Source organism: Nocardia sp. NPDC059180 (assembly GCF_042754945.1).
Lineage (GTDB): Bacteria > Actinomycetota > Actinomycetes > Mycobacteriales > Mycobacteriaceae > Nocardia.
This window is the reverse complement of the sequence record NZ_JBHZBU010000007.1, coordinates 1-56560: the sequence shown is the minus strand read 5'-3', so window position 1 is coordinate 56560 and position 56560 is coordinate 1. Positions and strand designations below refer to the sequence as shown.

At 67.5% G+C, this 56560-nt stretch carries 54 protein-coding genes (1 of these 54 cut by a window edge); 23 read left to right on the top strand and 31 right to left on the bottom strand.

Annotated elements, in window-relative coordinates; genetic code table 11:
* A protein-coding gene (gene meaB / locus ACFXNW_RS21565) for a methylmalonyl Co-A mutase-associated GTPase MeaB (RefSeq protein ID WP_379419523.1) crosses the window boundary here: on the top strand, positions 1-970 show its 3' portion. The gene continues 74 nt to the left of window position 1, outside the view; 970 of the gene's 1044 nt are visible here — the last part of the coding sequence; its start codon lies off the left edge, out of view; the stop codon is at positions 968-970.
* A 125-nt stretch (positions 971-1095) separates the two neighbouring features.
* Here the strand turns inward: meaB and ACFXNW_RS21560 are convergent, their stop codons facing one another.
* The 3 genes from ACFXNW_RS21560 to ACFXNW_RS21550 are packed head-to-tail and all read right to left on the bottom strand — an operon-like array spanning position 1096 to position 4476.
* A complete protein-coding gene (locus ACFXNW_RS21560; protein ID WP_379419522.1) occupies positions 1096-2007 on the bottom strand; it encodes an amidohydrolase family protein in 912 nt (303 codons plus the stop codon).
* On the bottom strand, positions 2004-3077 hold the full coding sequence (locus ACFXNW_RS21555) for a nucleoside hydrolase (RefSeq protein ID WP_379419521.1): 1074 nt from the start codon (positions 3075-3077) through the stop codon (positions 2004-2006). Before ACFXNW_RS21555 ends, ACFXNW_RS21560 begins: the two co-directional genes overlap by 4 nt.
* Before the next feature lie 46 nt (positions 3078-3123).
* Positions 3124-4476 carry a CoA transferase gene (locus ACFXNW_RS21550; RefSeq protein ID WP_379419520.1) on the bottom strand — a complete coding sequence of 451 codons (1353 nt, stop codon included), beginning with the start codon at positions 4474-4476 and terminating at the stop codon, positions 3124-3126.
* A gap of 41 nt (positions 4477-4517) precedes the next feature.
* Between ACFXNW_RS21550 and ACFXNW_RS21545 the strand changes: the two genes are divergently transcribed.
* On the top strand, positions 4518-5291 hold the full coding sequence (locus tag ACFXNW_RS21545; protein WP_379419519.1) for a thioesterase II family protein: 774 nt from the start codon (positions 4518-4520) through the stop codon (positions 5289-5291).
* A gap of 6 nt (positions 5292-5297) precedes the next feature.
* Here the strand turns inward: ACFXNW_RS21545 and ACFXNW_RS21540 are convergent, their stop codons facing one another.
* The 7 genes from ACFXNW_RS21540 to ACFXNW_RS21510 form a co-directional block, all read right to left on the bottom strand.
* Positions 5298-5684, bottom strand: coding sequence for a DUF2784 domain-containing protein (locus ACFXNW_RS21540; protein WP_379419518.1), 387 nt, complete (start codon positions 5682-5684; stop codon positions 5298-5300).
* Between the two features lie 41 nt (positions 5685-5725).
* Positions 5726-7156, bottom strand: coding sequence for an SDR family NAD(P)-dependent oxidoreductase (locus ACFXNW_RS21535; protein ID WP_379419517.1), 1431 nt, complete (start codon positions 7154-7156; stop codon positions 5726-5728).
* 116 nt (positions 7157-7272) lie between these two features.
* Positions 7273-8652 carry a hypothetical protein gene (locus tag ACFXNW_RS21530; RefSeq protein WP_379419516.1) on the bottom strand — a complete coding sequence of 460 codons (1380 nt, stop codon included), beginning with the start codon at positions 8650-8652 and terminating at the stop codon, positions 7273-7275.
* A 59-nt stretch (positions 8653-8711) separates the two neighbouring features.
* On the bottom strand, positions 8712-9935 hold the full coding sequence (locus ACFXNW_RS21525) for a hypothetical protein (RefSeq protein WP_379419515.1): 1224 nt from the start codon (positions 9933-9935) through the stop codon (positions 8712-8714).
* 79 nt (positions 9936-10014) lie between these two features.
* Positions 10015-11016, bottom strand: coding sequence for a hypothetical protein (locus tag ACFXNW_RS21520; protein ID WP_379419514.1), 1002 nt, complete (start codon positions 11014-11016; stop codon positions 10015-10017).
* The gene (locus ACFXNW_RS21515; protein ID WP_379419513.1) at positions 11013-11228 is read right to left on the bottom strand and encodes a hypothetical protein; all 216 of its coding nucleotides are present in this window, start codon (positions 11226-11228) and stop codon (positions 11013-11015) included. Before ACFXNW_RS21515 ends, ACFXNW_RS21520 begins: the two co-directional genes overlap by 4 nt.
* A gap of 53 nt (positions 11229-11281) precedes the next feature.
* Positions 11282-12418, bottom strand: coding sequence for an alpha/beta fold hydrolase (locus ACFXNW_RS21510; protein ID WP_379419512.1), 1137 nt, complete (start codon positions 12416-12418; stop codon positions 11282-11284).
* 277 nt (positions 12419-12695) lie between these two features.
* Here ACFXNW_RS21510 and ACFXNW_RS21505 point away from each other — a divergent pair, with 277 nt between their 5' ends.
* The 6 genes from ACFXNW_RS21505 (at position 12696) to ACFXNW_RS21480 (ending at position 18017) form a co-directional block, all read left to right on the top strand.
* Positions 12696-13376 carry a TetR/AcrR family transcriptional regulator gene (locus ACFXNW_RS21505; RefSeq protein WP_379419511.1) on the top strand — a complete coding sequence of 227 codons (681 nt, stop codon included), beginning with the start codon at positions 12696-12698 and terminating at the stop codon, positions 13374-13376.
* 122 nt (positions 13377-13498) lie between these two features.
* Positions 13499-14641, top strand: coding sequence for an acyl-CoA dehydrogenase family protein (locus tag ACFXNW_RS21500; RefSeq protein ID WP_379419510.1), 1143 nt, complete (start codon positions 13499-13501; stop codon positions 14639-14641).
* The gene (locus ACFXNW_RS21495; RefSeq protein WP_379419509.1) at positions 14625-15272 is read left to right on the top strand and encodes a TetR/AcrR family transcriptional regulator; all 648 of its coding nucleotides are present in this window, start codon (positions 14625-14627) and stop codon (positions 15270-15272) included. The genes ACFXNW_RS21500 and ACFXNW_RS21495 overlap by 17 nt, the downstream gene beginning before the upstream one ends.
* A 187-nt stretch (positions 15273-15459) precedes the next feature.
* Positions 15460-16236 (top strand): hypothetical protein, encoded by a 777-nt coding sequence (locus ACFXNW_RS21490; protein WP_379419508.1) that lies wholly within the window; start codon positions 15460-15462, stop codon positions 16234-16236.
* 88 nt (positions 16237-16324) lie between these two features.
* Positions 16325-17317 (top strand): GlxA family transcriptional regulator, encoded by a 993-nt coding sequence (locus ACFXNW_RS21485; RefSeq protein WP_379419507.1) that lies wholly within the window; start codon positions 16325-16327, stop codon positions 17315-17317.
* Positions 17318-17399: 82 nt separating this feature from the next.
* Positions 17400-18017 carry a cysteine hydrolase family protein gene (locus tag ACFXNW_RS21480; protein WP_379419506.1) on the top strand — a complete coding sequence of 206 codons (618 nt, stop codon included), beginning with the start codon at positions 17400-17402 and terminating at the stop codon, positions 18015-18017.
* A 38-nt stretch (positions 18018-18055) separates the two neighbouring features.
* Here ACFXNW_RS21480 and ligD read toward each other — a convergent pair whose 3' ends face one another.
* The 6 genes from ligD to ACFXNW_RS21450 all read right to left on the bottom strand — a co-directional run bounded on the left by ligD (position 18056) and on the right by ACFXNW_RS21450 (position 22786).
* On the bottom strand, positions 18056-19057 hold the full coding sequence (gene ligD / locus ACFXNW_RS21475; protein WP_379419505.1) for a non-homologous end-joining DNA ligase: 1002 nt from the start codon (positions 19055-19057) through the stop codon (positions 18056-18058).
* Positions 19054-20139, bottom strand: coding sequence for an ATP-dependent DNA ligase (locus ACFXNW_RS21470; protein WP_379419504.1), 1086 nt, complete (start codon positions 20137-20139; stop codon positions 19054-19056). The genes ligD and ACFXNW_RS21470 overlap by 4 nt, the downstream gene beginning before the upstream one ends.
* Before the next feature lie 150 nt (positions 20140-20289).
* Entirely contained in the window at positions 20290-20688 is a 399-nt protein-coding gene (locus tag ACFXNW_RS21465; protein WP_379419503.1) for a cold shock domain-containing protein, read from the bottom strand.
* A gap of 34 nt (positions 20689-20722) precedes the next feature.
* Positions 20723-21823: an SPFH domain-containing protein gene (locus ACFXNW_RS21460; protein ID WP_379419502.1), complete on the bottom strand. Its 1101-nt coding sequence runs from the start codon at positions 21821-21823 to the stop codon at positions 20723-20725.
* Between the two features lie 26 nt (positions 21824-21849).
* Positions 21850-22077, bottom strand: a complete 228-nt coding sequence (locus tag ACFXNW_RS21455; RefSeq protein WP_379419501.1) for a hypothetical protein — start codon at positions 22075-22077, stop codon at positions 21850-21852.
* A 64-nt stretch (positions 22078-22141) separates the two neighbouring features.
* A complete protein-coding gene (locus ACFXNW_RS21450; RefSeq protein WP_379419500.1) occupies positions 22142-22786 on the bottom strand; it encodes a TetR/AcrR family transcriptional regulator in 645 nt (214 codons plus the stop codon).
* Positions 22787-23144: 358 nt separating this feature from the next.
* Between ACFXNW_RS21450 and ACFXNW_RS21445 the strand changes: the two genes are divergently transcribed.
* The 3 genes from ACFXNW_RS21445 (at position 23145) to ACFXNW_RS21435 (ending at position 28144) form a co-directional block, all read left to right on the top strand.
* Positions 23145-25331 (top strand): MMPL family transporter, encoded by a 2187-nt coding sequence (locus tag ACFXNW_RS21445; RefSeq protein WP_379419499.1) that lies wholly within the window; start codon positions 23145-23147, stop codon positions 25329-25331.
* Between the two features lie 319 nt (positions 25332-25650).
* On the top strand, positions 25651-27084 hold the full coding sequence (locus ACFXNW_RS21440) for a bifunctional phosphatase PAP2/diacylglycerol kinase family protein (protein WP_379419761.1): 1434 nt from the start codon (positions 25651-25653) through the stop codon (positions 27082-27084).
* A 391-nt stretch (positions 27085-27475) separates the two neighbouring features.
* Positions 27476-28144 carry a phosphatase PAP2 family protein gene (locus ACFXNW_RS21435; protein ID WP_379419498.1) on the top strand — a complete coding sequence of 223 codons (669 nt, stop codon included), beginning with the start codon at positions 27476-27478 and terminating at the stop codon, positions 28142-28144.
* Positions 28145-28250: 106 nt separating this feature from the next.
* On the opposite strand, the gene ACFXNW_RS21430 is transcribed toward ACFXNW_RS21435, so the two are convergent.
* Complete coding sequence (locus tag ACFXNW_RS21430; protein ID WP_379419497.1) at positions 28251-29171, bottom strand: MerR family transcriptional regulator; 921 nt, start codon at positions 29169-29171, stop codon at positions 28251-28253.
* A 69-nt stretch (positions 29172-29240) separates the two neighbouring features.
* Here ACFXNW_RS21430 and ACFXNW_RS21425 point away from each other — a divergent pair, with 69 nt between their 5' ends.
* Positions 29241-29861 (top strand): maleylpyruvate isomerase family mycothiol-dependent enzyme, encoded by a 621-nt coding sequence (locus ACFXNW_RS21425; protein WP_379419496.1) that lies wholly within the window; start codon positions 29241-29243, stop codon positions 29859-29861.
* 161 nt (positions 29862-30022) lie between these two features.
* Here ACFXNW_RS21425 and ACFXNW_RS21420 read toward each other — a convergent pair whose 3' ends face one another.
* Genes ACFXNW_RS21420 through ACFXNW_RS21405 form a run of 4 tightly spaced genes read right to left on the bottom strand, consistent with a single transcriptional unit; the run spans position 30023 to position 35389 of the window.
* Positions 30023-31342: a pyridoxal-phosphate dependent enzyme gene (locus tag ACFXNW_RS21420; RefSeq protein WP_379419495.1), complete on the bottom strand. Its 1320-nt coding sequence runs from the start codon at positions 31340-31342 to the stop codon at positions 30023-30025.
* Positions 31342-32781, bottom strand: coding sequence for a decarboxylase (locus ACFXNW_RS21415; RefSeq protein WP_379419494.1), 1440 nt, complete (start codon positions 32779-32781; stop codon positions 31342-31344). The genes ACFXNW_RS21420 and ACFXNW_RS21415 overlap by 1 nt, the downstream gene beginning before the upstream one ends.
* Entirely contained in the window at positions 32778-34094 is a 1317-nt protein-coding gene (locus ACFXNW_RS21410) for a heavy metal-associated domain-containing protein (protein WP_379419493.1), read from the bottom strand. Before ACFXNW_RS21410 ends, ACFXNW_RS21415 begins: the two co-directional genes overlap by 4 nt.
* Positions 34091-35389 carry an aminotransferase class V-fold PLP-dependent enzyme gene (locus tag ACFXNW_RS21405; RefSeq protein ID WP_379419492.1) on the bottom strand — a complete coding sequence of 433 codons (1299 nt, stop codon included), beginning with the start codon at positions 35387-35389 and terminating at the stop codon, positions 34091-34093. Before ACFXNW_RS21405 ends, ACFXNW_RS21410 begins: the two co-directional genes overlap by 4 nt.
* 176 nt (positions 35390-35565) lie before the next feature.
* Here ACFXNW_RS21405 and ACFXNW_RS21400 point away from each other — a divergent pair, with 176 nt between their 5' ends.
* Positions 35566-35997 (top strand): pyridoxamine 5'-phosphate oxidase family protein, encoded by a 432-nt coding sequence (locus tag ACFXNW_RS21400; protein ID WP_379419491.1) that lies wholly within the window; start codon positions 35566-35568, stop codon positions 35995-35997.
* 5 nt (positions 35998-36002) lie between these two features.
* Here the strand turns inward: ACFXNW_RS21400 and ACFXNW_RS21395 are convergent, their stop codons facing one another.
* The 3 genes from ACFXNW_RS21395 to ACFXNW_RS21385 all read right to left on the bottom strand — a co-directional run bounded on the left by ACFXNW_RS21395 (position 36003) and on the right by ACFXNW_RS21385 (position 38180).
* Positions 36003-36437, bottom strand: coding sequence for a CBS domain-containing protein (locus ACFXNW_RS21395; protein ID WP_379419490.1), 435 nt, complete (start codon positions 36435-36437; stop codon positions 36003-36005).
* 79 nt (positions 36438-36516) lie between these two features.
* The gene (locus ACFXNW_RS21390) at positions 36517-37773 is read right to left on the bottom strand and encodes a PucR family transcriptional regulator (protein WP_379419489.1); all 1257 of its coding nucleotides are present in this window, start codon (positions 37771-37773) and stop codon (positions 36517-36519) included.
* 149 nt (positions 37774-37922) lie between these two features.
* A complete protein-coding gene (locus ACFXNW_RS21385) occupies positions 37923-38180 on the bottom strand; it encodes a hypothetical protein (RefSeq protein ID WP_379419488.1) in 258 nt (85 codons plus the stop codon).
* A gap of 782 nt (positions 38181-38962) precedes the next feature.
* Between ACFXNW_RS21385 and ACFXNW_RS21380 the strand changes: the two genes are divergently transcribed.
* Positions 38963-39184 (top strand): DUF397 domain-containing protein, encoded by a 222-nt coding sequence (locus ACFXNW_RS21380; protein WP_379419487.1) that lies wholly within the window; start codon positions 38963-38965, stop codon positions 39182-39184.
* Positions 39185-39270: 86 nt separating this feature from the next.
* Positions 39271-40158, top strand: a complete 888-nt coding sequence (locus tag ACFXNW_RS21375; RefSeq protein WP_379419486.1) for a helix-turn-helix domain-containing protein — start codon at positions 39271-39273, stop codon at positions 40156-40158.
* 133 nt (positions 40159-40291) lie between these two features.
* On the opposite strand, the gene ACFXNW_RS21370 is transcribed toward ACFXNW_RS21375, so the two are convergent.
* The 3 genes from ACFXNW_RS21370 to ACFXNW_RS21360 all read right to left on the bottom strand — a co-directional run bounded on the left by ACFXNW_RS21370 (position 40292) and on the right by ACFXNW_RS21360 (position 41991).
* A complete protein-coding gene (locus ACFXNW_RS21370) occupies positions 40292-40519 on the bottom strand; it encodes a hypothetical protein (protein WP_379419485.1) in 228 nt (75 codons plus the stop codon).
* Between the two features lie 265 nt (positions 40520-40784).
* Positions 40785-41444: an SDR family oxidoreductase gene (locus ACFXNW_RS21365; protein ID WP_379419760.1), complete on the bottom strand. Its 660-nt coding sequence runs from the start codon at positions 41442-41444 to the stop codon at positions 40785-40787.
* 16 nt (positions 41445-41460) lie between these two features.
* A complete protein-coding gene (locus tag ACFXNW_RS21360) occupies positions 41461-41991 on the bottom strand; it encodes a DUF2599 domain-containing protein (protein ID WP_379419484.1) in 531 nt (176 codons plus the stop codon).
* A gap of 173 nt (positions 41992-42164) precedes the next feature.
* Here ACFXNW_RS21360 and ACFXNW_RS21355 point away from each other — a divergent pair, with 173 nt between their 5' ends.
* Entirely contained in the window at positions 42165-43274 is a 1110-nt protein-coding gene (locus ACFXNW_RS21355) for a lipase family protein (protein WP_379419759.1), read from the top strand.
* Positions 43275-43295: 21 nt separating this feature from the next.
* Here ACFXNW_RS21355 and ACFXNW_RS21350 read toward each other — a convergent pair whose 3' ends face one another.
* Positions 43296-43538, bottom strand: a complete 243-nt coding sequence (locus ACFXNW_RS21350) for a hypothetical protein (RefSeq protein WP_379419483.1) — start codon at positions 43536-43538, stop codon at positions 43296-43298.
* A gap of 363 nt (positions 43539-43901) precedes the next feature.
* Between ACFXNW_RS21350 and ACFXNW_RS21345 the strand changes: the two genes are divergently transcribed.
* The 4 genes from ACFXNW_RS21345 (at position 43902) to ACFXNW_RS21330 (ending at position 48975) form a co-directional block, all read left to right on the top strand.
* On the top strand, positions 43902-45062 hold the full coding sequence (locus ACFXNW_RS21345) for a lipase family protein (protein WP_379419758.1): 1161 nt from the start codon (positions 43902-43904) through the stop codon (positions 45060-45062).
* A gap of 215 nt (positions 45063-45277) precedes the next feature.
* Positions 45278-46723, top strand: coding sequence for a lipase family protein (locus tag ACFXNW_RS21340; protein ID WP_379419482.1), 1446 nt, complete (start codon positions 45278-45280; stop codon positions 46721-46723).
* A 145-nt stretch (positions 46724-46868) separates the two neighbouring features.
* Complete coding sequence (locus tag ACFXNW_RS21335) at positions 46869-47933, top strand: fused (3R)-hydroxyacyl-ACP dehydratase subunits HadA/HadB (protein ID WP_379419481.1); 1065 nt, start codon at positions 46869-46871, stop codon at positions 47931-47933.
* 181 nt (positions 47934-48114) lie between these two features.
* On the top strand, positions 48115-48975 hold the full coding sequence (locus ACFXNW_RS21330; RefSeq protein ID WP_379419756.1) for a helix-turn-helix domain-containing protein: 861 nt from the start codon (positions 48115-48117) through the stop codon (positions 48973-48975).
* 202 nt (positions 48976-49177) lie between these two features.
* Here the strand turns inward: ACFXNW_RS21330 and ACFXNW_RS21325 are convergent, their stop codons facing one another.
* Positions 49178-50728: an acyl-CoA carboxylase subunit beta gene (locus ACFXNW_RS21325; protein ID WP_379419480.1), complete on the bottom strand. Its 1551-nt coding sequence runs from the start codon at positions 50726-50728 to the stop codon at positions 49178-49180.
* A gap of 504 nt (positions 50729-51232) precedes the next feature.
* Between ACFXNW_RS21325 and ACFXNW_RS21320 the strand changes: the two genes are divergently transcribed.
* The 3 genes from ACFXNW_RS21320 to ACFXNW_RS21310 are packed head-to-tail and all read left to right on the top strand — an operon-like array spanning position 51233 to position 54275.
* Positions 51233-52222, top strand: coding sequence for a transcriptional regulator (locus tag ACFXNW_RS21320; protein ID WP_379419479.1), 990 nt, complete (start codon positions 51233-51235; stop codon positions 52220-52222).
* A gap of 56 nt (positions 52223-52278) precedes the next feature.
* A complete protein-coding gene (locus ACFXNW_RS21315; protein ID WP_379419478.1) occupies positions 52279-53229 on the top strand; it encodes an acyl-ACP desaturase in 951 nt (316 codons plus the stop codon).
* Positions 53226-54275 carry an alpha/beta hydrolase gene (locus ACFXNW_RS21310; protein WP_379419477.1) on the top strand — a complete coding sequence of 350 codons (1050 nt, stop codon included), beginning with the start codon at positions 53226-53228 and terminating at the stop codon, positions 54273-54275. The genes ACFXNW_RS21315 and ACFXNW_RS21310 overlap by 4 nt, the downstream gene beginning before the upstream one ends.
* Before the next feature lie 4 nt (positions 54276-54279).
* On the opposite strand, the gene ACFXNW_RS21305 is transcribed toward ACFXNW_RS21310, so the two are convergent.
* Entirely contained in the window at positions 54280-55317 is a 1038-nt protein-coding gene (locus ACFXNW_RS21305; RefSeq protein ID WP_379419476.1) for a fused (3R)-hydroxyacyl-ACP dehydratase subunits HadA/HadB, read from the bottom strand.
* A gap of 44 nt (positions 55318-55361) precedes the next feature.
* The gene (locus ACFXNW_RS21300) at positions 55362-55982 is read right to left on the bottom strand and encodes a YdcF family protein (RefSeq protein ID WP_379419475.1); all 621 of its coding nucleotides are present in this window, start codon (positions 55980-55982) and stop codon (positions 55362-55364) included.
* Positions 55983-56560 lie beyond the last annotated feature (578 nt).

The window sequence follows — 56560 nt, the reverse complement described above, 5'->3', positions numbered from 1 at the left end:
GGCGGTCCGCAACAACGAGCGGGCCGCCCTGGCGCGGGCCATCACCCTGGTCGAGTCGACCAGGGCCGACCACAGGGCGCTGGCCCAGCAGTTGCTGCTGGAGCTGACGCCGGAGGCACAGGGCTCGGCGAGCGCCGTGCTGTCGAATCGTGTCGGCATCACCGGCGTTCCCGGTGTAGGGAAGTCGACGTTCATCGACGCGCTCGGTATGCACCTGATCGGCAGAGGGCATCGGGTCGCGGTACTCGCCGTGGACCCGTCCTCCACTCGCACCGGCGGCTCCATCCTCGGTGACAAGACCCGCATGGCGCGGCTGTCGGTGGAACCGGACGCCTTCATCCGGCCCTCGCCCACCGCGGGCACGCTCGGCGGCGTCGCCAAGGCGACCCGCGAGACGATCGTGCTGCTGGAGGCGGCAGGCTACGACGTGATCCTGGTGGAGACCGTCGGCGTCGGCCAGTCCGAGGTGACGGTCGCGAATATGGTCGACGTGTTCTGTTTCCTGACGCTGGCCCGGACCGGAGATCAGTTACAGGGCATCAAGAAGGGTGTCCTCGAGCTCGCGGATCTGGTGGCGGTCAACAAGGCCGATGGCAAGCACGAGCTCGAGGCCAAGAAGGCCGCGCGGGAACTGGCGGGCGCGCTGCGCCTGATCCACCCGCACGATGCGTTGTGGCGGCCGCCGGTACTCACCATGAGCGGCCTGGAGGGCATCGGCCTGGAAAAGTTCTGGTCCACGGTGCTCGAACATCGCCGCGTGCTGACCGATGCCGGCGAATTCGATGAGAAGCGCCGCCGCCAGCAGGTGGACTGGACCTGGACCATGGTGCACGACCAGCTGCTACGCCGCCTCGCCGACAATCCGCGGGTCAAGGCGTTGCGTGACGATGTGGAAAAGCAGGTTCGCGAAGGCGCGCTGACCGCAGCCCTGGCCGCTGAGGAACTGCTGCGCGCTTTCGACGCGGGCTGATCTGCCGAACGGATCGGCCAACGCCACACCGGTGGTGGCGACATGTGTCGAGGTGCGCGTGACGACTGTGAGCTCGTGTGCTTGGCCCCTCGCCGCCGAGGCAGGTGGGAGGCGATCCGGCCTGGTCAGCTTGCGGTATTGCCGTCCGGCGCAAGGTCTGGCAGCTCGAAGACACGCGCGGCGTTGTCGTGGCAGACCCTGCGCAGCCAATCATCGCCCAGCTCGAGCCGTTCCAGGGCGGTGATCCCATGGTGGTACGGGTAGGGGATGTTCGGGAAGTCGCTGCCGAACATGATGCGGTCGCCGAGGTCGCGCAGGCGCGGTCGGTCGGCGGCGGGGAAGGGGACTTCATCCTCGGTGAAATCGGTAAACGCCATGGTGGTGTCGAGGCAGACGCCCGAATAGCGGTCGGCCAGGTCCATGAATTCGGCGTACTCGGGCATGCCCATATGCGCGACGATCAACCGCAGGGCGGGGTGGCGGCGCAGCAGCTCTGCGATGGGGCCGGGACCGGTGAATTCACCGGGTGCCGGGCCGGATCCGCAGTGGATGACGATCGGAGTGCCGGCCTCGGCGAGCACGCCCCACACCGGATCGAGCAGCGGGTCGAGAGGTGAATACGCGCCGACTTGAATGTGCGCCTTGAATACTCGCGCACCCTGCTCGATGGCGGTGGCGACATAGCCCGCAGCGCTGGGCTCCGGATAGAAGGTCGCGGTGTGCAGGCAATCGGGAACTTCGGCGGCGAACTCGGCGGTCCACGAGTTGAGCCAGGCCGCCATCTCGGGTTTGTGCGGGTACACCAGCGAGGTGAACGCACGGACACCGAAGTCGCGCAATGTTTTCAACCGCACCGCCTGATCGTCGCGGTAGGTGATCGGCCACTCCCGTCCGGTGAGCGGGCCCGCAGAATCGAAGTACGCCCAGACCTTGCGCATCACCTGATCCGGCATGAAATGGGTGTGTACGTCGACGATCGCGGGCAGGCCGAGGCGGCGGCGGAACGCGGCGAGGTAGGTGGTGGTGTCGTCGATCATGGCGCCTCCTGAGCGTTCGCGGGGACCAGCCTGCCCGCCGGGGGATACACCGCGGCGGCGAAATCACCGACCCGGCTGATCAGCCGGTCGAAGAACAACTCCGGATCGGTGCCGATCACGATGTCGGCATTGGGTTCTCGCCCCCACATGCCTGCCCAGTCCGCCACCGTCGTGGCACGGGTGAGGGTTCCGGTGAGCTCGACGTCCACCGTCGCGGCACGAGTGCGCGCCAGCGTGGGGTCGAGGGCAACCGCCGCGGCGAACGGATCGTGCATATGCGCCAGATATCCGAGGCCGTAGGAGTGATGGAAGTCGAAGTAGAAGCGCACCGCGTCGGTGAGATGCCGGATGATCGGATTGCTCGTGGCGGATCTGGCCTCCGGCGGGTCCGCGGGCGACACCGATTCGGCGGGTGTGCTTCCCGCGCGTTCGGCGAGCCGGATCAGATGCTCGGGACGCATCTCGATGGTCTCGGTGATGTCGAGTGCGCAGATCAAGGGGCGCCGGTCCGGTGATGCGGCGGAAAAAGCGTCGAAGACTTCTTTGGCCGCCTCGGGATCAACGTGCACGTTCCACTCGTTGGTCGGCGTCGTATTGCCCGGATGGTTGAACGCGCCACCCATCACGACCAGGCGGCGCAGCAGCTGCGGCAGCGCGGGTTCGCGCCGCAGAGCCAACGCGAGATTGGTGAGCGGTCCGGTACACAGGCCGATGATCTCCCCGGGGTGCGCTCGTGCGAGGTCGACCCACAGATCGGGAGCATTGCGCTTCGATACCGCCCGGTTCGGCGCGGGCAGTTCGGCGTAGCCGACGCCCTGGGCTCCGTGGGTGTCCTCGGTGGTGCGCAGTGCGATGGCGAGAGGTTCGGCGGAGCCGAGCGCGACCTCGATATCGGGCGTCCGGCAGACATCGAGCCAGGCCAGATTGTTGACCGCTACCTGCGCGGCGTCGACATTGCCCGCAGTGGACACGATGCCGAGAATCTCGGCCTCGGGGCTGGCCAGCAGGTAGAGCAGTGCCAGCGAGTCGTCCACCCCGGTATCGACGTCAACGATGATCTTCTGCCGCACGCCCCGAGCCTATCGAGGTCGTTCCCAGGGGCCGCGGCCCGGTCGGTCACACCCGCCACAACGGCGCCGGTGACGACCAGGTCGGCTGATCCCACCCGTAGCGTCGCGCGGGTGCGGGGTAGTCGGGGTACTCGGCGAGTGCGGGAATGGCGGTGGTGACGCTGCCGTGGGTGAGGGCGTACTGCGGATCCGGTTCGGCGGCCCCGGGGTGGCGCAGCGTGCGCTCGGGTGCGGCGAGCAACCAGGACGCGGTGCGCGCCAACGACACCCGGATATCGCGGCCGATGCCGTCGGCGGCGCGAGCGACGAGCGCGTCGATCACTCCGGCGGCGAGCAGATAGCCCGAGGCGTGGTCGAGCGCCTGCGCGGGCAGTGCGCTGGGGACCGCTGGTGCGCCTTCGATGATGGCGATGCCGGTCGCGGCCTGCACGATGCTGTCGAACCCGCGTCGCATGCCCCATGGCCCGGTCTCGCCCCATGCGCTGACCCGGCCGTGCACCAGTCCCGGCCGGATCGTCAGCCCGGCGTGCTCGAGCGCGCCGGGTCGGTAGCCCGTGACCAGTACGTCGGCAGTGTCCATGAGCGCGTCGATACGGGCGCGGTCGGTGCGTAGATCGAGCACAGTGGACCGTTTGCCCTGGCAGGTGTCGCGGAACTGCCACGGAATCTCCGGCAGACCGGGCGGGTCGATGCGCAGGACATCGGCGCCGAGCAGGGCCAAGGTGCGGGTCGCGACCGGGCCGGCGATCACCCTGGTCATATCGAGCACCCGGACACCGCGCAGCGGCAGAAACGGTGTCGCTCCGTCCGGTAGACCGATGCCGCGTGCGTCGGCGCGGGCGATCGCGGCAACCAGTGGTCCCGCCGCCGCGGCCCGTGCCTGCGGGGTGGCCGCCCATTCGCGTTCGGTGCGGACCTGTACCGCGATAGCGCCGGTGGCGGCGGCCGCGTCCTCGATATCGGCGGCGCGGCTCATCGCGATCTGCGCGACCGCGAGGTCGAGGGAAGCGTCGGCGGGCAGGTTGAGTGCGGCGAGCAGGCGGGACCGGTGGTGTGGATAGTTGGCGTGGGTGCGGACCCCGCCGTCGAAGGTCGGGAAGAAGCCCGACAGGTCGGCGAACATCCCCACCGGGGCGCCCTCGATGCGCAGCAGCCGTTCACTGGCGAAGGCAGCCGCGACGCGCGGCGGGTCGATGCGGTGCCGCATGGGGTCGAGTCCGTGCGCCGCGCGCAGCCGGTTCGCCGCACCGATGACGGCTCCTATCGCACCCGCCGCGAGCCCGGCCACGGGCAGCGCCGCGGCGAGCGCGGCACCGAATTCCGGCGCGGGTGTGACGCAATGATCCTCGACACCGATGCCATCCTGGTAGTCACGGACCAGCCGTTCGTGCACACTCACCGCACCCAGCGTAATAGCCGTCGACCGGAACGGATTCCGACGTGAGCAGAACCATCACTCCCACGGCATGGCTGCGTGTGCTGCGCCCGGATCCGGTCCCGCGCCACCATGTGGTGTGCCTGCCGCCCGGCGGTGGATCGGCCACTACGTACCGGTCGCTCGCCGAGCATCTGGGCCCCGGCTATGTGGTGGCCGCCGTGCAGTATCCGGGTAGGCAGGATCGGCTGGCCGACACCGCGATCCCCGATATCGGCGAGCTGGCCGACCGGATCGCGGCCGAGCTGCTGGCCCAGCCGCGGATCGAACACTTGTCACTGTTCGGCCACAGCATGGGCGCGACGGTGGCGTTCGAAACGACGCGCCGACTCGAGCGCGACGGACAGCCACCCGAGCTGCTGTTCGTCTCGGGCAGGCCCGCACCCGACCACCGCGAATCCGCCCGCCTGCACCTGGGCCCCGATGACGGGCTGATCGACGATCTGGAGCGGCTGGCCGCCGATCCGGGACCCGTCCGGATGTTGCGCACCGAACCAGGTCTGGCCGACCTCGTCCTCCCGGCCGTGCGCAACGACTACCGCGCCGTGGAAACCTATGCCTACCAACCCGGCCCGGCCCTCACGGTCGATATCACCGCCTTCGTCGGCACCAGCGATCCGACGACCACGGCCGCGCAGCTCGACCGCTGGAGTGAATTCACCACCGGCGCATTCTCGAGTACGCAATTCCCCGGCGGGCATTTCTATCTCGACGATCGGCCGGCTGAAGTGGCGACGGCCATCAGGAACCGAGCCGACGGCCGCGCCACCCGGCGATGAACCGTGTCACGCGGACGATCCGGCGACCGTCGGATCGTTTCTGCGCCGCAACAGCCAGACATACCCGGCCCACGACACCACGACACACACCGCGACCAGCGCCCGCACCAACCCGAGGGCGGTCTCGGGGTAGATCACTCCGGTCAGATAGTGGTCTATGAATCCCGAAGGCGGCAGCCCGGCTTCACCGGCACTGCGCCGCGCCCAGTTCTCCAGATGAGTGAGCGGGCAGTCGTAGCCGATCACGATCCCGCCGAAACCCCAACTGAACGCCAGCAGATGCAGCCAGATGGTGCGCGGCCATCGCCACGCCAGGAATCCACCGACCACCACATACGCGATGAAGGTGAAATGCACGATAGCGGTGGCATCGGCAAGCAGCCGGTACAGCATCCTTCCAGCCTAAAGTGCGCGCCGGAATATCGGCGCCGAGATCACCAGGGGGAGGGCCGGTAATCCTTGAGGAAGCATCCGTACAAGTCGTTGCCCTGCTCGCCCTGCACGATCGGGTCGTATACGCGTGCGGCGCCGTCGACCAGATCAAGTGGCGCCCGGAAGCCCTCGTCGGCCAGGCGGATCTTGGTGTAGTGCGGCCGTTCGTCGGTGATCCAGCCGGTATCGACGGCGGTCATCAGAATGGAGTCCGCTTCGAACAGCTCGGTGGCGCTGGTGCGGGTCAGCATGTTCAACGCCGCCTTGGCCATATTCGTATGCGGATGTCCCGCGCCCTTGTAGGCCCGGCCGAACTGGCCCTCCATCGCCGAGACGTTGACGATGTACTTGCGCCGTGCCTGCGTCGCCGCCATCGCAGGCCGTAGCCGCGACACCAGGATGAACGGCGCGACCGAATTGCACAGCTGCACCTCGAGCAACTCGGTCGGATCGACTTCACCAACGGTCTGCACCCAGCTGTTGGTGTGCGCGAGATCGGGCACAAGACCACCGGCGTCGATGGCGACACCGCGGGAGATGCGCTCGGGCGTCGCCGACCCCGCCACCAACGCCAGCTCGGCGACATCGGCGGCCGACAGCGTCGGGGTGAGGGAGGCGGTCAGAGCGCTGGGATGGGCCTGCATCGTCTTGCCGAAAGTCACCACATCGGGCAGCTCACCGGCGGGCAGCGGCATGGATTCGGCGTCGACCAGGGCGCTGTAGGCGCCTGCCGAGCGTCGTACCGTCTGGGCGGCGTTGTTGATCAGGATGTCGAGCGGGCCCTGGGCGGCGACATCGTCGGCCAATGCCACCACCTGCGCCGGATCACGAAGGTCGATGCCGACGATGCGCACCCGGTGCAGCCAGTCCGCGCTGTCGGGCTGGGCGGCGAAGCGGCGGATGGCGTCGTTGGGGAATCGCGTCGTGATGGTGGTGTGCGCGCCGTCGCGCAGCAACCGCAACGCGATGTACATGCCGATCTTGGCGCGCCCACCGGTGAGCAGTGCGCGTTTACCGGCGAGGTCGGTGCGGGCATCGCGGCGGGCGTGACTGTCGGCGGCGCAGTCGGGGCACAGCTGGTGATAGAACGCGTCGACCCGGGTGTAGCGCTGCTTGCAGATGTAGCAGGGCCGGGCCCGGAGCAGGGTGCCCGCGCTGGCGCCGGAAGCGGTCGAGCTGATCGGGATGCCTGCGGTCTCGTCGTCGATCCGCTGGGGGGAACCGGTCGCGGTGGCCGAGACCACTGCGCGGTCGGCGGTCGACACCGCGTCCCTGGCCTCCGCGCGACGGCGCTGCTTGAGCTTTTTGAACATATGCCCGACGGCGCGCTGCACCGCCACCGAATCCGGATGATCCTTGTCGAGCTGTCCCGCCTGCTCCAGCACCCGCAGACAGGTGGCGAGTGAGTCCGGATCGATCGTGGTTTCGGCCATCGGAGGTGGAGACATCCTTCATGAGCTGGGCGAGTGTCGCGCCCATTGTCTCAAACGGGGTCCGGTGACCGGCCGCTCACCTCCACCCCGGGCCAGCAGCCGACACCTCGACAGGCTCAGTCGCGCAGTGCGGCCATCGTGGACCCGGCGGACTCGGTGAGCTTGTCGATGACCTCCGATTCCGGCAGGACCTTCGCCGAGTCCCTCGACGACGAGGACGTCGACACGTACTGCGACCAGGTGAAGCGGCCGACGATCCAGCCATCGCGGACCATGATCGTGACCCGGGGGGAGGGATCACCCACCTCGCCGGGCGCGACGATCACATAGGCGTCATCGCCGACTCCGGAGATCTTCTCGACCCGGCCCCCGGCACCCGCCTCGGCATCCGGGTTCTCCCAGGTATCGAAACCCGCGGTGAACTCGGGACCCGGATCGGTTTTCTTGTGGATCGTCACGCTGTAGTACAGCGACGGTCCCGCTAAGTCGTCTTCCGGAGCGCCGGGCGAGACAAGCCGTAGGGCGCAGAACATCGTGTCCCTCGCGGCGTGCTCGGTGCCTTCGAAGTCCGGGTAACTGTCACCCGAGATCGTGGAGATCGTATAGCCGGACTCGCTGAACGGTTCGGTGTCGGAGACGTCGCAGAAGTCGCCGGAATAGGCGTAGCCGCGCAGGTCCGGCACACCGGGTGCGACTCCGTCCGAGCTGCTGGTGCTGCTACTGCCGAATGCACCGAAGGCGAGAACCGCGCCGCCCCACACCACCGACGCGACGACGAGGCCGCCCAGCCCCCACAACCAGCCCCTGCCGGAGGCGCCGGAGGATCCCTGGCCGCTGGGACCGAACGACGGGCCGAAACCAGGCCCACCGGGCCCGCCCGGTCCGAACCCACCTGGCGCGAATCCTTGTTCCTGCGCTGCGAAGCCTTGGCCCTGCGGCGAGAACCCCTGGCCTTGCGGAGCGAAGCCTTGGCCCTGCGGCGAGAACCCCTGGCCTTGCGGAGCGAAGCCTTGGCCCTGCGGCGAGAACCCCTGGCCTCGAGGAGCGAATTCCTGGCCCTGTGGCGGAAAGCCCTGGCCTTGCAGGAAGGCTTGGTTCTGTGGCGTGACGCCGTGACTCTGTTGCGGCGAGAACTGATCCGGCGGCGGCGAGGACTGGCTCTGTGCCGCGTTGGGCTGGGCGAAACCGGAGCCGGACTGCTGCTGCGCCGACGGCGCGAACCCGGGCGCGGCTTGCGCGAATCCTTGCTCCGGCACCGCATAACCATAGGGCGGGCCCGCGGTCACACCGGGCGGCGGTACCGACGGGAATTCACCTCGAGGCTGATCGAAGGGGCGCAGCAGCGTCGGATCGTGCTGCGGCTCCGGTGGACCCGGCTGCCGCAGGACCGTCGGATCGGTGGGCGCGACCGGCGGTTGCTGCGGCGACTCATTCGTCGAGTTCGGCTGATCGCCTTGCGCGCCCGGTCGATTCGCGGAGTCCCCCGATGTGGTCATGGCGCGGAAACTACCACCAGAGCCTCCTGACCGGCCATTCGAGTCGCGGGACAGGGCGCTCAGTCGCGCAGTGCGGCCATCGTGGACCTGGCAGACTCGGTGAGCTTGTCGATGACCTCCGATTGCGGCAGGACCGACTCGGTGCTCCTCGAGGACGTCGGTACGTACTGCGACCAGGTGAAGTGGCCGACGACCCACCCGTCGCGGACCACAATCGAGACAGTCGGGGATAGATCATCCGGCTGGCTCGACTCGATCGTCATATACGCCTCGTCGCCGATCCCGGAGACCTCCTCGACCTCGCCCTTGCCGCCGGAGTCCGAGTACGAGCTCTCCCAGGTGTCGAAGTCCGCGGTGAACTCCGGGCCAGGATCGGTCTTCTTATTGATCCTGACACTCGAGTACAGGTGGGCGTCCTGGTAGTCGTCTTCTTTCGCGCCGGGTGGGAGGAGCCGTTGCGCACAGAACATCCTGTCGACCGCGGCGTGCTCCGAGCCCGTGAAGTCGGGGTATTCATCCTTGCCGGAGGAATCGGTGGTGGCGACCGTGTAGTCGGACTCGGTGAACGGCGAGGTATCGGCGGAATCGCAGAAGTCGCCGGAGTAGGAGTAACCGCGCAAGTCCGGTTCGCCCGGTGCCACACCACCGGAGCTGCTGCCGCCGAACGCGAGAACCGCACCGCCCCACATCGCCGAAGCGACGACAATGCCGCCGAGCGCCCACAACCAGCCTTTTCCGGCGATGCCGGAGGATCCCTGGCCACGGGGGCCCGTCGGACCGAAGGCCGCCGCCGGCCGGCCGAAACCCGGCCCGCCGGGCCCACCTGGTCCGAATCCACCTGCGGCGAATCCTTGATCCTGCGGCGGGAGGCCCTGGCCTTGGAGCGGGAAGCCTTGGCCTTGGAGCGGGAAGCCCCGGTTCTGAGGGATCGAGGGCTGACCCTGTGGTGCGTTGGGTTGGGCGAAACCGGGGGCGGACTGGTGCGGCTGTGGCGCCATCGACCCGAAACCGGGTGCGGGCTGCGCGAATTTCTGCCCCGGCGCCGCGGAACCATACGGGAAGCCGGGCGCGGCGGCGGGCGGGGGTACGGGCACGTACCCGCCCTGTGGTTGATCGAAGGACCGCAGCAGCGTCGGATCGTGCTGCGGGTCCGGCGGACCCGGCTGCCGCAGTACCGTCGGATCGGCGGGCGCGACCGGCGGCTGGTGCGGGGCGCCACCTGCCCCCCGCTGCTGATCGCCTTGTGCGTCCGGCTGATTCGAAGAGTCCCCCGATGTCGTCATGGCGGGGAAAATATCACTGCCGCCGCGTGCGCGCCCATTCGAGTCGCGCGCCGGGTGACCCGGGCACTCTCGGCAATCGCTACCCGAGCCCGAGTGCCTCGGTGACTTCGGCGGGCACATCGGGCTTGCCCGCCACTCGGGCGGCGACGAAGGACCGCGGCTCAGCGGGTAGATGCCTGGTGAGCGGCAGCATGTCCAACCACAGTCCCTCGGCCGCCGCGATATCGACGCACGCGCCGAGAAACTGCTCGTCGTGCACCGCGGGCCGCGCGGCCAGCGCCGCGAGGGTCGCCGAACTCATGGCGCTGGTCACCGGCATCAGCGTGGCCAGCGCGTCGAGTTCGACTGCCGCCGCAATGAGTCCATCGAGAACGTCGTCACCGAGTTCGGCGCAGATATCGCCAAGCCTGGCCTTGTTCGCGTCGTTCACCGTGGCGAGCAGGTCGAGTCCCTGTGCCCACAGCAGCTCGGTATGGACGGCGCGGATGATTTCGGGCAGCCGGTCGGCGACGATCTCCATCAACGTATCGATGGAACTCTTGTCTTCCATCAGGAATCCGATACGCAGCAGATCGGCGTCTCCGATGACCGCCGCGGCGGCCCTCAAGGACGGTTCGGGCACCACCCCGACAAAACGGCCCATAGTGACGTGTTCGTCGCGAGCCAGCAACTCGGTCCCGACCGCAGCGACCTGCCGGGGTGGAACCTTGGCGATCACGTTGGCGGTGCGCCGCGGATCCAGCGCGATCGCCGCCTCCGCCAGGAACGGTGCGGGCAGCGCCGCAGCGATATCGACTGCGCGCTGCGGGTCGACCGAGGCGGCGACGGCCGCGCACAGCACCGGTCCGAAGGCATGGGTGGCGATCTTGGCGCTGATCGTTACCGGCACGAGATTGGCTGCGGCGGCGACCCTCGCGAGCTTCGAGCGGTCACGGTCGAACATCAGGTCGGTGCTGCGGTCCCGGAATTCGCGGATCGCGGCCGGCGGCAGATCTGCGAGGAAGTCGAGCTTGTCGGTCTCGACACCGAGGAGGCGGGCCAGCTTCGTCGTCTCGGCGAGGGCCAGGAGGTGGTTGCTCATAGTCCGAGGGCCTTCCTCACCGCGGGACGCATCAGGCGCGGGATCAATCGCAGCCCCGACTCGAACGCCTCGCTCATCTGGTCGGCACGGCGAGCCGACGCGTCATGCAGCATCTGCTCGAGCTGCGCGAGCTGTGCGTCGGTGAGGTCGGCGAAGGCCGCGGGCAGGGGAGCGCCCAACGTCCGGGACAAGGTGTCGGCTGCGGTGGTCATGGTGCCTTTCGGTGCGAATGGCCGGAGCGGCCCGGCGGGACGCCGGGTGCGGTTCAGTATGTGGTTCGGAAGGCGGGATCGCTGTCGGCGCGCAGGTCGCTGACGAAGTTGGCGATCGCCTCGCCGACCAGCAGCGGTTCGGTCACCGGAAGCCAGTGGTCGGCGGGCAGCGTGTAGCACCACAGCCGATCCACGCGCTCCTGCACCGCGGCGCGTATGCCAGGGCGCGCGGCCGGGTCGGCGGCATCGAGCAGTAGCTGGACCGGGACGGCGGTGTGCTGATCGCGCGGATGCCGTAGGTGATGGCCGAGGTTGGCGCGGGCGATGCGCAGGCCGGCGATGAGATCGGTGCGCCAGGTCGGCGCGATCGGCGCGTCCGCGCGGGGCGACAGACGCGTGGCCCGTCGCAATCCGGTCCGCACTCGCGGCTGGTAGACCGCGCGTCGCAGCAGCGACGGTGAGGAATGCAGCGTCACCCGTGCTTCGTCGAGGGCCGAGGACACCGCAGTGGGTCGACGTCGCGCGACGTGCCGAGTGGGAGCAGGCGTTTGCGCCGAGCCCGGACGTCCGCCGCGGTCGACGGGTACCTCGATCGTGTCGCGATGATCCTGCGCCACCTCTGCCGGGCGAGCGGTACGACCGCCGGCCTGCGGCGAGACTGCGAACCGGCGCACCGTGCGCGATTGCATCCGGTGCACGTTGCGTCGCGTGCGATGTCGCAGCTGATGCAACCACAGGCCCATATGGTCCAGATGCGGCGCCGAGAGCGCGGTGAACGAGGCGATACGGGTGCCCGCCCGTGGATCGGCCACGGCCTCCCACCCCTGCATCGCACCCCAGCCGTGCCCGGCCACATGGACCGGACGATCGGGGGAGACCGAGTCGAGGACGGCGTAGAGGTCATCGGCGAGGCGATCGAGTCGATAGGCGCCGAGCCCGCTCGGGCTGCCGGAACGGCCGTGCCCGCGCACGTCGTAGGTGATGACGCGGAATTCATCGGCGAGCGTCGCGGCCACCTGCGCCCACGTCCGATGGGTGTCGGAAGCGCCGTGGACGAGCACCAGCGGTTCGGCCGCCGGACTGCCCCATTCGTAGCCTGCGAGCTCGATGCCGTCGACCTCGATCGTCCACCGGCGGTCGGGCACAGGTCCGTACCCCGGGGCGCGGCGGGAGTCGCGCGGTTCGGTCATCACGTCACCTCGTTCGAAACGTACTGGCGGTACGTTCAACGATACTGCCAGTACGCACTGCCGTAAAACCACTAGGGCCCAGGTAGATGTATATGTGTGATGGATCACTGAAATTCGAGGTTTACCAAGGATTGGTCCGGTTCGACTGGTGCGTACCAGCGGTACGTGTATGCTCTTGCCTCAGGGTCGGTGGTGTTGCATCGAGGGGTGAACGCCGCCGTACTCGCCAACGTCTACTTCGCCGCCACGTCGTCGGCGAGTCGGAGATGAGCACATCGTGAACCGCACCACCGTGCGCACCCCGCCGCCGTCCGTCGGCCGCGACGAGATCGTCGATGCGGCCATCCGGGTGATCGACCGAGACGGCCCGCGCCCGAGCATGGACGACATCGCGCGCGAGGCGGGCATCACCAAACCGCGCCTGTACCGGCGCTTCGCCGACAAAGCCGATCTGTTCACCGAGATCGGCAACCGGATGGCGAAATCGGCGTTCGCGGCCGCAGGCAGTGACCTCACCCTCGTCTTGCAACCGCCGCGCGCGGCATTGAGCACCGTGCTGACCGCCTACGCCGACAGCATCCTCGAACATCCGAACGTTTTCCGCTTCCTCGGCCAGGCCCAGACCGGCCACGATCGCGACGGTTCGGTGGTCCAGGTCGACCTCGGGCGGCAGGTCGCCGGGCGCTTGGCGAAGCAAGCGAGCGCCGTGGCCGAGGCCGTTCCCATCGACGACAGCGGCATCGACTATCTGGCGCGCGCCATCACCGGGGTGGTCGTCTCGATCACCGACCTGTGGCTCGGCGGCGACGATCCCGGCCGTGACGCCCGCGAATTCGTGGATCAGACCACCGAATACGTCTGGGGCCTGATCGACAGCTTCCTGCGCCGCCGTGGCATCGACGCCGACCCTGCCACGCCCATTTTCACCACCCTCGCCGCAGTCGACGCCGACCACTGAATCCACCCGCATCCTCTGCCGGCATACCCGTGCCCGGCTTGTTGACAGATTGCCAATAGTGCGCGAATCTGAGACCGGAAGCCCCGGCATGCCCGGGTGGACTACGAGCAGAGGATGCGACGATGACACGTCCGATATGGAGTGACGACGAGGTCGAAGCGGTGCGGGATCTCGCACGCAGCTACTTCGAGCGCGAGGTCGTTCCGCATGAGGAGAAGTTCGTCGAGCAGGGCCATCCCGACCGCGAGCTCTACCGCACCGCGGGCAAGCTCGGTCTGCTCTGCGCCGCGCTGCCCGAGCCCTTCGGCGGTGGCGGCACCTTCGCCCATGAGGCCGCGATCATCGAAGAGCAGGTCCGCGCGGGTGACGGCGCCATGGGCATGCCCGTGCACAGCGCGATCATCGCGCCCTATCTCGCCGAATTCGGTTCCGACGAACTCAAGCAGCGCGTGCTGCCCCGGGCCGCGAGCGGTGAGATGGTGCTCTCCATCGGGATGACCGAACCCGGCACCGGCTCGGACCTGCAGAACATCAAGACCCGCGCGGTGCGCGACGGCGACGACTACGTCATCACCGGTTCGAAGATCTTCATCACCAACGGCTGGCTGTGCGACGGCATCATCATCGCCGCCAAAACCGATCCGGAACAGGGCGCCGCAGGCGTTTCGCTGTTGTTCGCCGAGGTCGGCGACGACACACCGGGTTTCACCAGGGGCCGCATCCTGTCCAAGATCGGCGGAAAGGGTCAGGACACCGCGGAACTGTTCTTCGACGGCCTGCGTGTGCCCACGACGAACCTGCTCGGTGGGGCCGAGGGGCAGGGCTTCTATCAGATGATGCGGATGCTGGCCCAGGAACGCCTGGTGACCGCGATCATGGCGGTCGCGATGATGGAACGCGCTGTCGAACTGACCGTCGAATACACCAAGGGCCGCGAGGCATTCGGCAAGCCGCTGTTCGCGATGCAGAACACCAAATTCGAACTCGCCGAATGCGCGACCCTGACCACGGTGAGTCGCACCTTCCTCGACGAGTGCATCGCCAAGCACCTTCGTGGCGAACTCGACATTCCCACTGCTGCCATGTCGAAGTACTGGTTGACCGACCAACTGGGTATCGTGGTTGACCGCTGCCTGCAACTGTTCGGCGGCTACGGCTACATGACGGAGTACCCGATTTCCCAGCTCTACACCGGCGCTCGTGTGCTGCGTATCCTCGCGGGCAGCAACGAGGTGATGAAGGATCTCATTGCGCGGTCTCTCTGATACCCCTGCCTCCGCCGCCGAAGGGCAACCGCGCCGTCGGCGGCTCGAGCCCGACGAGCGGCGGGCCCAGATCCTGGCCCAGGCCATCGAGATGTTCGGTGAGCGGCCCTATGCCGCGGTGTCGACGGCCGAGCTGGCCCAGCGTGCGGGCGTGGCGCGCGGCCTGATCAACCACTACTTCGGCAACAAGCGCGACCTCTATTTGGCCGTGGTGCGCCGGATGGTGACCCTGCCGCGGCTCGACGACATGGTCGTGCCCACCGGTACCGAACGTGAACGGGTCGAGGCCAGCGTGCACTGGCTGCTCGACACCATCTCCGAACACGGAAGCACCTGGGTCAAGGTCACCAGCCATGAGGGGGTCGGAGACGATCCCGACGTCCAGCAGATCCTCGATCAAGCCGACGATGTGGCCGCCGAACGGCTGCTGCTGATGATCGGGCTCGCCGATTCGGCACACAGTGCCTCCATGCGCGCGATGGTGCGCGCCTATGGCGGATTGGTGAAAGTGGCCGGACGCGAATGGATCACCCGCGGCACCTTGACCCGCGCGCAGGTCCATGGACTGCTGGTGGACATGCTGCTGACACTGGTTGCGGAGTCGTTGCCGAAAGTCGACAGCGGTCACTGACTCCCGCCCGCAGGCCAATCGTGCTGTGTTCGTTACGGATAAGCCGGACAAGTCGGCCGTGCTTCGGGTAATGCGATCCGTGCATTCGCAGGACGATTCGGCGGCGGGGCTCTATCCTTCTCGATGTCGGGGCGGGGCCGGATATCCGAGGTTTCCGCGCGATGGTTAGTGGGAAGAGAGACCTCGAATGGCAGATTCGCAGCGCTGGGCTGATGAGCGCTGGCCGGAAGTCGGGCACGACACCAAGACCGCGGCCCGCCGCGGACGAGGCGCCGTTGTCGACGATGTACACGACGACGAATACGAGCAGGACTGGCCCCGCAGCACCTCCGACGAGCCCGACGCCCGCCGAATCGTCAACCCTTATGCGGTGATCGCACTGGTCGCGGCCCTGCTGCTGCTGATTCCGGTCGCGATCGTGTTCGGGCTCATCGCTTTCAGCCATCCCCGGGGCCGGGTGATGGCGCTGTTCGCACTGCTGATGGGATTGGCCGAGGCGGCGATCATCGCGGCCCTGATCGTGGCGCCGGGTGACCTGCTCTCGGACGTGGTGCCGCGGACCGAGGAACTCGCGTCGACGCAAACATCGCAGACTGTCTTGGCCACACAGGCTTCGGCGACCGAACCGGCCGCCCTCGCACCGAGCGAGAATGCCGGGCCGTCCGAGACGTCACCCGCCGCCACGTCGGATGCCGCGACGCCCACGGCTTCGTTGCGCACTGCCTGCCCGGAGGCAGGCCTCATCGGGACCGCCGCCGACGGGTCGACGCTGCTGTGCCTGACTGCGGCGAGCTCGACCACCGGGTTCCAATGGAAGGGTCCGTACACGGTGTCCGAGGTCATCGGTGAGGGCGGCACCAGCTGTACGCCGGGAGCCGCGGCCACCGCGCGTACCGTGGACGGGCGTGCGCTGGTCTGTGAAGGGCAAGGCCGCGGCGCCACCTGGGTGCTGTGGACCGCCTGACCGGCCGGCGGCGTCCGGCAGCATGAATGTCCGGATGTGACAGAGCCTCGTCATTGCCGTCATCGATAACAGGGGCGAGGATGAGTTCGTGTCCATCACCCATCGAGTCGTCATCGCGGTGTTCCCCGAGGTCGATCTCCTCGACGTCACCGGCCCGGCCGAGGTCTTCGCGCTGGCCAACCGGGAAACCTCAGGCCGAGCCGGGTACCAGGTCCGCCTGGCCGCGCCGACGGCCGAGGCTGTCACGACGTCGGCGGGCGTGCGGCTGCTGCCGGATCTGACCTTCGACGAGGTCGACGGCAGAATCGACACCCTGCTGATACCGGGCGCGGTCGAGATGACCGACGATGGCCCCATCGCCCGGATCGACAACGATGTGGTGGCGTGGCTGACAGCGACGGCACCGCGCGCCGAGCGGGTGGCTTCGGTCTGCGTCGGCGCGCATCTGCTCGCCGCGGCCGGATTGCTGGACGGTAAGACCGCCACTACGCACTGGTCCACCGCCGCGCAGCTCGCGGCCCGGCACCCCGAGATCACCGTCGATCCGGACCCGATCTTCGTCCGCACCGACCGCGGTCGACTGTGGACAGGAGCCGGAATCAGCGCCTGTCTGGACCTGGCACTTGCGTTGGTCACCGAAGACCTCGGCGAACAGGCCGCGCTGGCGGTGGCGCGCCAACTGGTGATGTACCTCAAACGGCAAGGCGGACAGAGCCAATTCTCGGTCCCGCTGAGCCGACCCGCACCGGCTCGTCGTGATATCGACGAGCTGCGGTTGTGGATTGCCGATCATTTCGACCAGGACCTCTCGACCGAAGCGCTCGCGACGCGGATGCGCCTGAGTGAACGCCATTTCGTCCGCGTGTTCAAAGACGAAATGGGTGTCGGACCCAGCGCCTATGTCGAAGCGACCCGCGTCGAGGTCGCACGACGACTGCTCGAGACCACCGATCGCAGCCTCGACCAGGTAGCGACGAGCGCAGGACTCGGCTCGGTGGAGACCTTGCACCGAGCGTTCAAACGCCAACTCGGCACCACCCCGGCGGCCTATCGCCGCCGTTTCCGCACTCGGACGGCCTGACCGCCCGACCCCACTGACCTCCCCTCGGCATCCGTGCGAGGAGGGGATTCGCCATGCCCATTTCCCGTTGAAAGGCTGTTCCATGACCACAACCCGGTTCTCCGATTCCCTGCGTACCGTCGTCGGACTGGACAACCAGGCGCCACGGCTCCGCGAGTCCGCGCTGATCATGATCGATTTCCAGAACACCTATCGCACGGGCGTCATGGCATTGGACGGTGCCGAGGATGCTCTCGCCGCCGGTGCGCGCCTGCTGGAACGTGCACGCGCTGCAGGTATTCCTGTCGTGCACATCGTCAATGACGGCGGCGAGGGAACTCCCTACGATATCCGCGACGAGATCGGCTCCATCAGCACCGAGGTCGCACCGATCGACGGTGAACCGGTCGTGGTCAAGCAGTTCCCGAATGCCTTTCACGCGACCGAACTGGAACAGGCACTGCGCGAGGCCGGTATCGAATCCGGAAGCCATCTCGTGCTCGCCGGCTTCATGACGCACATGTGCGTCGGCTTCACCGCACAAGGCGCGTTCAACCTCGGCTACCGTCCGACCGTCGTCGCCGAGACCACCGCCACCCGCGCTCTTGCCGCGCCGGACGGCACGGTCGTGCCCGCGGCGACACTGCAGGCGGCAGCCCTGACCACCGTCACCGATCTGTTCGGTGTCGTCGTCCCCACCGTGGACGACCTCGAAGACTAGAGCGCGAAGGTGTGCGGCGACCGCGCCGCACACCCGACTCAGTCGGTTTTCTTCGCGCGGCTCGGCTGCACCCGAGGCGGCTCGTTCGGCATCTTCGGATACTGCGGCGGCCACGGTGCGTCCATCAAACCGGTCGCCATATCGCGTTCGGACATCTCCAGTAGCGGTTCGATCGTCTGCGCGGGCCGATCTGCCCACGGATCGCCGCGTTCGGCGAGCCGGGCCGGCACCGTCGCAATGGTCAGCTCTTCCGGCACCACCGAGTCGAGTTCGTCCCAGGAGATCGGGGTCGACACTTGGGCGCCGACCTTGGGGCGCACGCACCAGGCACCGAAAACCGTTTTGTGCGGCGCGTTCTGGTTGAAGTCGACGAAGACGCGGCTGCCGCGTTCTTCCTTCCACCATTGGGCGGTGATGTGTTCGGGATGCCGTCGCTCCAGCTCACGGGCCAGCGCGACGGCTGCCGCGCGCACCTGATACCCGTCCCATTTCGGTTCCAGCGCCACATACAGGTGCAGCCCCCGTGACCCGGATGTCTTGACGCGTGCGTCGATTCCGAGTTCGGCGCACAGTTCCCGGGTGCGCACGGCGGCCTCGCGCAGGTCGTCGAAACCGATGCCGGGGGAGGGGTCGAGGTCGATACGAAGTTCGTCGGCGATGCGAAGTTCGTCGACGTGGTTGGGCCACACGTGGAATCCGAGACAGCCCTGGTTGACCGCCCACAGAATATGGGCCAGATCGTGGGCGACGAGCGCGTCGCTGGTGGTGCCGTTCGGGGTGGACACCTCCACGGTGTGCAGCCAGTCCGGCGCGGATTTCGGCACCCGCTTCTGGAACCAGGACTTCCCGGAAGCGCCGTCGGGATAGCGTTCCAGCAGCAACGGCCGGTTCCCGATCACCCCGAGCAGCGGCTCGGCCACGGCCTGGTAGTAGTGCACCAGATCCAATTTCGTCTCACCGCGCTTGGTGAAATACACCTTGCCTGGGTTGGAGATGGTGACGCTGCGGCCGTCGACCTCGAGATCGACCGATTCGCTCATCGCGCCACCTCGGAGCCGAAGATGGCGGCCAGTTCGGCGGGGGCGACCTCGTCGAGCTGGGCATAGGTGCAGGATTCGGGCGTGCGGTCGTTGCGGAAGCGGACCAGCCTGCCGCCGTGCCGGAACCGGCCCGACTGCACATGTTCATAGCGGACCTCGGCGACCAGTTCGGGTCGCAGCGCCTCCCAGGACAGATCCTTGCCGCCGGTCCATCGGCTCACCCCGCCGGGCATTTTCCCATCGGCTCTGGCCTGGGCCGCGGCATCGGCCCAGTCACGCCACGGATGGTTGTCCAGGGCGCCCTCGCGCCAGGGCTCCAGCTCACCGATCAGCTGTTTGCGCTTGGCGGCGGTGAAGCTGCTGGCAACGCCCACATGATGCAGGTTGCCCTCGTCGTCGTAGAGCCCGAGCAGCAGCGAACCGATGCCCTCGCCGTCCTTGTGCCAGCGGAATCCGGCGACGACGCAATCGGCGGTGCGCTCATGTTTGACCTTGAGCATCACCCGCTTGTCCTGCAGATACCGCTGGTCGTCGGCCTTGACCATCACGCCGTCGAAACCGGCGCCCTCGAATCGGGTGAACCAGTCCTCGGCCACGTCGGGGTCGGGAGTGATGGGCGTCAGATGCACCCGTGCGAGCTCGGTATCGAGGATGGTCTCGAGCAGGCGCCTGCGTTCCCGGAACGGTTCGCCGGTCAGGTCGTCGTCACCGAGGGCGAGCAGGTCGAAGGCGACGAAGCTCGCGGGCGTTTCCACGGCGAGCTTGGCCACCCGCGAAGCCGCAGGATGTAGCCGCAACTGGAGCGTGTCGAAATCCAGTCCGGCATCGGTGACGATGACGATCTCGCCGTCGACCACGCATCGTGGTGGCAGCGCCGCGGCGAGCAGTTCGGCAACCTCGGGGAAATACCTGGTCAGCGGCCGGTCGTTCCGGGAGCCGAGTTCGATGTCGGCGCCGTCCCGGAAGACGATGCACCGGAATCCATCCCATTTGGGTTCATAGCTCAGGCCCGGTTCACGCGGCACCGCGGGCGCGGATTTGGCGAGCATCGGACGCACAGGCGGCATCACCGGTAGGTCCACGCGATCCTCCTCGGGGTCGGTCCTCACCGATGTCGACGTCGCGGCCGACGAGGATTCATCGGTGCCGCGATCGTATGCGGCGGCACCGACAGCGTGGGGGATTCCTGCGGGCGTCGGCGGGCGCGTCGGAAGGTCGTGCCTGCGAGGAGGTCAGTCGTCGAGCCAGCCGTGCTCGTCGGCGAAGGTGGTGAGCCGTTCGCGAATGGTGATGATCTCACCAGCCGTGAGAGCCGGGCTGGCGTCGAGCAGCAGTTCGGTGACCAGGCGCGTGTGCTCGGCGGTGCTGAGCACGACTACGCCGGACCGTTCTTTGGTCCGGCCACGGGGAGCGGGCGCCGGCGCGCCGCCGGTGGCGGCCAGATTGACCGCCTTCGGGCCGCGATCACCCTCGGTGATCTCGAATTCGAACACCCGGCCCTGACGCAATTCGTCCTCGTCGAGACCGATGTCGTTGACGTGCACGAATACATCCGGGCCACCGTCTTCCGGACGAATGAAACCGAATCCGCGCGAGCTGTCGAACGACACCAATTTCCCGATGGACACCACACCCGCTCCTCGCCGCCGACGCTACCGGGCCACTTTAACCCGCATTTTCTCCATCGTTGGAGGAAAGAGCCTTTTGCAGCGAACTGAACACCGTCAGCCCCTGGCCGACCATTCCATTGACCAATTCGCTGACCCCGTCGGGCCCGTTGAGCACGGTGAGGTTGGCATTGGACAACCCGTGGGAGGCCTGGCGCACGATTTCGGGCAACTGCTCGATGAGCAACTGGTCCAGCGCGATCCGGTTGTTGGACGCGGCGGCCTCGGCCTGAATCCTGGTCCGGTCGGCCTCGGCCTCGGCGAGGATACGCACCCGCTCTGCCTCGGCCGCGGCCGGTTTCACCACCTCGGCCTGCAGCTGCTGCTCGCGCAGTTCGGCTTCCTTACGGGCCTGCTCGGCTTTGGCGGTGAGCACCTCTTGCTGGGCGAGGGCCTGAGCGAGCGGACCGGCCGCCGCGGCCTCGGCCTGGGCCTTGTCGATATCGCGTTGATACTCGGCCTTGAGTAGCGAGGTCTCTCGTTCATACTCGGCCTGCCGCCGCAGCGACTCCTGCTCGGCCTCCGCGGCGCGTTGTGCGGCCTGGGACCGGGCGATCTGGGCGTCGCGCTGTACCGCGGCGTTATGCGGTGCGGCGAGAGCGGAGATATAGCCGAGTGCGCCGTCATCGATGGACATGATCTGGAACGAGTCCACCCACAGGCCGATATTGCTCATCTCGACCTTCGACGCCACCAGCACCTCGTCGGCCAGGCGCTGACGCTCCCGGATGATCTCCTCCACGGTCATCGAACCGACGATGGAGCGCAGATGACCGGAGAAGATCCGCCCGGTCAGCATCGACATCTCGCGTTCCTGTTCGGACAGGAATCGTTGCGCCGCATTGACGATAGACGGGGTGTCGTTGGCGACCTTGAACGCGATGACCGCACGCACGTCGAGCTGGATCGCCTGTTTCGTCTCGCAACGTTCTTTGATCTCGGCCTCGAACATGGCCAGCGACAGATACCGCACCTTGCGGAAGAACGGCACCACCCAGGCGCCGCGCCCGATGATCACCTTGAACGGTGCGTTGTCCTTGCTCTTGGCGCCGCTGACCAGCATCGCCTCGTCAGGATCAGGAACGTGGTAACCGAGCACGTGTGTCTCCCTTGCTGTTTCGAACGTCAGTCCAGCGGATCCGGGACGAGCGGCACCCAGGGCACCACGTCGGCGATCCGGCCGGAGTCGACAGCGATGATCAGCACGGTCGCCCCGGCTGCGATCGGCTCGGTGGCGCGCGCGATGTAGAGCTCGGTTCCCCCTCGGATGGCGACCAGGACCTCACCCAGCGTCCCGGCCCCCCGGATCGGCGACATCAGCGTACCCGTAGAACCCACTACCGCATCGGTCAACGTTCGAACCTCCTACGCTCACGTTACGATTCGCGTGTGCCGGCGAGCGCGAGGTGTCCTGCGGTCAGTGCTGGTACAGCCCGCGGTAGGCGGTGATCATCGCGACGAGGTGATCGACGATCTCGTCGCGGTCCGCGCGCAGCGAGCCGCCGAGCCACGCCGAGAACATGCCGGCGTTGCCGCTGGCCATGGTGACCGCGGCGAGGCGGCGGCGCACCGGATCGGCGATCTGGGAGAACAGGTGGTCCTGGATGAGGCGGGTGAAGGCAGGCATTACCGCGATGGTGGTCTGGCCGAGCCCGGTGCTGGAATAGGGCTCCACCAGGAACAGGCGGGACTTGCGCGGGTCCTCGAGCACCTTGTCCACCAGCACTTCGGACAGACTGCGGTCCCTGGACGGATCGTCGGCGACCGCGAAGGCGGTCATCGGCTCCAGGAACTCCTCGGCCACCTGCCGGTAGAGCACATCGAGCAGTTCGTCGCGGCTGGCGAAGCTCTCATAGAAGTAGCGGTCGGTGAGGTTGGCTCGTCGACAGACCGCCCGCATGGTGACTCCGGCTGCTCCGGATTCGCCGATCAGATCCAGCGCCGCCTCGAGTAGCGCGGTCCGCCGCACCTGCTTGCGCTCGGTGAGCGTGGTTCCGCCCCAGATCCGGGGTCCGGCGAGTGGATCCGCGTGCGGGGGGTCTGAGTCCTGGCCTGTCTGCACCGTTCCACCCTAAAGCGTGTCGAACAGCTCTGTTGAGCGGTCCTCACCGCCCTTCTCGGGCGTCGTCTGTTCAGGCCGCAGGTGCAGACCGAACGTCGGTTCTGGCTGGACGGGTACCAGCGGTCGGCCTCGACGACCGTGTCGCCGCGAGGCCGACCCACCGATAAATCCCGGCAGCCGAATTCGAATGTAACGTCCAGTTTGTTTCGGCCGGTACTTTGGATGACGTCCAACAGTGCGGGTACGAGCGGAAAGGACCCGGCCCCTTGGCAATCGGCGTGCTGGTCCTATCGGATCCAAGAATCCATTTCAGGCGCGCCGACGTGCGTAGCGGAGTCCAGGCGGGCGAGGTCGGCTGATGTTCACACGCTGGGGCGAACTCGTATTTCGGCTGCGGTTCGCGGTCATCGCCCTGGTGGGTGCGGCGCTGCTCGGCCTCGGTGCGGTGGGAATCGGTCTCGATGACCATCTGACTTCGGGCGGACTGGACGATCCGACCTCGGAATCGGCGGTGGCCGCGCGGTTGTCGGACCGGGCGTTCGGCCGCAACCACGACGTCGATGTGGTCGTGCTCTACACCGCACCGGACGGCACGAAGGTCGACGATCCGGAGTTCGCGCGCCGGGTGGTAGACAACCTGAACAGCCTGCCCCGCGAACATCCCGGCGAGATCCTCGGCATCAACGCCGCATACTGGCCGACCGAAACCGGCAAATTGACCGGCACCCAGGCCGCGACCGATGACCGAAAGCATGCCGTCGCCGCCATCGCCATTCGCGGCGAGACCGATACCGAGATGGTGCGCAACTATCGGAAGGTCAAGGACGCCTTCTACATTCCCGGTATAGACGTGCAGGTCGGCGGCCTGCAAGCGGTGGCGGGAACATTGAACGACACCGCCGCCAACGACACCCGAAGGCTCGAGCTGCTGGCCGTGCCCGCGGTCGCGGTACTGCTGTTCTTTATTTTCGGTGGTGCGGTGGCCGCTGCGCTGCCGCTGATCGTCGGTGGGCTGACGGTGTTCGGCGCCTACGGGATATTGCGGCTGCTCACCACCGTCACCGACGTGAATTCGTTCGTGTCGCCGGTGGTCTCGATGATCGGTGTCGGACTTGCGATCGATTACGGCCTGTTCGTCGTCAGCCGGTTCCGTGAGGAACTGGCCGCCGGATACGACACGCAGGCCGCGGTGCGGCGCTCGGTGATGACGGCCGGGCGCACAGTGGTGTTCTCGGCGACCATGATCATCGCCAGCCTCGGCGGCATGCTGCTGTTCCCGCAGGGTTTCCTGAAGTCCATGGGCTACGGCGCCATCGCGACGGTGTCGCTGGCGGCGCTGACCTCGATCACCCTGCTGCCCGCCATGCTGGCCGTACTCGGACCGCGGGTGGATCTGCTCGGCTTCGAACGCTTCCGCCGCACCAGGACCGCCGCCGAGGTGGAGAATGGTTTCTGGGCCCGCACCACCGATTGGGTGATGCGCCATCCGCTGAAGATCAGCGTCGTTCTGTGCGTCGGTCTACTCTTGCTGATCCTGCCGATGCGCAATCTCGTCTTCGGCGGTTTCAGCGAACGCTATCTGCCGCCCGACGATCCGACCCGGGTGGCGCAAGAGACGATCGACACCCTGTTCCCGGTCCGCAAATCCGATCCGCTCGAGCTGATCTTCGTCTCGGACAACAGCAACGCGGTGGGCGAGCTCTGGGATCAGGCGAATGCGGCGCCGGGGCTGGAGAGCAGATTCGAGATTCCGTCGCGCTCGACGGTGCAGGACGAGGTGTATCGCACCAAGGCCACCCTGATCAACTCCGCCGAAGCGGGGGAGACCATCGAATACCTGCGGGCATTGGATCAGCCCGACGGCGTGACGATGCTGGTCGGCGGCGTTCCCGCCATCCAGAAAGATTCGATCGACGCGCTGCTGGTGCGGATACCGTTCATGATCGCGCTGGTCCTGCTGGTCACGACGCTGCTGATGTTCCTGACCTTCGGCTCCCTGATACTGCCGATCAAGGCCGCGTTGATGAGCGCGCTCGGCCTCGGCTCCACGCTCGGCATCCTGACCTGGATCTTCCTCGACGGCCACGGCGCGGGCCTGCTGAACTTCACTCCACAGCCCATCCAGGCGAACATGCTGGTGCTGATCATCGCGATCATCTACGGTCTGTCCACCGACTACGAGGTCTTCCTGCTGTCCCGGATGGTGGAAGCCAGATCGCGCGGCGCCTCCACCACCGAGGCGGTGCGCACCGGCACCGCACACACCGGCCGCATCATCACCGCCGCCGCACTGATCCTGCTGGTGGTGACCGGTGCGTTCGCGTTCTCGGACCTGGTGATGATGCAGTACATCGCCTTCGGCATGATCGCCGCCCTGATCATCGACGCCACGGTTCTGCGCATGATGCTGGTCCCGGCGACGATGAAACTGCTCGGTGACCGCTGCTGGTGGGCGCCGGAATGGATGAAACGCATCCAGCGTCGCATCGGACTCGGCGAACCGTTGCTTGCCGACGAACCACCGGAGCGCGCCCGGATCGGTTAGCTGCGAGGTCGGCGGCCCACGGGTGTCGGTCATGGGCAGTGCGGATCGCTGGCCGGCATCGCGGTGCCGCGGGCGAGGTCGACGCGGTTGTGCGCGGGGTTCGTCGGAGCGATCTCGGCGTCGGACCGACGCGCCGATCACCTTGGTGCAGAGCACATCTGGATGCATGACCGTATGACGGCCGTATCCGGTGGCCGGGTGCGGAGTCGGCAGGGCGACTAGACTCCGACAGTGCCGTGGCCGGTGCCCGGCGGCCCGGTGAGAAGCGAGGTAAGTGGTGAGTGCGGTGGACCGGTGGCTGATTGCGCGCAGTGCCGATATGCGGCCGACGGCCGCGGATCGGGTGTTGCTCAGGCTGAGCCGGATGGCCGATCACAACCTGCTGTGGGTGGCCACCGCCGCGGCGATGTATCTGGTGGGCGACCGCGCGCAACGGCGAGCCGCGGTGCGCGGAGTGCTGTCGGTGGGGCTGGCCAGCGGGATTGCCAACGGGATCGCCAAACCGGTATTTCCCCGCCGCAGGCCGCCGGACACGTCGGTCCCGTTCGTGCGAAGGCCGGTCAGACCGCCCTACTCCTCGTCTTTTCCGTCGGGTCACTCGGCATCGGCGGCGGCGTTCGTCACCGGCGTCGCGCTCGAAGACCGGCGTGCGGCGGCCGTGGTGGCTCCGGTCGCGGCCGCGGTCGGGTATTCCCGTGTCCATATCGGGGTGCACTGGCCTTCCGACGTCGTCGCCGGTGCGATGCTCGGTTCGGCCCTCGCGCTGGCCACTCGTCGCTGGTGGGCCGTGCGTGCGGGTGAACCGGCCGGCATGGGCCCCACCGAATCCGTCGCACCGGTCCCCGCGGGTGCGGGCCTTCTGGTGGTGGTCAACCGGTCCTCCGGGCTCGGCAATGGTGAGCGAATCGACGCATTGCGCGGCAAGCTACCCGCGGCACGGATCCTCGAGTTCGACCCGAGTACCGACCTCGGGGCGCAGATCGCCGAACGAATCGACGCGGGCGGTGTGGTGGCGCTCGGCGTCCTCGGTGGCGATGGAACCGTCTCGGGTGTCGCCGAATCGGCGGTGCGCCACGATCTGCCGCTCGCGGTGTTCGCGGGCGGCACCCTCAACCATTTCGCCCGCGATCTCGGTGTCGACGATCCGGCCGCGACGATGGCGGCGCTCGCATCGGGTGAGGTGATGCGCACCGACACCGCGCGGGTGCGCTTCGGCGGTGACGGCGAGCGCACCTTCGTCAACACCGCGAGCCTCGGCGGGTATCCGGATTTCGTGCGGCTACGGGAGAAGCTCGAATCCCGGCTCGGGAAATGGCCCGCTGCGGCAGTCGCCTTGTTCCGCGTGCTCTCGCGAGCGCAGCCGTTGCACGTGATCATCGACGGAGAACGGGTCGAGATCTGGATGCTGTTCGTCGGCAACGGCACCTACATGCCCGGCCATCAGGTCCCGACTGCACGGCCGCTACTGCACGGCGGCACCCTCGACGTCCGGTATCTGCGTGCGGACCTGCCGCTGTCGCGGACCCGGCTGATCTGGTCGACGATCACCGGAAGCTTGGAGCATTCGCACACCTACGTCCACCGTCGGGTCGCCCGGATGCGGGTCCAGGTGGTCGGGGCGGATGTCTCATTGGCGACCGACGGCGAGGTCAACCACCGCGTCAAAGACCTCACCATCAGTAGTGAGGCGGGTGCGCTCGGCGTCTTCCGGCCGGCCGAGCCCGGCGTCATCGCAGGCAACGGACGCCGCTGACCTCGCGGCATTTGATGCGCGGTCGAGGTCGGTGCGCATCCGGTGCAGTTCGGCGCGGAGGGGCCGGCCTGCGAGCGAGTTCGCGGTCGGCGTGCACAACGCCACCGATTTCCTGCGCCCGGCACCCGTTCACCGGCGCCGGTGAACACCACTGGCGACAAGCGCAGCGAAGATGGCGCCGCATGGCGGTATCAACGTCGACACCATCGAGCAGGCCGACGAAGCAGGGCCTAGGGAATGCTGGTCCGGGTACCTGCGTCGTGCGGGCCCGAGTGAGATCGCTCGCCGCGTCGCCGAACTGCCCGCGCGAACCAAGGCCCGCGCGGCGACCCCGACCGCCGTCACAACCGGCACGCCGTGGAGGAATCCCCGGCGCGGATAGGGTGGTCTGATGGTGTGGGTGGCGATTGTGCTGGCAGTGGTGGCGGTCGCGCTGACCTGGTTCGTCGTCGTCGGCGACGCCGAACGGCTGGTGGACGTGCCCATCATGGACTGGGTGGTCGACCATCGCGTCGACACGCTGACGCCGGTGGTCGAGGTCATCACACACTCCGGGGGCACCATCGCCATGTGGTCGGCGGCGCTGCTGGCTTGCGCGGTCCTCGCCTGGCGTCGGCAGTGGCCGGAACTGATGCTGGTCGCCGTGACGGGAGCCGGTTCGGCCCTGCTGATTCCGTTGCTGAAATCTGTGATCGACCGCGAGCGGCCACCCGTGGCGGATCGGCTGGTGACGGTCACCAGCCACTCCTTTCCGTCCGGACATAGCCTTGGTTCGGCGGTCGTCGCCGGTGTGATCGCCGCCGTCATCGTGGTCGGACTGCGCCGTGGTGGGCTGCGCTGGGTGGTGGCGGGGGCCGCGGCGACGTTCGTCGTTCTGGTCGGACTGTCCCGCGTGTATCTGGGCGTGCACTGGCCCACCGACGTGCTCGCCGGTTGGACAATCGGCCTACTGTGGCTGACCATCATGCTGACCGGCTATCTGCGCTACCGCCGGACTTTGTCGCCGGTCGCGGAAGAAACGCCGGTACCGGTCGCGCAGTCCCGCGTCGACACAGCCTGAAGCGATCAACCTCCGCTTCGCAGCGTGCGCGCCGGCGGTGCGAAGGCGCGCTGACATCGAGTGTGACGCGCAGCGGGCCGCGGCTCGGCGCCGGTAGCGAGGTTTCTCAGTCGGCGACCGATTCCCTCAAGGCCGTGTGCAACCAGTGCTGTGTGGTGCCGGTCGTCGTAGGGGCGCCGAGGATGCCTGCGGTCAGCGCCCAATATCGGGTAGTGGCCGGGTGCGCGTCGGGAACGCCCGCGACCAGCTGCCGCCGGAACGCCGGAGTATCGGCGCGACCACGCACTTCGGCGTGGGCGGCGACATACTGATCGAGTTCGGCCCCGGCGCAGGGCCGATCAGCGGCCAGAACCCGCTGCGCCACGGCCGCGTGCGGCTCGGCCAGTGCGAGGACCAGAGCGCGTTTGTCGCGGATCTGGTCGGCGCCCGAACGCCACAGTTGCCAGGCGACGACGTTGCCGAGCTCCGGTGTGCTCACCAGTTGCGCCAGCTCGGCGAAGGCGAGGACCTGATCCGGTGTCGGATTCGCCGGAATCCGCGGCACATCCATCTCGACGAAACCATCGAACATCTCCGCGGGCATAACGGCGAGCACGCGACGCCAGAAGTCGGTGATTGCGCCCCGCACGACCGTCCGATCCGCAGCGCCCGCAAGTAGGGCGATCCGGGTGGCGCGTTCGGCGGGCGGGGCCTGTTCGATCGCGAGCAGTGCGGCGTCCCGCCAGGACAGCGCGTCGAGTTCGGCCCGCACGCTTGCCCGTTCACCGGCCAGTGCGTCCTCCACAGCCAGCGCACCCGAGGCGATCGCGTCGATCGCGTCCAAACCCAGCCCCAGCGCCCGCAACCTTCGGATGGCAAGCAGCCGGTCGACAACATCCGGTTCGAACACCCGATGCCCGCCCGAGGTGCGACGCGACGGCAGAACTCCTTCGTCGCAATAGAACCGGATGGTGCGCACCGAAACACCGGTGCGCCTGGCCAGTTCACCGATGCCCACCAGATCGCGGGGATGTGTGTCGTGCGTCACCTTCGCTGGAACCTCCACCCGACTGGAGTTTCTACGGTACCGGTAGCCACTCACACAGGAGGAACACCGATGGCACAAACGCACAACCCGTCCGATGAGCAGGTGTGGCAGGCGATCGCCACCGAACGCAGGCGTCTGGTCGAGCTGCTCGCAGGGCTGCCGGACAGCGACTGGGATCGGGATTCCCTGTGCGCGGGATGGCGGGTGCGCGAGGTCGTCGCCCATGTGGTGATCAGTTCTGGCGCGTCGACGAGTTGGTTGCTGTGGCAGCTGGTCCGGGCCCGCGGCAGCATCGACCGGCTCAACCACAACACCGCCGTCCGTCTCGCCGAGCAGATCAGCACGGCCGAACTGCTGGACCGGCTGCGCGACCGCATCGATGCCCGCTTCACCCCGATCAGCACGACGCCCACTGATCGCCTGATGGATCTGCTGGTCCACGGCCAGGACATCGCGGTACCGCTCGGCCTGCGCCACCAGATACCGGCGGAGCCGGCTCGCTGGTCGCTGCAACGGATCTGGACCATGGGGTGGCCGTTCCATGCTGACCGCAAGCTCGGGGGCTACCAGCTCGTCGCGACAGATACCGACTGGTCAGCGGGGGAGGGCACAGTGATCGCCGCCCCCGCATCGGATCTACTGCTCCTGCTCACCGGCCGAACCTCGCCGACGGTTCTCGCCACGGACTGATCGTGCTCGCGGATGAGCGCGGAAACCGTCGGGGTTCCGGCGTCGTCCGATACGCATGCCGGCGGGTCGGCCGGTTACCCTGCCGACCGGCGTCCGGGAGTGCCGAGCCAGGCCAAACGGCACCGGCCCTGATTCCGCCGGGAGGTCGGGCGTCCGCGCGCTCAACTTCCGCGTTCCAACGCGAAACCGGCATCTCGCCAGGCGATGAGCCCACCGTCGAGGCTGTACGCGCGGTGCCCGGTCCGGCGGGCGGTAGCAGCGAAGTGGCGGGACAGGTCGCCGGTGGGGCAGATGAACACCACCGGGCGGGATGCAGAGAACGGGGTGCCGTGGGTGAGCAGGTCGCCGAGATGGTCGTCGGGGATGTTGAGTGCACCGGGGACGTGCCCGATCCGGTAGGCCATGGCGCCCCTGGTATCCACCAGGATCGGGTGCTCGGTGGCCGACAGTTCGGCGAGTTCGGCGGGCGTGAGCACCGGCACCGGCGCCAGTTCTGCGGCGGTCGGCATGTGTCGCCGATGGGTTCCGCCGAAGAGATCAGGCCTGCGCTTTTTGATGTAGGACAGATACGGTTCGATCCGATCGCAGACGACAACCACCGCCACGATCGGCTCCGAACCCGAACGATCCAGGGCCGCAAGCGTATCCACTGTCGCCGCGTAGGCCGCGCCGCTGGTCGGCCCTGCGAGAACCCCGTATCCGGAAGCCAAGGTCAACGTTGCCTCGACTGCGCGCGCCGAATCCACGGTGACGATGCGGTCGTAGAAATCGGGCTGGAACAGTCCCACATCCCACATCTCGTGCTCGGAACGGATACCAGGGATGAAGTCGGATCGTTCTGATACCACCGCGATGGTGCGCAACTCTGGATGATGTTTGCGCAGATAGGTGGCGGTTCCGCGGGTCGATCCGGTGGTGCCGAGCCCTCCGATCAGGTAGTCGACTCGATCGATGCCTGCGGCGGCGAGGTCGTCGTGGATCTCGCGTCCGGTGCCGTCGTGGTGGGCCTGCACATTCTTGTCGTTGGTGTACTGCGAGGGGTGATGGAAGGCGCCGGGTTGTTCGGCCATCGTCGACTCGATCACCGAGTACACGTCGTTCGGTGTGGTCGGGTCGGGGCATTCGGACAGTCCCGGCAATTCCACGATCTCGGTGCCGAGCAGCCGCAGCAGATCCCGGACCTCCTCGACCTTGATCCGATTGGTCACCGCCCGCAGCTCGATGCCGTGCACCGCGCCGAGCACCCGTAGCGCCTTGGCGGTGTTGCCGCTGGAGGCTTCGATGAGGGTGCGGCCTTCGGCACCGATATCGGCGATCTCGTCGCGGATCATCGCCCATGCCACCCGGTCCTTGACCGAGCCGAAAGGATTGTGCGACTCCAGCTTCGCGTACAGCTGGACTCCATCCAGACCGTGCACGGCGGGGTCGAGTCGCAGCAGGGGAGTGTTGCCGATGAGTTCGGTGATGTGGTCGTAGGGCATCAGCGCGCCTCCGAGAGCCCGGCGGCCGTTGCGGCGAGGAACTCGGCATCGGCACAGGTCCGAAACCCGTCGGCGTCGCGGAGGATCGCGACCTTGGCGGCCGGTGGCCGCATCGACGCCGACGCGGCCGACAGATCCATGTGGTAGGCGGCGGTGTTCGGGAAGATCACCAGATCACCCGGCCGCGGCACCCATGGCAGGGACACGACGTGATTGGTGATCAGATCCCGCTCCAAGCACAGCCGTCCGGCGAAATACACCTGAGCCGGCGCATCATCCACCACCCGCCCATCACCGGGTAGTACCAGCGGATCGACCATGACCTCCTGATCGGCCGGTGTCACCGCGTCCCGGCTGATATCCAGATCGACCAGGATCGTGCCGTCGGAGGCCTCCTTCACCACCTCGACCGTCGCCACCGTGAGACCCGCATGATCGACCAGAGCCTTGCCGGGCTCCAACCACAGCTCGAGCAGATTGTCGGCGGCGACCTGCGCGACAGTCCGGCCGCCGTGTCGCTCCAACGGCGCGTCCAGCAGTTCGGCCAGCATCCGCTCGGCGGCAACGGTATTGCCGTACTTGTGGAACACCGGCACACCGCGCACCGACCCGCCGTCCACCTGGTAGCCGAAGGTCGTGGACCCCCAGCTCATCGGCGCGCCGCCGCCGGCCAGCGAGGCACGCAACGCCAGCATATAGCGTTCGAAACCGGCAGCGTCGGCGGTGAACACCTGCCGCAGACCACCACCGATATTCAGCACCGACGGCGCGAGACCATGCTCGTAGGCGCTCTCGGTCAGCGTCAGGCAGCGGTCGACGGCGCGCACCCGTTCGCCGACATCGCCGGAATCGAGATGGAATGCGAACCCGAGGAACTCGATCCGGTCTCGATGCGCGGTCAGTGTCGCCATCGCGCGTTCCACCCGCCCCAGGGGTATCCCGAACCGGCTCACCCGCCCCGGATCGAAACCCGACACCCGAAGCAGCACCCGAACCGGTGCGGACCCGGTGGCCAGCTCGGCGATCGTGTCGAGCTCCCACTGGTTGTCCACGTTCACCACGACGCCGTCGTCGATCAGCCGTCGGAGGAAGGCGGTGCCTTTCGGCCCGGTCGCCTCGATCCGTCCCGGTGCGAATCCTGCGCCCTGCGCGCTGTCGAGTTCACCCACAGACGCCACATCGATGCCGATACCCGCGCTCGCCGCGGCACGGACGAATGAGCTCGCCTGGTTCACCTTGTGCGCGTAGCAGATTCGATACCGTGCAGGTCGTCGGCTCAGTTCAGCCACCAGCCGGGTGAGCTTCTGTGTGAAGACCTCGGGAAACACCAGGTTCAGCGGGGAGCCGTACACGTCCAGCGCGGTATCGAGTGCCCTGCGGTCGTCGAGGAACGCCCGCACCATCGGATCGATGAGAGCGGGCAGTGCCGGTGCGGTCATCGGGTGGATTCCGCTGTCACAGTGACCTGCCCCTGCGCTGGATCCGAGTCGGCTTCGGCACGCACCGCCGACGGGTTGTATCCGCCGTCTCGGATGGCCTCGAACGCGCGGGCCCGATTACGTGGACTGCGGAATTCGGCGACCACGCGCTTGCTGACCAGATCGATATCGGCCACCCGGATGCCCATCGACTCGAGCACGCCTCCGATGGTGCGCACACAGTGCTTGCACGTCATATCGGGCACGTAGAAGACCTGGTCGTCGGCGGCGATCGGGCCGTCGCTGTCGGACCCGTCCACCTCGCCGGTCACCGGTGTGACGGCGAGACCGGCGAGGACCGCCGCAAAGGTGGCCACGAACCGCTCGGCCACCATCGGAAGGATGCTGTAGTGCTCGTCAGCGATTCGGTGCGGCATGGCGGCCAGGCATGCAGGCCGCGCGCCGGAGGGCAGCAGCGCGTACTGGCGGGAGATGAGATCGAGATCGTCGTGGTACTTCTCGATCGCCGCGGCCACGGTGAGACCTTCGGGCCCGGTGGCGCGGCGCATCACCGTGTGCGCGTCGGCGATGGTGGCATCCTTCATCGCCCGCAGCACCGCCACCGTCTCCGCCGAATACCGCACCGTCGTATCCGGCTGGGCCAGCAACGTCACCGGGATCATGCCGCGCCGATAGGTGGAGGCCTGCAACTCCCAATACCACCGGGTCGCGACCGCGGCGAAGATCCCGGAATCGAGCATCCCCCGCGCGAATTCGACGGCGTCACGGTAGGGCGTCTGGCGAGCGAGCAGGGCGTGCTGAGCCAGCGTGCGCCCGGTGGCCTCGATCCCGACGCGGAAGATCTCGACCGGATCGTGGTCGGTGGTGGTGCCCATGAGCAGCGCGTGCGCGCGGCCGTCGAGCCGAGTGGCGCGTTCGGCGAAACTGCCGTTGGCTGCCAATCGATCCCAGAGCTCGAGTACGGCTTCGCGGGCGGCGATCGGCACGGCGGGGCCGAGGCCGTCATCGCGATAGTGGCCGGTATTGGGGATGCCGTGGCTGTCGGTCCAGGTGATCCGATGGGTGGCGCTGGTGACCTGATCCGGGCGGCACGGCCGCATGAACCGCTCCAGATACAGCCGTTGCGAGAAGGTGAGGCGGTGGCCGGGTTCGGGCGTCAAGGGGGTGCCGGCGTACTCGATATGTCGTGCACGCGGTGCGGGCGCCTCGGCGAACAGTCCGGGCTGGGCGAGCTCGGCGAGGACCCGGGAGGCGCCGCGCCGGTCGTAGCGGGCGGTGTGGCCGGTGCCGCCACCGGTCGATGCTTCAGTCATAGGACCTCCTCGGCGACCTGCCGGACGCAGTCGGTGAAACGATCGATCTCCGTATGCGTGTTGTAGATCTGAGTGCTGACCCGTACCGACTCGGCATCCGACGCCGATCCGGCGGTATCGGCGGGCACGCAATGCGCCCCCGTGCGGACCATGAAACCGGATTCGGCGAGGACGAAACCGAGGTCGTCGGCGCTGATCCCGTCCAGGGTGAACGAGACGATCCCATACCCGGTGGCGCACGGTGCGTATGCGGGGCCGGGCAGGAAACGCACGCCCGGGACCGTGCGCAGGCCGTCGAGAAGACGCGCGGTGAGATCACGGTTGTGTTCGGCGATCGCGGACATCCCGAACGAATCCAGCACATCGATGGCCGCCCCTAGCGCCAGCAGGGCGGGGATATCGGGTGTTCCGCCTTCGAGCAGACCGGGCATGGCGACCCGCGCGTCGTCGCCCGCTCGGCCACCGGAAGTGCCGCCGGGCAGGAATGGAATCAGCTGATCGTGCACGCGGCGACGGCAGTACAGGACCCCTGCGCCCGGTGCGCCGAACATCTTGTGCGCGGCGAAGACCGCGAAGTCGGCGCCGAGTTCGACGACATCGACGGGCAGATGGCCACCGCTCTGGCTGCAATCGAAACACAGCAGCACCCGCGACGGGATCCGCCCGCGCAGCTCTTCGAGCGTGGTGACGGCACCGTACACATGGTGCAGGTGGCTGGTGGTGATCAGCCGGGTCCGCGGGCCGATCTTGTGTGCGATATCGGCGATATCGGCCTCGCCGAGTTCGGTGACCCGATACGGCACCAGTTCGATATTCCTGCCGAAGCGGGCCATGATCGCGCGCAGGTGATGCCAGGGGAGCACATTGGCGGCGTGATCGCGCGGGTTGAACAGGATGTGATCGCCATCGTCGAGCGCGGCCAGACCCCACGACAGTGCCACGGCATTGAGGGCCGCGGTGGCGCCCCCGGTGAACACCACCTCGTCGGTGTGGCCGGCGCCGATGAATCTCGCCGTCCGCCCCCGGATCTCGGCGATCCGGCCGGCCAGTTCGGTGGACCACCGATACGAACCGCGCCCGGCGTTGGCTGTGCGCGCACGGTGATAGCCCGTCGCCGCGTCGATGACCGGCCACGGCTTCTGTGTGGTGGCGGCACTGTCGAGGTACACCTCCCGGGTGTCCTCTAGCGCCGGGAACAACGCGCGCGCGGCATCGATCGAGCGGTGAGCGGGCGCGGCGGCGTGGGCGCGGATCGGTACCGGTATCGGGTGCGACGCTCGCGCAGGTGGCCCCACCGTGACGCTCCCTCCGCCGGACGCGCTGGATATCGCTCAACGATACGCACAAACCGGAAAACCTTCGAACTTTTCACCCACCCAACAGATTTCACACTCGCCAGGTGCATCGGGTGAGCGCCGCCGGGCCTCGCGGTGCGGAGAACCTGTCGGTCGGGCGGCGTAGGGTGCCGACCATGCCGCTGACTCTTGCAGAACGTCAGGAATTCCTCGCGCAGCCGCACCTGGCGGCGCTGGCCGTCACCGGTGCCGATGGGCGTGGCCCGCTGAACGTGCCCATCTGGTATCAGTACAGCCCCGGTGGCGAGATCTGGGTGATCACCGGAACCGAATCGCAGAAGCTTCGCCATATCCGCAGCGCGGGCCGGTTCAGTCTGATGGCACAGCGCATCGAACCGACGGTGCGGTACGTGAGCGTCGAAGGCCCTGTCACCCGGATCGAGCCGATGAGCGAGGCGCACAACCGGGAGATGGCCGCACGTTTCCTGCCCGTCGAGAACGTGGAGGGCTATCTGCGCGCGTCAGAACACTTCGGGGAGCAGACCGTGGTGTTCATGCGCCCCGAGCACTGGCTCTCCGCGGATCTGGGCGATACCGCCGAGCTGTAGCGAACTCAGTAGGTGCCCTGCAGGTAACCCACCAGGTGTTCGCGTTCGGTCGCGAGCTCGGAGATCGCGCTCTTGACCACGTCGCCGATACTGACGATGCCGACCAACCGGCCATCGCGCACCACCGGCAGATGCCGGACGCGGTGGTCGGTCATGGTGCGCCGCAGGCCTTCGACCAGATCATCCGGGTCGCAGATCCGCACGTCGGCGGTCATGATCTGTGATACCGGGGCGTCGAGCAGGTCGGTGCCGAGCAGGTGCAGGCTGCGCACCACGTCGCGTTCGGAGACGATGCCGGTGATACCGACACCATCCGAGGAGACGACCACCGCGCCGATGTTGTGTGCGGCAAGCGTCGCCAGCAACTCACGCACCGTCGAGTCGGGCCGGACGGTCGCTACGTCACTGCCTTTTCTGCGCAAGATTTCCGCGATTCGCATGGTTCACCATCCAAGAGGGACACTCCGCTTACCAGGATCCCTCTTCGACGACCACGTGACCAGCACGAATCGGCATCACCTAGGGCCGGGCGGCGGGACCACGATCGAGGTCACGCGCCAGCAACGCGATCGCGGCCTGTGAAATGCCCGCCGAGGTCGCCAGGTCGACGGTGGTGAGCTGGGCGATACGGCGCAGCCGGTAATCGACGGTGTTCGGGTGCACATACAGCTGGCGCGCGGTGAGCTGGCGGTTCATATCGTTGCGCAGGTACGCCCGCATGGTGGCGAACAGCTCCGGGTGATCGTCGAGTGGTTCCAGGATGGTCGCGATCCGCCGGGTGGCGGGCCCGCCCCTGGTGAGCTGGTACTCCACCGCGAGATCGGTCATCTGATACAGGCCCGCGGCCCGCTCGCCCGCCCGGACCAGGCCCAGCAGCTCATGGGCCTGATCGGCGGCCTCGGGCACATCGCCGGTGGTACTGGTCACCATCGCTGCGGTGACCGGCACCTCGGCGGCGGCCGAGAGCCGCACCAGAACGTCGTCGGTCAGTTCGACATCGCCGTCTCGGGGGATGAGCAGCGTGCCGCCCTGGGGGCTGAGCAGGGCCAGCGCCTTGGATTCGAACACAACCGCCAGCTCCGACTGCACCCGGCGCAGTTTGCGCCGCGCCGCCACCCGGGTGTCGACGCGCAGATCGCGCTCGTCTGGGTGCGGCGGAATGAACAGCGCCACCACCTGATACCGCTCGGCGACGGGGATGCCGGATTGAAGTGCGAGCGCGGCATGCGAGCGACCACTCAGCAGCGCCGAAGCAAGGGTCTGGGTGGCGGTCTGATGTTCCCGTGCGACCAGCTGTTGTTCCTGGGCATAGGAATCCGATACCGCGACGGTCAGGGCTTCGAGCAGTTCGAGGATCAGGTCGGTGGCAGCGATGACCTCGGCCACGTCGTTGGCCGCGGCCCGTGCGGTGACGAGACCGAAGGCGATGCGCACGCCCTCGTGATAGGCCCGCACGATGGTGCCGAGTGGGACCCCTTCGCGCGCCCATTGCGCGGCGGCCGAGCGCACCTCGGTGAAGGCCTGGTCCTCGGGAAGTGTGCGCCGGTCGAACATCTCGGCGATCAGGGTGAGGCAGTAGCGGGTCACCTCGGTGACCTCGCCACGGATCTGTTCTCCGGGTAGCGTGCGGCACGGCGCGACGCAGGTGGCGAAGTAGTCGACCATCCGGGAGGCGACCCGGTCGGTGTTCTGCAGGGGCACCGATGCCGGCTGTCCACCGATCTCGAGAACCGTGTCGTTGTCGCCGACCGAGAGGTCGAGCGCGGAAAAGCTCATGTAGTTCGCTCCGTTGCCACCTCGGATGCCAACCCGCAGCATCCGGTTCGTTCGCCTCACTATACGAGTGGACGGACGTCCAGAAAGAGGTTCGTCTCAGATCGGCCGAACCGGTGGCGACGCATTCGTTGTCGTCGGCGGGCGGTAGTTCACTCGTCGTCGAGGCCGGCCGACAGGTACGCGGCGGCGGCAAGCCATTGCCGGCAACGGGGGCCGTGTACCTCGTGCACGCGCAGGATTTCGCGTGCTTGGCGATAGGTCAGGCCGAGCGGCTCGGAACCGCAGTCGGCGCTCACGCTTTCGGGCGCCGGGAAATGGCGCAGGGCATCGGGAAGGTGCCGCAGAGCCTCGACACCGGCGGAACCGGCGACCGCGACTCGGCGGGGAGTTCGGAATGGCTGGCTCATTTCGACCGCCCCTCGCGTCGGAACGTGGGGGGAGGTGATGGTGACGCCGGCGTGAACTCCCGCGTACCTCCCCGACTCTCATGATCGAGTTTAGGGCTCTGTAGATTGCAAATGCAAGTACATTTGTAGCTTACATTGAAAAGAACACTTCGCCGCAGACCGGCTGCCGGATCGGTGGCCGCCGCTGTGCCGCATGCGGATTGCCCGATCTGTCCCACTGTGGCGCGAGACCCAGTCATACACGGGTAATAGCCCGTTGGTGCCGATCTGTGCGTGCGCCGTCGTTTCGTGACCGAGATGACGCCTGGTGGCGACCAGCCGTCGATATTCGACCGGGACCTCGGCTCTATCGGAACCGGCGCATGCCGCGTGCGCTGACTTGCCATGGCGGTGTGTGCCCGGGCGTCGAGTCGGAGTGGTTCGGGAACCAGCTGTTTCGCCGGTGGCGGCGGCCGCGACGCCGTGGTGCCGGGCCCTGTTGTCCGCCGGCTTGGCGCACGACGCCCTCCAGCATCACCGCTGAATAGATATTTCATTGCGGCAGAGTGCAATTCGGCCCCTATGTGCAAGCATCGCGGGACACTGGCCGGATGTGGCCTCGCAGACGCCGCAACTTCCTGGTCGAACGGGTTGCGCCGAGGTCGCGGGAGGGTGTGAATCTGCGGGCGCGCACGCGCGCGCATCGTGCTATGGTCCAGATGAGGGTGCAAATGCAAGAACATTTGCGTGTGCATCTGCAAACACTGCGTCACAAGTAACGTCGTAACCGAGGAGTGGGTCCAATGGCGGAGTCAGTCACCAATCACGTCGCCGGAGCATGGCGCAAGAGCACATTCAGCAATCCGAGCGGTAATTGCGTGGAGATGGCGGTGGCGACCAACAACCTGGTAGCCGTGCGCAATTCACGCGAGCCCGAGAGCGGGGTCCTGTTCTACACCCGTCCCGAGATCGACGCGTTCATCCGCGGCGCGAAGGCCGGAGAGTTCGACGATCTGGCTAGCTGAGAGGTAGCATGGGCCGTCGGTGCGGTGTGTACACGGTCTCGTTTGTGACACACTGTGGGTAATTCCCGAGTATCGGAGACGACTCCATGATCGCAGAGCCCGATGACGATGGTCGTGTGCAATCCGTTGTCGCGGAACGTGGTCCGACTGTGCTACGGATCGCGCTAGGTGGCCAGCTACGTAAACTGCGGGAGGGTAAAGGCATCACCCGCGAGGCCGCAGGCGACGCCATCCGCGGATCACATGCCAAGATCAGCCGCCTCGAGCTCGGCCGCACCGGTTTCAAGGAACGGGATATCCGGGATCTGCTGACCCTTTACGGCGTCCACGATCCCGAGGAGCGCGAGACCTTCCTGGATCTCGCGCGCAAGGCGAACGAACCGGGATGGTGGCATCGCTACAGCGATCTGCTGCCGTCCTGGTTCGGTACGTATCTGGGGCTCGAGCAGGCCGCGACGAAGATCCGCACCTATGAAGCCCATCTGGTGCCCGGGCTGCTGCAGACCCCCGAATACACGCGTGCTGTGGTCACTCTCGGTTATGAGGACGCCAACACCGATCGCCGCGTCGCGGTGCGTCAGCGCAGGCAGGAGATCTTGCACCGGGCCGATCCGCCGATCGTCTGGGCGGTCATCGACGAGGCCGCGCTGCATCGTCCGGTCGGCGGCGCCGAGGTGCATCGCGCGCAGATGGCCCACCTCGTCGAGCTGGCGCAGCTGCCCAGCGTCACCATCCAGGTGGTGCCCTATTCGGCAGGCGAACATGCCGCGGCGGGAAGTTCGTTCAGTATCCTGCGCTTCGCCGAGGCGGAACTGCCCGATATCGTCTACCTCGAGCATCTGACCAGCGCGCTGTATCTGGATCGGCGCGAGGATCTGGCGCTGTACCTGTCGGTGATGGATCGGCTCAGCGTGCAGGCCGCCCGGCCCGAGCGCTCGATCGAGATCATCAGCGACTACGCGAAAGGCCTGTGAGCAGGCTCCCCATTGAACAATCTCGGCCGTGTGTGCTTGCTTCGCAAGCGATCACGGCCGGTTGTTAGGTGATCGGAGTGCCGCCGGGCAGGCAGGCGCCATCGCGGGCGGTGCCGCAACCGGAGCGGGCCGGTTACTCCTTGATAAAGCTGGACGCGACGCGCCAGAAGGTGGCGCTCTGCAACCCGCCGAAATCCCAATCGTCTGCCAGTGCGTGCACCGTGGTCACGATCTGGTCGATATCGAAATCGTAACGTGTTGCCGCACCGGTGGATTCGACCGCATCGATAACGAACGCGACGGCGTTCTCCCTGGTGTGGGTGCGGATGCGCCGGCCGCCGGTGGCCGAGATAGTGCTCATATCAATACCGTTCGCCGACCGGGCGGCCATGACGGTATCGGCAACTGCGAACCGGCCGCTGGGTAGTGGTTGTTGCATGAACGCCCCTCATGTCAGGCGGCAGCGAACCGATGGTGATCTCAACCGCCGGCGCGCTCACGCGGCCTTCTTGGTTGTCCCCTGTAAAGCGTCGTAGGACCGAGTCTAAGTTGATGTGCCTTTCAGATGCAAGCACATCTGCACGATCTAATGCACGCGCCCGCATCGGTTTTGGCGGGGCAAATCCTCAGCGTCCGAGGCCGGCGACCGCGTCTGCGATGGCGGTGTCGCCGCCGACCAGCTCCAAGGTCATGCCCGCGGTGTGACCGGCAGACAGCAGTTCGGCGAGCACCGCGGCGACATCGGCTCTGGCAATATCGCCGCGCGCCAGCCGCGGCGACGCGAGCGTGACCTGGCCGGTGGGTCCGTGGTCGGTCAACACGCCCGGGCGCAGGATGGTCCAGTCGAGATCGCGGGCGCGCAGGTCGTCTTCGGCCTGGGTCTTGGCATCGATGTAGGCCGCCCAGACCTCATCGCGCCCGGGGGCGGGCGGCAATCCGGCGCCCATCGTGGAGATCTGGAGGAACCGGCGCACACCGGAGGCTTCGGCTGCGTCGGCGAGCAGTACCGAACCGTCACGGTCGACGGTGTACTTGCGCGCCGCAGTGCTGCCGGGCCCGGCGCCGGCCGCGAAAACCACGGCGTCCGAACCCTGGACGGTCGCGGCGAGATCGGCGACCTCGGCGCGTTCGAGATCGATGACGACCGGTTCGGCGCCGACGGCATACACCTCCGGGGCGTGGCCGGGATTACGGATCAGCGCGACGACGCTGTGCCCGCGGCCAGTGAGCAATTCGGCCAGCAGCAGTGCGATCTTGCCGTGTCCGCCCGCCATGACGATGCGCATCATCGAGTCCTTTCCATCACCGTTCCGGTCCACCAGGATTGCAACGCGCCTCGACGACGGCCAGATAGCCGACATCGGGACGCCAGGGTTCGAGATTCCAGCTGGGCTTGTCCGGTGCGACGATGCGCGCCCAATCCCAGTGGCAGATGAACTGGTCGCGCATGCCGGGGCTGCCCGCCTCGGGGGACTGGGCGAGTACTTCCTGCCAGGCGCGTTCGTCGGAGCCGGGGTAGGTGGTCTTGCGACCGGCGATGGTGGGGTGGACCAGCAGGCGGGGACCGTCGATGTTTCCGGTCCAGACGACGTGGTCGATCAGGGGCTGGCCGGCATACGGGTCGACGGTCGGCGCCGAGGCCAGCGGGGTTTCGGCGGGCGCGCCGGGCAGCGCGGCCTCGGGTGTTGTCCTGGCAGGCGGCGTCGTGGTGGGTGCGGCGGTGGATGTCGGGGCCGGCGCGGCCGAGGGGGAGTCATCGGATCCGCAGCCTGCCAGCGCGAGCGCGGCGGGGAGGAGGAGTGCGCAGACCGCCCCTGCGGTTCGTCGCCCCATAGAAATCGATCCTCCGAACTCGTCGACGGCACCACCTGCCGTCCGATCGAGCTTAGTAGTTGCCGCGGCGAATGGCCCGATCGCGACCCGGCAGGCCGCGCCCCACTGATTGTGGTGTCTTGCCCGTACGGGCCGACGGTGGTGATAGTCGGTCGGTGAAGCGGACTCGGATCATGATGGCGACAGCGGGTGCGGTAGTCGCGGTGGCCGTCGTACTGGCGAATCCGGTGGCCGCGGCCGAGGCGGACGCGCCGGGTACGGTCACCGGATCGGTGGCACTGTCGGGGCGGTTGCTGGTGCCGCAGGCGGCGTCGGCGCAACGGCTGACCTACTGGTCGCGTGGTCCACGCGGGCCGATGCAGAGTACCGCCGCGGTGTACCTACCGCCCGGCACGCCGCCGCCGGGTGGCTGGCCGGTCGTGGCATACGCGCACGGTTCGGTCGGTATCGCCGACCACTGCGCATTCACCGTGAATCCGCGTGACTACTACCTCGACACCGTCTATCCACTGCTACTCGACGCCGGCTACGCGGTGGTGGTCTCCGACTATGTCGGGCTCGGAACGCCGGGCATCCACCCCTACCTGGACGGCCCGTCACAGGCGCGCAGTGTGGTCGACGGTATGCGGGCCGCGCGGACAGCGGTCGACGACCTGAGTGCGCGGTGGGCGGTCCTCGGTCAGTCCCAGGGTGGTCAGACCGCCCTGTTCACCGCGCAACTTGCGCGCACTGACGCGCCGGAACTCGATTTCCGCGGTGCTGCCGCGACGGGAGCGCCGTCGAATTTGGAGCTGGCGGTGCCGCTGGCCGGTCCGTGGATTCCGGAGCTGCCGTTGCGCCGGACCACCACCTACTTCGGTCTACTGCTTGCGGGGCTTCGGGTCACCGCGCCTGAACTCGATATCGACAGCTATCTGACGCCGGTCGGCCAGGACGTGCTGCGGATCGTGGAGTCCGAATGCGTGAGCGAGGCCGATGAGCGGGTGAAAGACGTCGCCATCGGCGCGATGCTGCGCCGTCCGCTCGACGATCCGGCGCTGTGGGCTGCGGCCGAGACGATGATGCGCATTCCCACCTCGGGGTATACGACACCGTTGCTCATCGCCCAGGGCCTCGCCGATCTGGAAGTGCCCGCGCCGTTGAGCGCGAAACTCATCGCCGAGCTGCGACTGTCGGGCACCGACCTGCAGGTGGAGGTCTATCCGGGCGACCATCTCGAGACCGCCGATCAGGCGTTCCCCGCCGTGCTCGCGTTCCTGCACCGGATTCTGGGCCGGGCTTGAAACTGCCGGGAAGCGACTAGGTCAATGCCACAGCGAACTACACGGCAGCCGGCGCAGCCCGGGGCGGACCATGCCGTCGACGGTGACCGTGAGTCCGGCATGTACCGCGGCCGAGGTGAATTCCCATGCCTCGGTGTTGGTCGCCGCGTACTCGAGGATCAGCGCGTCGTCCGGTGTCGGGCCGTCGAAGTAGACGGTGACGCGCCGCGTCGGCGCCTCCACGTGGCGGGTGCGATAGGCGAATGCGTGGGCTGTGCCGTCCATATCACCGTCTCCTTCCGCGGCGTCGGCATCGGCGCCGGTATGTGTGACGGTAAGTCCTCACCATTACCGAGAACATGTTCCAGCGAGCGTGCTGGACAATTCACAGCGGCACCCGCAGCAGTGTCGGAGATTCTCACCAGAGTCCACCACCGTCGATCACAGGTGGAGCGGCTCAAACTTGTGAATTGTCAAAAGGACTGCTCGGTAACAAGCCGTAGCGGGCTGCCACGACACAGCATGTTCACAAACTGATCGCGTATTACGGGAGGCTCGACGTCGATGTGGCAGGCCAAACCTTCGACCGGAAAGGGACGGCCGCGTCGGCGGCTGCTACGTGTGGCGGGCGCGTTGGCCGTCGGAGTGATGATGATCGTCGGCACGGCCGCCCAGGCGAACTCTTCGCCGCTGTATCCCGCTCCCGACCCTGATCCGTTCTACGCCGAGCCGCCGGGACTGGCCGACAAGCAGCCGGGCGATGTGCTCGCGGTCCGTCAGATGCCGCCACTGGCGATCTTCCCGGATACGACGGTGACCGCGGTGCGGTTCCGTTCCACCAATTCCACCGGTAAGCCGATCGCGGCGACCACCACGGTGCTGACCCCGCGCGCGCATCGCAAGGACGGCCCGCTGCTGTCGATGCAGCACATCATCAACGCCCTCGGTGCCCAGTGCTCGGTGTCGCGGGTGCTGTACACGACCGATCCAGACCTGATGGTGCGGGAAGCGCCTGCGTGGAACCTGCTGCTGCAGCGTGGCTGGAGTGTGGCGTTGCCGGATCACCTGGGTCCGAACTTCGCTTACGGTGCAGCGAAATTGGGCGGGCTGGTGACCCTGGACGGCATCCGCGCGGTCAAACAGGTGCGTGAGCTCGAAGTCGAGCACAGCCCGGTGTCGATGGTCGGCTACTCCGGTGGCGGCATGGCCACCGCATGGGCCGCGGCCCTGCAGCCGACCTACGCTCCGGAGCTGGAGATTGCCGGCGCCGCGATGGGTGGGGTGCCGATGAACCTGGTGAAAATGCTCGAGGGGCTCGGCCTCGGGTCGCATCCGGTGTTCGGGCTGGCATTGGCGGCCGGACTCGGTTTGGAACGGGAGTATCCGAACCGGTTCCCGCTCAGTGAGCAGCTCAACGCGCGGGGCCTGGCGGCACGGGCCGCGATAGCCAACAGTTGCACCAATGGCATTCTCGCGACGGGTGCAGGCCATGGTGCCCTGGATTTCGCCAAGACCACATCGATGATCGACGATCCGCAGGCGCGCGCCGTGGTCGAGGAGAACAGTCTCGAGCTCTACGACGGTGCCCCGACGATGCCGGTCTTCGAATGGCATTCCCCGATCGACGGCCTGGTTCCGGTCGACTCGATCGTCAACACCAACCGCCGCTGGTGTGGGGCCGGTACCAAGGTGCAGGCCGAGACCGTGGCGGTACCGGATCATCTGACCGCTGCGGTGCTCGGTCTTCCTGCAGCGCTGGTCTGGATCGATGCCAGGTTCCGCGGCGAACCCGCACCGAGCAACTGCTGAGGCAGAGCACCGAAAAACGCTGGGCGCACCCGCAACCGCACTGACCGTTACGATCCGGCGTCGCGACGCGCACAACTCGGGCACGATGCGGTGTCCGGGTGTGCGCCGCCGCGTAATCTGATCTTCCGGCCCCGGATCAACAAGGGGGGGTTCGGGGGTTCGACAACCGCATCTCCGGGCGCCGGCGTTCGACGTCGCTGCAAGAGGCGGGTGCCATGAGATCCATACGAGCCGCCGTCGTCGCGGCCCTGGTCGCGGGGATGCTCTCGACCGGGCCCGCGATGGCCCAGCCGCCTGTTCCCGCTCCGCCTCCGGGCGCGCCCGCGTGGGGTATCCCGGTGCCGCCACCACCGGCATTACCCGATCCGGCAGCGATATTGCCCGGCATCCAACAGTGGATCGACCAGGTGATACCGCCCCCGCCGATTCCCGCGCTGCCGCCTAGCCCGGCGCCGGGGGCCGCACCCGCGCCGGCATCGCCCGCGTTGACATCGCCGGAGTCGGCGGCGCTGCATCAGGCGGTGCTGCCCTCGCCGGTGGGCGATCCGATGTTCGATATCTGGCCCGCGGATCTGGCGGTCCATCCCAACGGTCAGGTACTCGAGATACGCGACATCACCGCGACGGCTGCGCCGCTGCTGACCGTGCCGATCGCCAGGGCGCAGCTGGTGAAATACCGCACCGAGGACGCGCACGGCCGCCCGTCGTTCGCGACCGCGACCCTGGCGGTGCCTGCCGCCGCGTGGACCGGCCAGGATGCGCGCCCGGTGGTGGTGAACAACCTGCCCATCGATGCCCTCGGCCGCGACTGCACACCCGGATACACGCTGGCGCACGGCTTCTCGGCGCATACCGCGCTGACCGACTTCATCCCGCCGACCTCGCAGCTGGCGCTGCTGCGTGGCTATGCGTTGTTGATTCCCGACCATGAGGGTCCGCGCATGGCCTACGCCGAACCCTATGTGGCGGGCCATGCCGTACTCGACGCGATCCGCGCTGTCCGCGGGCTCGCCCCGCAGGAGTTCGGTACGAGCCGCTTCGGCATCACCGGCTATTCCGGCGGTGCCATCGCGACACACGGCGCGGTGAAACTCATCGACGGCTATGCCCCGGAACTCGCGTCGGTGATCGCCGGTGCCGCACTGGGTGGTGTGCCTGCCGACTACGAGGTGCTCGCGCGCAGCATGAACGCCAATCTGGCCTCGGGAGTGTTCATGGCTGCGGTCCTCGCCATCGGCCGGGAACGCCCGGAGATCCTGGACCGGATGAATCACCTGGCCCAGTGGGTGGCCGTCTCACCGATGAAGGACCAGTGCGTGTCGGTGTTCGCGCTACCGGGCATTCTGCATCTGCCGATCGATATCGCCGCCGATATGGCCGATCCGCTGCGTTCACCGTTGGCCGCCGACATCTACCGGGTGACCCGGATGACGGGCCTGCGGGCGGGGACACCGCTCTACATCTACCACGGCGAACAGGAGTTCTGGCTGCCCGCCGAGGCGGCGAAAGCCCTGTTCGACGAGCAATGCGCGCTCGGTGCCACGGCCGTGTATCGCAGCGTCTTCGGCGAGCACATCGTCGCCGCCGGACTCGGCTACCCGGAGGCGATGCTGTGGCTGGACGAGCGACTACGCGGTGTCCCCGCGGTCACCGAGTGCTGACGGGCAGTTTGTGATCGTCGACGAACACCGGTGCGCGCTGGTTGTCGTCGGGCCCAGAGTCGCGCCGCGAGCGGGCGGGCACCGCGTGGCGCCGATACCTTTACCCGGTCCCGGCGGAGTTGCGCTGGGCCGGAAGGCAGGGCAGATGAACGACACTTCGACCACGGCCTCGGCGCAAGCGGCGGCGCTCGTCGGGCGGCACTATCGCATGATCGACCATTACGAGGTCGGTCGCGAGAAGATCCGCGAGTTCGCCAGGGCGGTGCAGGACCACCACCCCGCGCATTGGCGCGAAGACGCCGCCGCGGAGCTCGGCTACGACGCGCTGATCGCACCGTTGACGTTCCCGTCGGTGGTGTGGCTCCAGATGCAGCGCGCCATGTTCGAAGCCGTACTCACCGGCTACGACATCAGTCAGGTGTTGCAGACCGAGCAGACCATCGAGATGTATCGCCCGCTCGTGGCCGGTGATCGGCTGCGCTGTGATGCCTACGTCGAGTCGTTTCGCCAGTTCGGCGACAAGGACTTCATGGTCACCCGCAACGTGCTCACCGATGAGTACAAGGAGGTCGTGCAGATCGCGCACACCACCGTTGTCGCGGTCACCGGGACGGTCGTCGCGCAGGAGCTGGCGGCGGCGGTGGACGGGGTGATCATGTCCGGACATTCGAAGGCCGATCGGCTGGCCGCCGCGGCCCGCTGCGCGCAGGACGCTGACGAACCTGCCGTCGTGGAATGCTTCGATCAACTGGCCCCCGCCGACCCGGAACCGATACGGTCCTCTCGCGCGCGTATCCCCTTCGAGGACGTCGCGGTCGGTGATCTGTTGCCGTCGCGCACGATCGCGCTCTCACGCGGGGATCTGGTCAACTACGCCGGAGTCTCCGGCGATTCCAATCCGATCCACTACAGCGACCGCGTCGCACGGTCGGCAGGGCTGCCCGATGTGGTGTCGCACGGCCTGCTGACCATGGGCTTGGGTGCCGGCTATGTCACCGGGTGGCTGGGCGATCCGGCAGCGGTGACGTACTACGGCGTCCGGTTCGCCGGCTTCGCCCCGATCGAGCCTGCGCGTGCGGGGGCGGTCGAATTCCACGGTCGGATCAAGGCGCTCGACCCGCGGCGACGGTCGGCGACGGTGGCGATCACCGCGACATGCGGCGGTCGCAAACTGTTCGGAAGGGCTACCGCCGAGGTCCTACTGCGCTGATAGCGGCCGATGAGCGGTCCGAATACCAGTACGAGCGAATGTTTTTCGCGTCGGCCCGCGCCTCGATCCATGGGAGACTCGAAGGATGGGTGCCTCGCAGCTACGTTCTGTCCCGGCCGACATCCCACGGGGAGCGGGGGAGCGGACCCCCGCGTTCGACGGCGGGCCGACCGTGTTACGGATGGTGCTCGGCGGCCGGTTACGACGCCTGCGCGAGGCGGGCAACATCTCCAGGGAGGCCGCCGGTGAGCACATCCGCGGCTCGCATTCCAAGATCAGCCGCATCGAACTGGGCCGAACCCCGATCCGCGAGCGCGATCTGGTGGATCTGCTCGGCCTCTACGGCGTCACCGACCCGGCGGAGGTCGATGAGTTCCGTCGGCTCGCCCAGGAAGCGGGCACCTCGGGGTGGTGGCATCGCGACAACGACTGGCTGCCCAAATGGTTCGACATCTACCTAGGGCTCGAACAGGCCGCCTCGATGATTCGCGGATACGAACCGCGTGCGGTCCCGGAGTTGTTGCAGACCGCCGAATACGCGCGGGCCCTGATCCGACTCGCCCATCCGGCCGAATCCGAGGATGCCATCGAACGCCGGGTCGCGCTGCGGATGCGCCGCCAGGAAATCCTCACCCGCCCCGACCCGCCTCAGTTGTGGCTGATGGTGGAGGAGGCGGCGTTGAGTCGCCGCATCGGCGGGTCGGCAGTATGGAACGAACAGCTCGACAGGGTGATGGCGGCGGTGGAGCAGCCCAACATCACCGTGCAACTGCTGGCCGACCATGTGGGCGGCCCTGCGCTCACCGAGGGCGCGTTCACCGTACTGCGCTTCGCCGAGCCCGATCTGCCCGACATCGTCTACATCCAGCAGCTCACCGGCGCACTGTATCTGGACAAACGTGCCGACCTCGACGCCTACCGTGCGGTGGCAAATCAGCTGCTGGTACATGCGACACCGCCGGAATGCACCCCCGGCCTGCTGCGGGCGCTGCGGCGGCGGCAGCCGCCGATTCTGCGGCACCCGACCGGCGAAGAATCCTGACCACCGCAGACAGTGGCGTGCCCGGCGAGCAAGGGTAGGGAACGAGCTCGCCGGGCAGGCCGTGTGCCCGGTCGACGCGGCGAACGAGAACCGGGCACGGCACCGACGTTAGAGGACAGAGTGGCGCGCGGCATTGCCCGGCGCGCGATCTCGGACATTCTCCTGCGGGCAACGGAAACGGTTGTGAGTGAACACAACTGGACTACACCGGAAACAGGCTGTGCCTACGCGGATCGTATTCGGCGACCGTGCCCTTGTCGCGCAGCAGCTGCAACGCGCGCCGGATCTCGAGCCGGGTGTCGGCCGGTTCGATGACGGCGTCGATGTAGCCGCGTTCGGCCGCGATCCACGGTGTGGCGGTGGTGGCGTTGTACTGGTCGATCATGAAATCGCGCGCGGCCTCGCGCTGGTCGGCGGGCACCATCGACAGCTGTTTGCGCCCGACGATGCTCACCGCGCTCTGCGCGCCCATGACGGCGATTCGTGCGGTCGGCCAGGCCAGGCTGATATCGGCGCCGAGCTGCTTGCAGCCCATCACCGCGTACCCGCCGCCGTAGGCCTTACGGACCACGACCGTCACGATCGGCACCGTCGCCTCGAGCACCGCGCGGAAGAAACGTCCACCGCGTTTGATGACGCCGCTGCGTTCCTCCTCCACACCCGGAAGCACTCCAGGGGTGTCGACCACGAAGACCAGCGGCAGGCCGAAGGCGTTGCACAGCCGGATGAAGTGGGTCGCCTTATCCGAGCATTGGGCGTCGATGGCGCCGCCGAGGGCCATCGGCTGGTTGGCGACCACGCCGATGCTGCGGCCGTCGACGCGGGAGAACCCGGTGATCAGGTTCGGTGCGGTGGCGGCGCTGATTTCGTGGAACTCGCCGTCGTCGAAGATGCGCAACAGGATGTCGTGCATGTCGTAGCCGTGGGTATCGGAGTCCGGGATGATCGAGTTCAGCTCGAGGTCGGAGTCGGTGCGCTCGGGCTCGAGGCCCGGGTTGACGATCGGCGGCTGCTCCAGGCAGCTCGACGGCAGGAAGCTGAGGTAGTTGCGCGCCCAGTCGAAGGCATCCTGCTCGGTAGCCGCGACATGGTGCACAGTGCCGTTGGCGGCTTGGACGTGTGCGCCGCCCAGCTCCTCCATGCTGACCTCTTCACCGGTCACCTCCTTGATGACCTCGGGGCCGGTGACGAACATGTAGGACTTCTCGGTCGCGATCAGCACATCGGTGTTGACCGGGGCGTACACCGAACCGGCCGCGCATTTACCCAGCATGATCGAGACCTGCGGGACGAAACCGGACAGCTTGCCCTGCCTGCGGCTCATCAGTGCGTACCAGGCCAGGGAGGTGACCGCATCCTGGATGCGGGCGCCACCGGAGTCGTTGATCGCCACCACCGGGCAAGCGTTGTCGAGGGCGAAGTCCAGCGCGGCGGCGACCTTGCGGCCGAACATCTCGCCCACCGACCCACCGAACACAGTCTGATCATGGGCGACGACCACCACCGGCCTGCCATCGATGCGACCGCGTCCGGTGACTACGCCGTCGCCGTACATGGCATTATCGGTCGCAGGCTGGCGCACGAGTGCCCCGATCTCGACGAAGCTGCCCGGATCCAGCAGTGCGCGGACTCGTTGCCTTGCGCTCGGAATGCCCTTCTGTTTGCGCTTGGTGATACCGGCTTCGCCGGCGGGTTCCTCGGCGAGCTCCAGGATGCCCTGCAGCTGTTCCAGCTTCTCTCGAGTACCGCTCATTACCTGTGGATCCAGCCCTTCACATTCGCCTGCGCCGTAGAACCAGCGCGCGGGCGAGCCGTGCGGTGGCGCAGCGCTCGATGCTAACCCCGTTGAGGGTCCGCGCACAGAGGCGGTAGTGATCTCATGGGACTCCTCACAGCGAGCCCTGTAAGGCTCTCGATCCGACCACGCCGGAAATCCATCGCGGCCGGTCGGATTTTGTGCGTAATCCCTGACCGGGAAGGCGGCGCTGGTGATCGGTCCCGAATGCGGTGCCGACCGCTGTCACCTGGGGCTGCGCAGTCGTACAGTGGCCGCGACGCGGCGCCGGGAAATGCGCGGCCGGCGCCGTGTCCCATAAACTCCGTGGCGCTGTGCGGGCTGCGCGCGCGGGCCATCGTACCCGCGGTCTGTTATCTGATTGTGATTCCACCCAACGGGCCACTATTGCCCTCATGACTTATCCGATTCCACTCCGCTCCCGGCAATTTCGGCGCTGATCACCGATATCGTCCGGTAGTCATGATGGGCACACAGGCCGGCGCGGATACCTCGAGCCTGGAAGCGAAACTCGTGCGATTTCTGATGCGCCGAACACGGGGTACCAACGGGGGCGACATAGCGGCAACGGTGCGCCACTGCTTGGCCGAAGCCGTGCAGCAGCTGCAACCGCGCGGCGCGCGACCCGGCGCAGGCGCGGACGCCGTCGCGGGTTCGGCGGTCCGCTGGGCCCGTGAGGGCGTCGCGCTCGAAACTGTCCTCGGCGCCTACCACGAGGGGATTCGCCAAGGGCTCGAGTTCCTGGCGGACCACGCCGACGCCCGCGATGGTTCGGCGGCTGAGCTACTCGCCGGGACCCAGCTCATGGTGCGGGTCCTGGAGCTGGTGACGGTGACCGCGTCGGCGGCCTACCTCGACGAGCACAGCGTCGTCGCCCGCGAGCACCAGACGGCCGCGCAGACGTTGGTATCGGCACTGCTCAGCGGGCACGGGGTCAGTGCACTGGCCCGGCGCACCGGCATCACCGTGGCGCCGGCCTACCAGGTGGTGGCGCTGGCGATACCGCCGCATCCGGATGAGCGCGGTCCCGGGATCGGCGCGGTGTCGGCGGGCAGGCGAAAACTGCGCCGAGTGCAGACGGCCCTGGCAGCGCCGCTCGGTTCGCGGTCGTTGTCGCTGCTGTCGGCCGACGGCGGGACAGTGCTGATCCCGCAGGACGCCGCATCCGCGTTCGCACCCTCGCCCACGATGACCGGTGAGGTACTCGAGGTGGTCGGCGAGGCCGCAGGGGTTCCGCTGAGCGCCGCCGTGATCTGCGGTGCGACCTCGCGTATCCCGGAGCTGGCCGGGCGCGCCCACGACGAGCTCGACCACATCCGCGGCTCAGGTCATCCGCCAGGGCTCTACCGGATCACCGACGACAGCGACGCCGATGGCTGTGATTGTGCCCAGTTGCCCCGCAGACCCGTCGTCGATACCCCCAACGACGTGCGAATCGGCCGCTCGGCCTGAACACCCGCGCATATCGTCGACTTCGCCTCGGGGACGGGGCGGGACAGGAGAACGTTGTGACCACTGCGCTGACCGATCTGGACATCCTGCGTGAGCTGGAGCCGATCGCCGAACGCCAACTCGACGATCACCTGCGCAAGGCAAAGGCCTGGAACCCGCACGACTATGTCCCGTGGGATGACGGCAGGAACTTCGCGGCGCTCGGCGGAATCGATTGGGAACCGGGGCAATCCAACCTGTCCGAGGTGGCCCGTATCGCCATGGTGACCAATTTGCTGACCGAGGACAATCTGCCCTCCTATCACCGCGAATTGGCCGACACCTTCACTCAGGACGGGGTGTGGGGCACCTGGGTGGGGCGCTGGACGGCCGAGGAGAACCGCCATGCCATCGCGATGCGGGATTATCTGGTGGTGACCCGAGCGGTCGACCCGGTCGCGCTGGAACAGGCGCGAATGACACATATGACCACCGGTGTCGCGAAACCCGAAAAGGGGTCACAGTTTTTGCGGTCCACCGCCTACGTCACGTTCCAGGAGCTGGCGACGCGGATCAGCCACCGCAATACCGGGCTCGCTTGTAACGAACCGATCGCAGAACGTATGCTCCAGCGAATCGCCGCCGACGAAAACCTGCATATGATCTTCTATCGCACAATCAGTGGCGCCGCATTGGATCTCGCGCCCGATGAGATGCTGCGCGCAATCACCGATGTGGTTACCCGATTCCAGATGCCCGGGCTGACCCAGCCCGATTTCCGGCGAAACTCAGTGGTACTGGCCAAGAACGGAATCTACGACCTCCGGCAGCACCTCGATGTGGTGGTGCGGCCGGTGCTGCGCGCCTGGCGGATCTTCGAGCGCACCGACCTCTCCGGCGCGGGCGAACGGGCGCGCGAGGAACTCGACACCTTCCTACAGGACCTCGAACAGCGGGCGAACCGGTTCGACGAACGTCGCGAGGCGGCGGCCGCGCGCCGTGCGGAACGGGCCGCTGCGGCCGGATGAGAGCACGGATACCGGTGACGGCGGCGGCGATGGCGATGATCGCCGCCGTCTGCGCGACTCCTGCTGGGGGCATACCCGTCGACCCGATGCCGCGGGCGCCAGGGGCAACACCGACGGCAGAATCCGCCATCACCCGAACATCATTGGTACGCATCGAAGTCCTCGGTAAGCAGCGCATCCGGCTGCATATCGCGTCCGCGGCGATGCGGCGGGTCATCGCGATCGACACATTGATCGGCACCGGCCCGGCGCCACGACCCACGCTGTATCTACTCGACGGCGTCGATGGCGAGAAGACCTCGGGCTGGCTCACCAAGGGCGGCGCGGATGAGTTCTTCGCCGACAAACCGGTCGACGTCGTGCTCACCACCGGGGGCACCGGCAGCATGTACAGCGACTGGGTGCGCACCGATGCCGCACTCGGGCTGAACCGGTGGGAAACCTTCCTCACCGAGGAGCTGCCGCCTCTGGTGGAAACCTATCTCGGCGGGACCGGCGCACGCGCGATCGCCGGTGTCTCGATGGGTGCACAGGCAGCGATGATGCTCACTCAGCGACATCCGGGGATGTACCGCGCGGTCGCGGGGATGAGCGGATGCTATTCGACCTCGGACCAATTGGGGCGCGCGGTCACCACCATCACCGTCGCCTCGCGTGGGGGAAACCCGGAGAACCTGTGGGGTCCGCCGTCCTCACCGGAGTGGGCCGCACATGACAGCCTGCTCGGTGCTGAAAGGCTCCGTGGTACCGCGATCTACTTGTCGGCCGCCACGGGCGCACCGACCGGAGTGGACCTGGCGGAGGTGGCGCGGGCACCGGATATCGTCGCGGCACTGGGGGAGATGGGTGGCGGCGCGGCGCTGGAAGCCGGCGCCCGATCGTGTACCGAACGGCTCGCCGCACGGCTCGACGAACTCGATATCCCGGCCACGGTCGACCTGCTTGCCGAAGGCATGCACACCTGGCCGGATTTCCGGGCGCAGCTGCCACTGACCTGGCCGACCCTCGCGAAGGCGCTGGAGCTTCCTGTCCCGCCGCCGCGTTAGCCTGTCATTCGGCGAAACGCACTTCGGCAGCCGCATATCCGAAGAGTTTGCGGCCGTGTGAACGTGCCTCGATGGCGACGGTGCCGCGACGACGTCGCGGGTCCAGTGAGGTGATCCGGCCGCCGAACTCGATCGGACTGGCGGCCAGCGCGGGAATCCGCAGATAGTGCGTGTAGTGGGCGAATTGGGCGCGCAGGCGGGTCACCGCGGCCGGGTCACCGAGCCAGGAACTCAGATATCCCGCGGCCAGACCCAGCTTGAGCATGCCTGGCGCGACCACCGTCGGCAGGCCGGACTCGATCGCGGTGCGTTCATCGAACAGCGCCGGGTTCGTATCGCCGGTGACGCCCGCGTAGTTCACCAGATCACCGCGGGACAGTCGCAGCGTCCGCGGTGGCAGCGTGGCGCCCACCTGGAGCATCGCGGGATCGACCGCAATGCGCGGGGTGTGGCGCGGACGCATGACGGACACCGGGGCGGTGCCCGCAGCTGTCACCGCACCTGGCGCGGGATCGGACGGGCAGTCGGTCATCGCCACCCGGCGGACCGCTTCGCCGAGCCGGGCGGATTCGCCGGTGCGGGCCAGCAGGGCGGTCGAGCCGGTCTGCACCACATCACCGCGAACGTCGGTGAGCACGCTCTTGATCGCCATCACGTCGTAATCGGCGAAATGGCGGAACGATTCGAAGTAGATGTCGCAGGTGAGCTCGTCGCCCGCGATGAGCGGGCGGCCGATGTCGATCACCTGATCAGCGTGCAGAATCCGGGCCGGGTCGTAGCCGGTGAGGACCGAATCCAGGATTTCGCGGTGCACCCGCAGCAGGATGATGGATGCGAACGTCGACGGTGCGAGCAGCCCGGGATATCCGAGTGTGGCGGCGTCGGATTCGTGCCAGTGCGCGGGGTGGCGGTCCTGTACCGCGCGGGCGAATTCGCGAATCTTTTCCCGGCCAACGGTATATCGGTGCGGGGACCGGTACCGGTGGTCGAGCAGTGCCCGTACCTGATCGGCGGGGGCGAGGGCGGTGGCTGCCTCGGACATAGTTGCTCCTTGATTGCGACCGGGACCGAATGTGGTCCACTGGCTCAGCGCATCGGCCCGAATACCCAGGCGAAGGCGGGGACGTGGTTCGGGGTGACGGCCGCGGCGACCTGGACACCCGCGTCGGTGAAACTGGCGACCGCCCGGTCGATGTGGTCGGCCGAGGTCACCACGACCGCGTCCCGTGCCCCGATCTCGTGCATGATCTGAGCCGAGTGCTGCGCGTTCTGCACGGTGTCGGCCGCGGCCGGGTCGAGGTGGACGCGGTGGACCGGAATACCGTGCCGGACCAGCCAGTCCGCCATCGCGACGGCTTCGCTGACACCGTTGCGCGGGTTGCCGCCGGTGACAATGATCGGTGAGGCGGGTGCGAGCAGGGCCTGGACGTATCCGGCGCGCAACCGGTCGATCAGCTCGGGCCGCATGGTGCCGTCGGGGAGCAGACCATAGCCGAGCACCACAATCGCGGTTCCCGGCCCGTGGACCTGCGCCAGCGGTCCTGAGACGAATTCGGCCGAACCCGTCGAATCCGCAGCCGCTGCGGGCGGGTGCAGGCCCGCGCTGACCATGGTCGCCGCACCGAGGACAGCGAATGCGGTGAGCCGCAGGAGCGGTCGCCTGCGGTGGTCCCTGGTACCCGAATGTGTGCGGGTCGGCGATGCCATCGAGTCGAACATGGGCGCTCCCAAAAGATTTGCCGGGCGGTGACCAGCGGTGTCAGGAAATGTATTGCTCCATGATTCGGCACAAGCCGGAAAAGGTGTCGTGATTTGTTGGTTATCTGGAGGATTCACGGACTCGCGGCGCACGGATTCGTGTCGATGCACGTGGTGTTGTGATGCGGAACCTGTCAGTGGGTTGTGTCGCTGTGAGATTCACCGTGTGTGGTGCGCGGCCGCCCGGCTGTGTCCGGTCCCTATCGGTCGGCAACGTCGTTCGTGAGGTTTCCAGAGACCGCTTCCGCCCGAAGGTTTCCGGGGCTTGCGGTCTTAGCGTTGGCGCAGTTTCCGTGCCGCCGACCGGCACGTCGGCACTGTCGCTGGAACGTTGTTTGTTCAGGAAGGCAAGTTATGAGACGGAGTACCTCGCGTCGGTTGTTGCGTGTGGTGGTGGTGGCCAGTGCTGCGGTGTTGGCGTTGGGCTCCTTGGGTGGGCAGGCCGCGGCCGGGCCGACGGAGCAGGATTTGGCCGACTACATCGCTGCGGGTCGTTCGGTGGCCGGGCCGGTCGCCGATTCGGGGTC

Coding starts and splice junctions, on each gene's coding strand:
- ACFXNW_RS21390 (WP_379419489.1), bottom strand. CDS start 37,773: ATGAGCTTTTCCGCGCTCGACCTCTCGGTCGGCGACAACGACACGGTT.
- ACFXNW_RS21365 (WP_379419760.1), bottom strand. CDS start 41,444: ATGCGCATCGTCATGGCGGGCGGACACGGCAAGATCGCACTGCTGCTG.
- ACFXNW_RS21380 (WP_379419487.1), top strand. CDS start 38,963: ATGGCGGAGTCAGTCACCAATCACGTCGCCGGAGCATGGCGCAAGAGC.
- ACFXNW_RS21335 (WP_379419481.1), top strand. CDS start 46,869: ATGAACGACACTTCGACCACGGCCTCGGCGCAAGCGGCGGCGCTCGTC.
- ACFXNW_RS21510 (WP_379419512.1), bottom strand. CDS start 12,418: ATGACCGAACCGCGCGACTCCCGCCGCGCCCCGGGGTACGGACCTGTG.
- ACFXNW_RS21415 (WP_379419494.1), bottom strand. CDS start 32,781: ATGACCGCACCGGCACTGCCCGCTCTCATCGATCCGATGGTGCGGGCG.
- ACFXNW_RS21525 (WP_379419515.1), bottom strand. CDS start 9,935: ATGACGACATCGGGGGACTCTTCGAATCAGCCGGACGCACAAGGCGAT.
- ACFXNW_RS21530 (WP_379419516.1), bottom strand. CDS start 8,652: ATGACCACATCGGGGGACTCCGCGAATCGACCGGGCGCGCAAGGCGAT.
- ACFXNW_RS21305 (WP_379419476.1), bottom strand. CDS start 55,317: ATGTCCGAGGCAGCCACCGCCCTCGCCCCCGCCGATCAGGTACGGGCA.
- ACFXNW_RS21480 (WP_379419506.1), top strand. CDS start 17,400: ATGACCACAACCCGGTTCTCCGATTCCCTGCGTACCGTCGTCGGACTG.
- ACFXNW_RS21375 (WP_379419486.1), top strand. CDS start 39,271: ATGATCGCAGAGCCCGATGACGATGGTCGTGTGCAATCCGTTGTCGCG.
- ACFXNW_RS21340 (WP_379419482.1), top strand. CDS start 45,278: ATGAGATCCATACGAGCCGCCGTCGTCGCGGCCCTGGTCGCGGGGATG.
- ACFXNW_RS21330 (WP_379419756.1), top strand. CDS start 48,115: ATGGTGCTCGGCGGCCGGTTACGACGCCTGCGCGAGGCGGGCAACATC.
- ACFXNW_RS21490 (WP_379419508.1), top strand. CDS start 15,460: ATGGCAGATTCGCAGCGCTGGGCTGATGAGCGCTGGCCGGAAGTCGGG.
- ACFXNW_RS21370 (WP_379419485.1), bottom strand. CDS start 40,519: ATGAGCACTATCTCGGCCACCGGCGGCCGGCGCATCCGCACCCACACC.
- ACFXNW_RS21515 (WP_379419513.1), bottom strand. CDS start 11,228: ATGACCACCGCAGCCGACACCTTGTCCCGGACGTTGGGCGCTCCCCTG.
- ACFXNW_RS21350 (WP_379419483.1), bottom strand. CDS start 43,538: ATGGACGGCACAGCCCACGCATTCGCCTATCGCACCCGCCACGTGGAG.
- ACFXNW_RS21395 (WP_379419490.1), bottom strand. CDS start 36,437: ATGCGAATCGCGGAAATCTTGCGCAGAAAAGGCAGTGACGTAGCGACC.
- ACFXNW_RS21355 (WP_379419759.1), top strand. CDS start 42,165: ATGATGGCGACAGCGGGTGCGGTAGTCGCGGTGGCCGTCGTACTGGCG.
- ACFXNW_RS21345 (WP_379419758.1), top strand. CDS start 43,902: ATGATGATCGTCGGCACGGCCGCCCAGGCGAACTCTTCGCCGCTGTAT.
- ACFXNW_RS21320 (WP_379419479.1), top strand. CDS start 51,233: ATGATGGGCACACAGGCCGGCGCGGATACCTCGAGCCTGGAAGCGAAA.
- ACFXNW_RS21500 (WP_379419510.1), top strand. CDS start 13,499: ATGACACGTCCGATATGGAGTGACGACGAGGTCGAAGCGGTGCGGGAT.
- ACFXNW_RS21435 (WP_379419498.1), top strand. CDS start 27,476: ATGGTGTGGGTGGCGATTGTGCTGGCAGTGGTGGCGGTCGCGCTGACC.
- ACFXNW_RS21360 (WP_379419484.1), bottom strand. CDS start 41,991: ATGGGGCGACGAACCGCAGGGGCGGTCTGCGCACTCCTCCTCCCCGCC.
- ACFXNW_RS21440 (WP_379419761.1), top strand. CDS start 25,651: ATGCGGCCGACGGCCGCGGATCGGGTGTTGCTCAGGCTGAGCCGGATG.
- ACFXNW_RS21520 (WP_379419514.1), bottom strand. CDS start 11,016: ATGAGCAACCACCTCCTGGCCCTCGCCGAGACGACGAAGCTGGCCCGC.
- ACFXNW_RS21325 (WP_379419480.1), bottom strand. CDS start 50,728: ATGAGCGGTACTCGAGAGAAGCTGGAACAGCTGCAGGGCATCCTGGAG.
- ACFXNW_RS21420 (WP_379419495.1), bottom strand. CDS start 31,342: ATGCCCTACGACCACATCACCGAACTCATCGGCAACACTCCCCTGCTG.
- ACFXNW_RS21300 (WP_379419475.1), bottom strand. CDS start 55,982: ATGGCATCGCCGACCCGCACACATTCGGGTACCAGGGACCACCGCAGG.
- ACFXNW_RS21560 (WP_379419522.1), bottom strand. CDS start 2,007: ATGATCGACGACACCACCACCTACCTCGCCGCGTTCCGCCGCCGCCTC.
- ACFXNW_RS21310 (WP_379419477.1), top strand. CDS start 53,226: ATGAGAGCACGGATACCGGTGACGGCGGCGGCGATGGCGATGATCGCC.
- ACFXNW_RS21400 (WP_379419491.1), top strand. CDS start 35,566: ATGCCGCTGACTCTTGCAGAACGTCAGGAATTCCTCGCGCAGCCGCAC.
- ACFXNW_RS21385 (WP_379419488.1), bottom strand. CDS start 38,180: ATGAGCCAGCCATTCCGAACTCCCCGCCGAGTCGCGGTCGCCGGTTCC.
- ACFXNW_RS21425 (WP_379419496.1), top strand. CDS start 29,241: ATGGCACAAACGCACAACCCGTCCGATGAGCAGGTGTGGCAGGCGATC.
- ligD (WP_379419505.1), bottom strand. CDS start 19,057: ATGAGCGAATCGGTCGATCTCGAGGTCGACGGCCGCAGCGTCACCATC.
- ACFXNW_RS21540 (WP_379419518.1), bottom strand. CDS start 5,684: ATGCTGTACCGGCTGCTTGCCGATGCCACCGCTATCGTGCATTTCACC.
- ACFXNW_RS21445 (WP_379419499.1), top strand. CDS start 23,145: ATGTTCACACGCTGGGGCGAACTCGTATTTCGGCTGCGGTTCGCGGTC.
- ACFXNW_RS21535 (WP_379419517.1), bottom strand. CDS start 7,156: ATGGCCGAAACCACGATCGATCCGGACTCACTCGCCACCTGTCTGCGG.
- ACFXNW_RS21410 (WP_379419493.1), bottom strand. CDS start 34,094: ATGACTGAAGCATCGACCGGTGGCGGCACCGGCCACACCGCCCGCTAC.